The organism is Pseudomonas sp. BF-B-30, from assembly GCF_019956305.1.
In the GTDB taxonomy this organism is placed as follows: domain Bacteria; phylum Pseudomonadota; class Gammaproteobacteria; order Pseudomonadales; family Pseudomonadaceae; genus Aquipseudomonas; species Aquipseudomonas jessenii.
Window position 1 is genome coordinate 57,043 of sequence record NZ_JAHBDG010000008.1, and the last position, 56,544, is coordinate 113,586.

The 56,544-nt window shown below is 59.2% G+C and carries 54 protein-coding genes and 1 riboswitch (2 of these 55 cut by a window edge); of the genes, 23 read left to right on the forward strand and 31 right to left on the reverse strand.

What is annotated here, in order from left to right; all coding sequences use genetic code 11:
- On the reverse strand, window positions 1-25 hold the 5' portion of the coding sequence (gene cobO / locus KGB29_RS05115; RefSeq protein WP_057715808.1) for a cob(I)yrinic acid a,c-diamide adenosyltransferase. 587 nt of this gene lie to the left of the window's left edge; 25 of the gene's 612 nt are visible here — the first part of the coding sequence; it begins with the start codon at window positions 23-25; the stop codon falls past the left edge of the window.
- Window positions 26-106: 81 nt separating this feature from the next.
- Window positions 107-341, reverse strand: a riboswitch (cobalamin riboswitch).
- A 153-nt stretch (window positions 342-494) separates the two neighbouring features.
- Between cobO and KGB29_RS05120 the strand changes: the two genes are divergently transcribed.
- Together KGB29_RS05120 and KGB29_RS05125 are read left to right on the forward strand one after the other, a co-directional pair.
- A complete protein-coding gene (locus KGB29_RS05120) occupies window positions 495-1,079 on the forward strand; it encodes a hypothetical protein (protein ID WP_154909976.1) in 585 nt (194 codons plus the stop codon).
- Between the two features lie 65 nt (window positions 1,080-1,144).
- Complete coding sequence (locus KGB29_RS05125) at window positions 1,145-2,458, forward strand: PQQ-dependent sugar dehydrogenase (protein WP_154909975.1); 1,314 nt, start codon at window positions 1,145-1,147, stop codon at window positions 2,456-2,458.
- Window positions 2,459-2,584: 126 nt separating this feature from the next.
- On the opposite strand, the gene KGB29_RS05130 is transcribed toward KGB29_RS05125, so the two are convergent.
- The 6 genes from KGB29_RS05130 to KGB29_RS05155 all read right to left on the reverse strand — a co-directional run bounded on the left by KGB29_RS05130 (window position 2,585) and on the right by KGB29_RS05155 (window position 7,917).
- Window positions 2,585-3,238 (reverse strand): O-methyltransferase, encoded by a 654-nt coding sequence (locus KGB29_RS05130; protein ID WP_154909974.1) that lies wholly within the window; start codon window positions 3,236-3,238, stop codon window positions 2,585-2,587.
- Between the two features lie 18 nt (window positions 3,239-3,256).
- Complete coding sequence (locus KGB29_RS05135) at window positions 3,257-3,793, reverse strand: C40 family peptidase (protein ID WP_057715812.1); 537 nt, start codon at window positions 3,791-3,793, stop codon at window positions 3,257-3,259.
- 165 nt (window positions 3,794-3,958) lie between these two features.
- Window positions 3,959-4,591: a C40 family peptidase gene (locus KGB29_RS05140; protein WP_154909973.1), complete on the reverse strand. Its 633-nt coding sequence runs from the start codon at window positions 4,589-4,591 to the stop codon at window positions 3,959-3,961.
- Window positions 4,592-4,813: 222 nt separating this feature from the next.
- Entirely contained in the window at window positions 4,814-5,518 is a 705-nt protein-coding gene (hda, locus tag KGB29_RS05145) for a DnaA regulatory inactivator Hda (RefSeq protein WP_007984552.1), read from the reverse strand.
- Between the two features lie 230 nt (window positions 5,519-5,748).
- Window positions 5,749-6,822 carry an AI-2E family transporter gene (locus tag KGB29_RS05150; protein WP_154909972.1) on the reverse strand — a complete coding sequence of 358 codons (1,074 nt, stop codon included), beginning with the start codon at window positions 6,820-6,822 and terminating at the stop codon, window positions 5,749-5,751.
- Window positions 6,823-6,858: 36 nt separating this feature from the next.
- Entirely contained in the window at window positions 6,859-7,917 is a 1,059-nt protein-coding gene (locus tag KGB29_RS05155) for a DUF2066 domain-containing protein (protein WP_154860740.1), read from the reverse strand.
- A gap of 383 nt (window positions 7,918-8,300) precedes the next feature.
- On the opposite strand from KGB29_RS05155, the gene purM reads away from it, so the two are divergent.
- From purM to KGB29_RS05180, 5 genes are all read left to right on the forward strand, one after another.
- Window positions 8,301-9,359 carry a phosphoribosylformylglycinamidine cyclo-ligase gene (purM, locus tag KGB29_RS05160; protein WP_090457782.1) on the forward strand — a complete coding sequence of 353 codons (1,059 nt, stop codon included), beginning with the start codon at window positions 8,301-8,303 and terminating at the stop codon, window positions 9,357-9,359.
- Window positions 9,359-10,009: a phosphoribosylglycinamide formyltransferase gene (purN, locus tag KGB29_RS05165; protein ID WP_102671757.1), complete on the forward strand. Its 651-nt coding sequence runs from the start codon at window positions 9,359-9,361 to the stop codon at window positions 10,007-10,009. Before purM ends, purN begins: the two co-directional genes overlap by 1 nt.
- Before the next feature lie 8 nt (window positions 10,010-10,017).
- Window positions 10,018-10,731, forward strand: coding sequence for a DUF3108 domain-containing protein (locus tag KGB29_RS05170; RefSeq protein ID WP_057715817.1), 714 nt, complete (start codon window positions 10,018-10,020; stop codon window positions 10,729-10,731).
- 203 nt (window positions 10,732-10,934) lie between these two features.
- Window positions 10,935-11,351 (forward strand): OsmC family protein, encoded by a 417-nt coding sequence (locus tag KGB29_RS05175; protein ID WP_154909971.1) that lies wholly within the window; start codon window positions 10,935-10,937, stop codon window positions 11,349-11,351.
- Between the two features lie 62 nt (window positions 11,352-11,413).
- On the forward strand, window positions 11,414-12,274 hold the full coding sequence (locus KGB29_RS05180; protein WP_057715819.1) for a pirin family protein: 861 nt from the start codon (window positions 11,414-11,416) through the stop codon (window positions 12,272-12,274).
- Between the two features lie 132 nt (window positions 12,275-12,406).
- Here KGB29_RS05180 and KGB29_RS05185 read toward each other — a convergent pair whose 3' ends face one another.
- The 4 genes from KGB29_RS05185 to KGB29_RS05200 form a co-directional block, all read right to left on the reverse strand.
- Window positions 12,407-13,135 carry a dienelactone hydrolase family protein gene (locus KGB29_RS05185; protein WP_150814884.1) on the reverse strand — a complete coding sequence of 243 codons (729 nt, stop codon included), beginning with the start codon at window positions 13,133-13,135 and terminating at the stop codon, window positions 12,407-12,409.
- A gap of 67 nt (window positions 13,136-13,202) precedes the next feature.
- Window positions 13,203-15,107, reverse strand: coding sequence for a molecular chaperone HtpG (htpG, locus tag KGB29_RS05190; RefSeq protein ID WP_057716650.1), 1,905 nt, complete (start codon window positions 15,105-15,107; stop codon window positions 13,203-13,205).
- A gap of 81 nt (window positions 15,108-15,188) precedes the next feature.
- Window positions 15,189-15,641 (reverse strand): PaaI family thioesterase, encoded by a 453-nt coding sequence (locus tag KGB29_RS05195; RefSeq protein ID WP_090453899.1) that lies wholly within the window; start codon window positions 15,639-15,641, stop codon window positions 15,189-15,191.
- Window positions 15,638-16,114: a PaaI family thioesterase gene (locus KGB29_RS05200; RefSeq protein ID WP_057715822.1), complete on the reverse strand. Its 477-nt coding sequence runs from the start codon at window positions 16,112-16,114 to the stop codon at window positions 15,638-15,640. Before KGB29_RS05200 ends, KGB29_RS05195 begins: the two co-directional genes overlap by 4 nt.
- Before the next feature lie 158 nt (window positions 16,115-16,272).
- Between KGB29_RS05200 and KGB29_RS05205 the strand changes: the two genes are divergently transcribed.
- The gene (locus KGB29_RS05205; RefSeq protein ID WP_150814887.1) at window positions 16,273-16,545 is read left to right on the forward strand and encodes a hypothetical protein; all 273 of its coding nucleotides are present in this window, start codon (window positions 16,273-16,275) and stop codon (window positions 16,543-16,545) included.
- Window positions 16,546-16,612: 67 nt separating this feature from the next.
- Here KGB29_RS05205 and KGB29_RS05210 read toward each other — a convergent pair whose 3' ends face one another.
- Both KGB29_RS05210 and KGB29_RS05215 read right to left on the reverse strand, forming a co-directional pair.
- Entirely contained in the window at window positions 16,613-17,014 is a 402-nt protein-coding gene (locus KGB29_RS05210) for an MAPEG family protein (protein ID WP_150814888.1), read from the reverse strand.
- Window positions 17,014-17,751 (reverse strand): DUF599 domain-containing protein, encoded by a 738-nt coding sequence (locus KGB29_RS05215; protein WP_154909970.1) that lies wholly within the window; start codon window positions 17,749-17,751, stop codon window positions 17,014-17,016. The genes KGB29_RS05210 and KGB29_RS05215 overlap by 1 nt, the downstream gene beginning before the upstream one ends.
- Window positions 17,752-17,765: 14 nt before the next feature.
- On the opposite strand from KGB29_RS05215, the gene KGB29_RS05220 reads away from it, so the two are divergent.
- The gene (locus tag KGB29_RS05220; RefSeq protein WP_154909969.1) at window positions 17,766-19,247 is read left to right on the forward strand and encodes a hypothetical protein; all 1,482 of its coding nucleotides are present in this window, start codon (window positions 17,766-17,768) and stop codon (window positions 19,245-19,247) included.
- Between the two features lie 84 nt (window positions 19,248-19,331).
- Here KGB29_RS05220 and brnQ read toward each other — a convergent pair whose 3' ends face one another.
- The 10 genes from brnQ to sdhC form a co-directional block, all read right to left on the reverse strand.
- Window positions 19,332-20,645 (reverse strand): branched-chain amino acid transport system II carrier protein, encoded by a 1,314-nt coding sequence (gene brnQ, locus KGB29_RS05225; RefSeq protein ID WP_154909968.1) that lies wholly within the window; start codon window positions 20,643-20,645, stop codon window positions 19,332-19,334.
- 401 nt (window positions 20,646-21,046) lie between these two features.
- Window positions 21,047-21,928 carry a succinate--CoA ligase subunit alpha gene (gene sucD, locus KGB29_RS05230; RefSeq protein ID WP_007919877.1) on the reverse strand — a complete coding sequence of 294 codons (882 nt, stop codon included), beginning with the start codon at window positions 21,926-21,928 and terminating at the stop codon, window positions 21,047-21,049.
- Window positions 21,928-23,094 (reverse strand): ADP-forming succinate--CoA ligase subunit beta, encoded by a 1,167-nt coding sequence (gene sucC / locus KGB29_RS05235; protein ID WP_007919879.1) that lies wholly within the window; start codon window positions 23,092-23,094, stop codon window positions 21,928-21,930. Before sucC ends, sucD begins: the two co-directional genes overlap by 1 nt.
- A 196-nt stretch (window positions 23,095-23,290) precedes the next feature.
- Window positions 23,291-24,727, reverse strand: coding sequence for a dihydrolipoyl dehydrogenase (gene lpdA, locus KGB29_RS05240; RefSeq protein WP_007998079.1), 1,437 nt, complete (start codon window positions 24,725-24,727; stop codon window positions 23,291-23,293).
- A gap of 98 nt (window positions 24,728-24,825) precedes the next feature.
- Window positions 24,826-26,046: a 2-oxoglutarate dehydrogenase complex dihydrolipoyllysine-residue succinyltransferase gene (gene odhB, locus KGB29_RS05245; RefSeq protein ID WP_056721685.1), complete on the reverse strand. Its 1,221-nt coding sequence runs from the start codon at window positions 26,044-26,046 to the stop codon at window positions 24,826-24,828.
- 42 nt (window positions 26,047-26,088) lie between these two features.
- The gene (locus KGB29_RS05250; protein ID WP_090453893.1) at window positions 26,089-28,920 is read right to left on the reverse strand and encodes a 2-oxoglutarate dehydrogenase E1 component; all 2,832 of its coding nucleotides are present in this window, start codon (window positions 28,918-28,920) and stop codon (window positions 26,089-26,091) included.
- Between the two features lie 253 nt (window positions 28,921-29,173).
- Complete coding sequence (locus tag KGB29_RS05255; RefSeq protein ID WP_008063297.1) at window positions 29,174-29,878, reverse strand: succinate dehydrogenase iron-sulfur subunit; 705 nt, start codon at window positions 29,876-29,878, stop codon at window positions 29,174-29,176.
- Window positions 29,879-29,889: 11 nt separating this feature from the next.
- Complete coding sequence (gene sdhA / locus KGB29_RS05260; protein ID WP_057715828.1) at window positions 29,890-31,662, reverse strand: succinate dehydrogenase flavoprotein subunit; 1,773 nt, start codon at window positions 31,660-31,662, stop codon at window positions 29,890-29,892.
- Window positions 31,663-31,665: 3 nt separating this feature from the next.
- The gene (sdhD, locus tag KGB29_RS05265; RefSeq protein WP_008049683.1) at window positions 31,666-32,034 is read right to left on the reverse strand and encodes a succinate dehydrogenase, hydrophobic membrane anchor protein; all 369 of its coding nucleotides are present in this window, start codon (window positions 32,032-32,034) and stop codon (window positions 31,666-31,668) included.
- Complete coding sequence (gene sdhC / locus KGB29_RS05270) at window positions 32,028-32,402, reverse strand: succinate dehydrogenase, cytochrome b556 subunit (protein ID WP_032829628.1); 375 nt, start codon at window positions 32,400-32,402, stop codon at window positions 32,028-32,030. The genes sdhD and sdhC overlap by 7 nt, the downstream gene beginning before the upstream one ends.
- A 364-nt stretch (window positions 32,403-32,766) precedes the next feature.
- Here sdhC and gltA point away from each other — a divergent pair, with 364 nt between their 5' ends.
- Window positions 32,767-34,056, forward strand: a complete 1,290-nt coding sequence (gene gltA / locus KGB29_RS05275; RefSeq protein ID WP_007977501.1) for a citrate synthase — start codon at window positions 32,767-32,769, stop codon at window positions 34,054-34,056.
- 1,002 nt (window positions 34,057-35,058) lie between these two features.
- Here the strand turns inward: gltA and KGB29_RS05280 are convergent.
- The 3 genes from KGB29_RS05280 to KGB29_RS05290 all read right to left on the reverse strand — a co-directional run bounded on the left by KGB29_RS05280 (window position 35,059) and on the right by KGB29_RS05290 (window position 38,118).
- Entirely contained in the window at window positions 35,059-36,717 is a 1,659-nt protein-coding gene (locus tag KGB29_RS05280) for a cation acetate symporter (RefSeq protein WP_154909967.1), read from the reverse strand.
- Entirely contained in the window at window positions 36,714-37,025 is a 312-nt protein-coding gene (locus KGB29_RS05285; protein ID WP_102669691.1) for a DUF485 domain-containing protein, read from the reverse strand. Before KGB29_RS05285 ends, KGB29_RS05280 begins: the two co-directional genes overlap by 4 nt.
- Before the next feature lie 241 nt (window positions 37,026-37,266).
- Window positions 37,267-38,118, reverse strand: coding sequence for a glycine betaine ABC transporter substrate-binding protein (locus KGB29_RS05290; RefSeq protein WP_057715833.1), 852 nt, complete (start codon window positions 38,116-38,118; stop codon window positions 37,267-37,269).
- Between the two features lie 287 nt (window positions 38,119-38,405).
- Here KGB29_RS05290 and KGB29_RS05295 point away from each other — a divergent pair, with 287 nt between their 5' ends.
- Window positions 38,406-40,001, forward strand: a complete 1,596-nt coding sequence (locus KGB29_RS05295; protein WP_150814893.1) for a beta (1-6) glucans synthase — start codon at window positions 38,406-38,408, stop codon at window positions 39,999-40,001.
- 126 nt (window positions 40,002-40,127) lie between these two features.
- Here KGB29_RS05295 and KGB29_RS05300 read toward each other — a convergent pair whose 3' ends face one another.
- The gene (locus KGB29_RS05300; RefSeq protein ID WP_150814894.1) at window positions 40,128-40,496 is read right to left on the reverse strand and encodes a hypothetical protein; all 369 of its coding nucleotides are present in this window, start codon (window positions 40,494-40,496) and stop codon (window positions 40,128-40,130) included.
- Window positions 40,497-40,721: 225 nt separating this feature from the next.
- Here KGB29_RS05300 and KGB29_RS05305 point away from each other — a divergent pair, with 225 nt between their 5' ends.
- Both KGB29_RS05305 and KGB29_RS05310 read left to right on the forward strand, forming a co-directional pair.
- Window positions 40,722-42,020 carry a serine/threonine protein kinase gene (locus KGB29_RS05305; RefSeq protein ID WP_057715836.1) on the forward strand — a complete coding sequence of 433 codons (1,299 nt, stop codon included), beginning with the start codon at window positions 40,722-40,724 and terminating at the stop codon, window positions 42,018-42,020.
- The gene (locus KGB29_RS05310; protein ID WP_057715837.1) at window positions 42,013-42,801 is read left to right on the forward strand and encodes a VacJ family lipoprotein; all 789 of its coding nucleotides are present in this window, start codon (window positions 42,013-42,015) and stop codon (window positions 42,799-42,801) included. The genes KGB29_RS05305 and KGB29_RS05310 overlap by 8 nt, the downstream gene beginning before the upstream one ends.
- Before the next feature lie 127 nt (window positions 42,802-42,928).
- Here KGB29_RS05310 and KGB29_RS05315 read toward each other — a convergent pair whose 3' ends face one another.
- Window positions 42,929-43,843, reverse strand: coding sequence for a DUF808 domain-containing protein (locus KGB29_RS05315; RefSeq protein ID WP_223504143.1), 915 nt, complete (start codon window positions 43,841-43,843; stop codon window positions 42,929-42,931).
- A 134-nt stretch (window positions 43,844-43,977) separates the two neighbouring features.
- Between KGB29_RS05315 and KGB29_RS05320 the strand changes: the two genes are divergently transcribed.
- The gene (locus KGB29_RS05320; RefSeq protein WP_150814896.1) at window positions 43,978-44,586 is read left to right on the forward strand and encodes a TetR/AcrR family transcriptional regulator; all 609 of its coding nucleotides are present in this window, start codon (window positions 43,978-43,980) and stop codon (window positions 44,584-44,586) included.
- Window positions 44,587-44,714: 128 nt separating this feature from the next.
- On the opposite strand, the gene KGB29_RS05325 is transcribed toward KGB29_RS05320, so the two are convergent.
- Both KGB29_RS05325 and KGB29_RS05330 read right to left on the reverse strand, forming a co-directional pair.
- Window positions 44,715-45,173, reverse strand: coding sequence for an REP-associated tyrosine transposase (locus KGB29_RS05325; RefSeq protein WP_150814897.1), 459 nt, complete (start codon window positions 45,171-45,173; stop codon window positions 44,715-44,717).
- Between the two features lie 195 nt (window positions 45,174-45,368).
- Entirely contained in the window at window positions 45,369-45,809 is a 441-nt protein-coding gene (locus KGB29_RS05330; RefSeq protein WP_150757696.1) for a GlcG/HbpS family heme-binding protein, read from the reverse strand.
- 268 nt (window positions 45,810-46,077) lie between these two features.
- Between KGB29_RS05330 and gcl the strand changes: the two genes are divergently transcribed.
- The 8 genes from gcl (at window position 46,078) to KGB29_RS05370 (ending at window position 55,559) form a co-directional block, all read left to right on the forward strand.
- Entirely contained in the window at window positions 46,078-47,853 is a 1,776-nt protein-coding gene (gcl, locus tag KGB29_RS05335; protein ID WP_057715848.1) for a glyoxylate carboligase, read from the forward strand.
- A 48-nt stretch (window positions 47,854-47,901) separates the two neighbouring features.
- Window positions 47,902-48,684: a hydroxypyruvate isomerase gene (gene hyi, locus KGB29_RS05340; RefSeq protein WP_090453874.1), complete on the forward strand. Its 783-nt coding sequence runs from the start codon at window positions 47,902-47,904 to the stop codon at window positions 48,682-48,684.
- A 136-nt stretch (window positions 48,685-48,820) separates the two neighbouring features.
- On the forward strand, window positions 48,821-49,714 hold the full coding sequence (locus KGB29_RS05345) for a 2-hydroxy-3-oxopropionate reductase (RefSeq protein WP_057715850.1): 894 nt from the start codon (window positions 48,821-48,823) through the stop codon (window positions 49,712-49,714).
- A gap of 158 nt (window positions 49,715-49,872) precedes the next feature.
- Complete coding sequence (locus tag KGB29_RS05350; RefSeq protein ID WP_150813447.1) at window positions 49,873-51,153, forward strand: glycerate kinase; 1,281 nt, start codon at window positions 49,873-49,875, stop codon at window positions 51,151-51,153.
- Window positions 51,143-52,558: a pyruvate kinase gene (gene pyk, locus KGB29_RS05355; protein WP_090453871.1), complete on the forward strand. Its 1,416-nt coding sequence runs from the start codon at window positions 51,143-51,145 to the stop codon at window positions 52,556-52,558. Before KGB29_RS05350 ends, pyk begins: the two co-directional genes overlap by 11 nt.
- Before the next feature lie 150 nt (window positions 52,559-52,708).
- Window positions 52,709-53,623, forward strand: coding sequence for an urea transporter (locus tag KGB29_RS05360; RefSeq protein ID WP_090457776.1), 915 nt, complete (start codon window positions 52,709-52,711; stop codon window positions 53,621-53,623).
- Between the two features lie 21 nt (window positions 53,624-53,644).
- A complete protein-coding gene (locus KGB29_RS05365; RefSeq protein ID WP_150813446.1) occupies window positions 53,645-54,469 on the forward strand; it encodes an ion transporter in 825 nt (274 codons plus the stop codon).
- Window positions 54,470-54,560: 91 nt separating this feature from the next.
- A complete protein-coding gene (locus KGB29_RS05370) occupies window positions 54,561-55,559 on the forward strand; it encodes a sulfate ABC transporter substrate-binding protein (RefSeq protein ID WP_150813445.1) in 999 nt (332 codons plus the stop codon).
- Window positions 55,560-55,688: 129 nt separating this feature from the next.
- On the opposite strand, the gene KGB29_RS28635 is transcribed toward KGB29_RS05370, so the two are convergent.
- On the reverse strand, window positions 55,689-55,814 hold the full coding sequence (locus tag KGB29_RS28635; protein ID WP_256355609.1) for a hypothetical protein: 126 nt from the start codon (window positions 55,812-55,814) through the stop codon (window positions 55,689-55,691).
- A 139-nt stretch (window positions 55,815-55,953) separates the two neighbouring features.
- On the opposite strand from KGB29_RS28635, the gene KGB29_RS05375 reads away from it, so the two are divergent.
- Window positions 55,954-56,544: the 5' end (the start) of an MFS transporter gene (locus KGB29_RS05375; protein WP_150813444.1), read on the forward strand. The gene runs 615 nt beyond the window's last position; the window shows 591 of its 1,206 coding nt (coding positions 1-591); it begins with the start codon at window positions 55,954-55,956; the stop codon falls past the right edge of the window.

Sequence of the window (56,544 nt, forward strand, 5' to 3'; positions counted from 1 at the left end):
CGTCACGATCGGGGGTATCAGTCATGGGGGAGCTCTCCGTTGAGGCAGGAATAACGGCGGGCAGGCACAAGAATAGAAGGCAACAAGCCTGGCATCGCCCACCGTGATGCCGCTGGATGAATCAGGCCGGTCTCCGGGCTCATGAGTGGCCGCGGGGCCAGACCGTGCGCCTTCCCGCATCAAATCGACACAGTGGCATCACACACAGTTTTCACTCATTTACCGTTGCGGGGGCAGCGCCGGAATTGCGGGCCTTCGACCAACAGAAGGACTCACTCACCGGCTTCCCTGTTTCACTCTGTCGACCCAAGCCACAGAGCACCTGAAACAAGCCGCGAAGGTTAGAGGGTTGGGGGTGGAGCGTCAATTAAAGCCGGGAGGCCATCGACCGAATAACTGCCATCAATCAATAAACTGACGTCAATCTTGTGCCACGCTCTCAGCAGTGATATCAAAGAGCCACAACCTCACAACACAACAACAAGGGTGAGCCCATGCAAGGCATGATCATCAGCAATCCAAAGCTGGAATTCCTGCGCCCGGTGCTCGAACACTGGTTCGAATGCATCGACCGTTATAACGCCGTCCGCGGTGATGGCGACACACCGTACTGGCACGACGAAAAGGCCAATCTCGGACTACTGTCTGCCGCCGCCTGGATGGCCGAGATGGTCACACTGCAACAGACGCCCACCCGCAAGCAGACCGAAGAAGGCGAACGCAACAGCCGCGCCGACCTGCTCCTGGCCTCGCCCGAAACCCGCGCCTACATCCAGACCAGCCAGCGCTGGCCACGGGTCAACGGCCTCAATCTGACCCAGGCCCTGCTCGACATCGCCAGCGATGCCAAGCGCCTGAGCCACGCCAGCGACCTGAAACTCGGCTGCCTGTTCGTCGCCCCGCAAAAAGCCCAGCAGGGCGCCACACCGGAAGAGCTCCAGGACATGGTCGACGACCTGCAAAAGGAACACAGCTGCGCTGTCGCCTGGTATTTCCCTTATGCCTACCGCAAGTTGCGCAACGAAGCCGGCAACTATCACCCCGGCATAGCAGTGCTGTTCAAGGAGGCACGTGGCTAAGGGTTGAACCATCGGACGACAACGCGCCTCTATGATTAGAACAAGGCACTCATAGGGAAGACCGTATGCGCACGCCCCCGCTCGTTCTCGTTATCGCGTTCTGCGGAGGGCTCGCCGCTTGTGGCGGGACCGCCCGCCTGCAAGTCTCCGACGGCACCGGTCCTTCGCCTCAACTGCCAGAACCCGACAAAACCCTGATCCCGACCGTGAACATCGCCCCGGCCATCGGCTGGCCGCAGGGTGCGAAGCCCATCGCCGCCAATGGCACCCAAGTGGCCGCTTTTGCCGAAGACCTGGATCACCCGCGCTGGCTTTATGTATTGCCCAATGGCGATGTGCTGGTGGCGGAAACCAATGCCCCTCCCAAACCCGAAGACGGCAAAGGCATTCGCGGCTGGATCATGAAGAAATTCATGGGGCGTGCCGGAGCCAGGGTGCCCAGCGCCAACCGCATCACCTTGCTGCGCGACAAGGACCACGATGGGGTCGCGGAAACCCGCACGGTGTTTCTGCAAAACCTCAACTCGCCCTTCGGCATGACCCTGGTCGGCAATGACCTGTATGTAGCCGACACTGATCGCCTGCTGCGCTTTCACTATGAAAGTGGCGATACGCAGATCAAGTCAGCGCCGGCAAAAGTGGTCGACCTGCCGGGCGGCCTGCTGAATCACCACTGGACCAAAAACGTCATCGCCAGCAAGGACGGCAGCAAGCTGTACGTCACCGTGGGTTCCAACAGCAACGTTGCGGAACACGGCATGGACAAGGAAGAAGGTCGCGCGGCGATCTGGGAAGTGGATCGCGCCACCGGCCAGCAGCGGATCTTCGCGTCCGGCCTGCGCAACCCCAACGGTATGGCCTGGGAACCGCACAGTGGCGCGCTGTGGACCGCGGTCAACGAACGGGATGAAATCGGCAGCGACCTGGTACCCGACTACATCACCTCGGTGAAAGACGGCGCATTCTATGGCTGGCCGTACAGTTACTTCGGCCAGCATGTCGATATTCGCGTCGAGCCGCAAAACCCGGACCTGGTGGCCAAGGCTATCGCCCCGGACTACGCCGTCGGCCCGCACACGGCATCACTGGGCCTGACCTTCGCTGAAAACAGCAAACTGCCGCCGCCCTTCACCCAAGGGGCATTCATCGGGCAGCACGGCTCCTGGAACCGCAAGCCGCACAGCGGCTACAAAGTGATTTTCGTGCCCTTCCGCGCCGGCAAGCCGGTCGGGAATCCGGTTGATGTGCTCAGCGGGTTTCTCAATGGCAAGGAAGAAGCCATGGGCCGCCCGGTGGGCGTGGCGATCGACCGACAGGGTGACCTGTTGGTGGCCGATGATGTGGGGAACAAGGTGTGGCGGGTGTCGGCAGCAAAATAAATTCCAACTGCCAACATATTCCCCTGTGGGAGCGGGCTTGCTCGCGAAGGCGGTGTATCAGTCAACAGATGTGGCGTCTGACATTGCGCATTCGCGAGCAAGCCCGCTCCCACAGGGTTCAGGGGTCTAGCGTTTGCGACAGAGTGTGAGCCCATCACCCAACGGCAACACCGACAGATCCACCCGCGCATCGTCCTTCAACGCCCGGTTGAGCGCCTGGATCGCCCGGGTGTCCGCGCTCTCGGGACTGGTCTCGAGCACGCGCCCGCTCCATAGCGTGTTATCGAACACCGCCAGCCCGCCGACCCGCAGCAATCGCAGGGCGTGCTCCAGATAAGCCGGGTAGTTGGCCTTGTCGGCATCAATGAAAACCAGATCGAACTGGCCTGGCTGGTCCAGCTTGCCGAGGGTTTCCAGCGCAGGCGCCAGGCGCAGATCGATGCGTCCGGCCAGCCCGGCTTCCTGCCAGTAACGCAGGGCCGTGGCGTTGTAGTCACCGGGAATGTCACAGCAAATCAACGAGCCACCAGCAGGCAATGCCGCCGCCATGCACAGTGCGCTGTAACCGGTAAAGGTGCCGACTTCGAGCAAACGCCTGGCCCCCGTCAGTTTCACCAGCAAAGCAAGAAACTGCCCCTGCTCAGGCGCCACCTGCCAGCGTGCCATCGGCAGCGCCTGGGTCTCATCGCGCAAGCGCTTGAGCAGAGGCGTTTCGCGCAGGGAAACATCGAGCAGGTATTGGTACAGGGCGTCGTCGAGATTGAGCGTGCGAGCAGTCATGACCACCAGCTCCGGAGGTTACGGATTGCGCGCCAAATGTTCAGGCTGCAGAACACGCTTGGCGCTCAGGTAAGCTTTTTGCCAATACGCCTTGGACAGACTGTCGAGCTTCACGGTGCCGCCGGTGGCCGGCGCATGGACGAAACGCCCCTCTCCCACATAGATGCCAGCATGACTGACCTGGGAACCGCCATTGGTGGCAAAGAAAAGCAGGTCGCCGGTCTGCAAGCCGTCCTTGCCCACATTCGCCGCTTGCATGGAGATCATCTCGCGCGTGGTACGCGGCAAGGCAATACCGGCGACATCGCGGTACACATAAGCGATCAGGCCGCTGCAATCAAATCCGGAATCCGGCGTATTGCCGCCCCAGCGATAAGGCGTGCCCACCAGACCGAGCGCACGAAACAGCACGTCTTCCGCTTCGGGCGAAAAAGCTTGTGAGGAACCAAATACGATGGGAGCGCGAACCACCGGCGCAGGAGGCGGTGTGCGGCTGGCGCAGGCACTGAGCAGCGCTGCGAAGAACATGATTGCGAGGCGGGCCGACGTCGTCATAAGCAGAACATCCTGATCTGGCTGCGGCTTTTTCTGCGGGGAGCGCAGAAAAGAAAACCGCCTGCGTGGGACGCAGGCGGTTTGCCATCATTTGTAGATCAAGATTCTAGCGGCTACACGACAAACTTCAAGTAAGACTTTAAGTTCGCCTTACAAATCGTCCGCTTATTTGCGTGCAGTGACGATTGGCGACGTGTTAGGTGCCATTGCCAGGGCGCGCTTGGCTTCGATGAAGGTCTTGCTCCAGTAGCTGTCGCCCAGGCTATCGATGCGCACACCGCCGCTGCGGCGGCTGCTGGAGTGGATGAACTGGTTGTCACCCAGGTAGATCCCGGCGTGACTGACGCGACCACGACGACCGTTGGTTGCGAAGAACAGCAGGTCGCCCGGCTCAAGCTTGCTGCGCGAGACCAGTGGAGCGTCCACGTTGATCATTTCGCGGGTGGAGCGTGGCAGGTTCATGCCCGCTTCTTCGCGGAACAGGTAACCGATGAAACCACTGCAATCGAAGCCGGCTTCAGAAGTACCGCCGAAACGGTAGCGGGTACCGATCAGGGACATGCCACGTTCGAGGATGCTGTCGGCCAGGACCGGAAGCTGGTAGGACTTGCCGCCAGCGAAGTCTGCGAGTTCTTTTTCGGTAGCCAGCTCTTCCTGGAAGAGAGCGGAAGACTGGGCGGTAACCGAGTTTTGAACCTGCTGTTGCGGAGCTTGCTGGGCCACTGGAGTGTGGGCAGCGCAACCGAACAACAGGGTAACGAGTGCGAGAGGCACGAGGGGTGCGAAGCGATTTAGCATGGGCACGACCGTGGCTGAAAGTTGTAAAGAAGCCGAGACTATGCCCGCTATCAACCTCATTTGCAAATTCAATCGATCTTTTTGTGACTTATCCGTTTCTCGTTTACATCTAAGCGCTTAAGCCCATTTTAAACACGCACGCGGCCTGCAACCTTGCAGGAAAGCGGGATTTCTGGCGCCTGAAATATGCCGAAACAGCTAAAAGCCCCGGTTTCAGCGGGTTTACCAGCCGAGGGTTTCTTTCAAAAACGGGATTGTCAGCTTGCGCTGAGCCTGGAGGGAGGCCTGGTCGAGGCGCTCGAGCAACTCGAACAGCGCACTCATGCTGCGGGTACCGCGAGTCAGAATGAAATGCCCGACCTCATCGGTCAGATGCAGACCGCGACGGGATGCGCGCAATTGCAGGGCACGCAGTTTGTCCTCATCGGACAGCGGACGCATCTGGAAGATCAAGGCCAGGGTCAGGCGGGATTTGAGATCCGCCAGCTTCACCGGCAGCTCCCGAGGGGATGTCGACGCGGCAATCAGCAAGCGCCGACCGCTGTCGCGCAAGCGATTGAACAGATGAAACAGCGCCTCTTCCCAATCTGCTCGTCCGGCGACCACCTGCAAATCATCCAGGCAGACCAGCTCGTACTGTTCGAGGTTGTCGAGGATTTCAATGCCGCGATCGAGCAGCTCGGCCAACGGCAGATACACCGCCGGCTCGCCCAATTGCTCGAAGCGCAGGCAGGCGGCCTGCAACAGGTGCGTACGCCCTACCCCGTCCTTGCCCCAAAGGTAAATCAGGCTTTCGGTCCAGCCGGCGTCGGCTTCGCACAGCCGCTCGACATAGCCGAGTGCAGCGGCATTGGCGCCTGGGTAGTAGTTGATAAAGGTGGCGTCGTCACGCAGACGCACACCTAGGGGCAGCTGAATCGGTTTCATGCTGACTGAACAGTTCCAAAGGAACCGTTAGTGGCCTCTGTGTAAAGTTTGCGAAGTTTATACCCGTGAAGCGGACCGCACAATGCGACAGACCACAAGCAAAATCAAAGGTTTGCGTTAATGCATTGGTTTTGTGACAGATTCTTTGGCGGTGCATGTGACAGCCGGGCGACGCCAGCAGGCTGATCCGGTACGAACCCGGGCAGCCCGCCATCGGCTATCGACGGCCCTTACACCTGCGGCTCGTCGGCTCTCCCGTAGATTTCAGAATCCTTATACAAATCATGCACATGGCGCACCAGCACCATGATCACCGCGGCGACCGGCAATGCCAGCAACACGCCGGTAAAGCCAAACAGCTCACCACCGGCCAGGATCGAGAAAATCACCGCCACCGGGTGCAGACCAATCCGGTCACCGACCAGCAACGGCGTCAGCACCATACCCTCCAGCGCCTGGCCGACCATGAACACCGCGACAATGCCGAGCATTGGGTAAAGATCACCACCGAACTGGAACAGCCCCGCAAGCAGCGCCGCGCCAATGCCGATGATAAACCCCATGTACGGCACGATCGCCGCCAGACCGGCAATCAGGCCAATCAGCAGACCCAGTTCCAACCCGACCAGCATCAGGCCGGCTGCGTAGATCACACCCAAGGCCACCATCACCAGCAGCTGTCCGCGCACGAACGCTCCGAGCACTTCATGGCATTCACCCGCCAGCGACACCGCGCGCGCTTCACGATCACGGGGCAGCAGGCTGCGGACCTTGGCCATCATCAGGTCCCAATCCCGCAACAGGTAGAAGCTCACCACCGGAATCAACACCAGGTTCGCCAGCCATCCGATCAACGCCAATCCCGAGGCCGTGGCATGGCTCAGCACCACGCCGACAACATCAGTGGTCTGACTCATATGCTCGCTGATGGCGGCCTTGAGCTTGTCGAACTTCCAGAAACCGTCCGACAGGCCGAACTTCGATTGCGCCCAGGGCAACGCCGTGTGCTGCAGCCAGTCGAGCATTTGCGGGGCCAGCTCATACAAACGAAACAACTGCCTGGCGAGCAAGGGCACCAACACCAACAGCAGCGCGGTGAAGATCAATGTAAACAGGGTAAACACCGCCACGACACCCCAGGTTCTGGACAGGCCTGCCTTCTCCAGCCGATCCACCAGCGGGTCGAACAGGTAGGCCAACAGCAGCGCCACCAGGAACGGCGTCAGGATCGGATGCAACAACCAGACAAACACACACAGCAGGACCACCCCGCCGAGCCAGAACCAACGCCGCGTATCGGCCATGAACCACTCCATTGCTTCTATATAAAGAAAGAAAAACTACCAGCGAAAACGTAGCTGCGGGATCGGGGCCGGTGCGGCGGCTGGCACCGGGCTGCCGGTGGCTGGCTGAACGGGCGCGACCGGGGCCGGGGCCGTGGCCTGACCCACCGGCGCCTCCTGCAGTCTGGCCAGCGACAGTTGCGCACGCAACTGATCGACGCTGCCATTGACCCGATAAAGAATCCGGTCACCGTCGACACTGCGCACACGCCCGCCAAACGGTTCCAGCAATCGTCCGAGCGACGCGTAGCGCTCAAGATTCATGCCTTGCACTTCCAGCAATTGCTCGCTCGAAGCACCCGGCCTGGCGACAAACCGCGGCGCCAGGCGCTCGTTGACCGCCAGCATTACCGCATCGGCCACGGCGGCCTGATCGGCGCCCTGCACACTGCCGGCCTCTTTTTTATCCCCCAGCCACAATTGCCACTTGGCTTGCCATTGCCCGCCCTCTTCCCTGGCGTGTACCGCAAGCAGGGCGTCGGCATTGTAGCGTTCCGATGCCGCATGCAAAGGTGCGGGATCTGCGCCCTCCAGGTTCGGCGCGGTTGCGACGATCTGTTCGTTCAGGTCCGCCAATGGCAAGCGCAATGGCAAGCCCCGATGCTGGGCAGCCCGACGCAGCGGCGCCGCGCTGGCCTGGCCGTCGCCCACCAGGCTCGAACCCTCGGTGGAATCATTCAACCACCAGCCGAGGATCGACGGCCGATTGGCCCCCCACATGGCCAGGCCGGCGCGGCGCAAGGCCTGCTCGGTGGTACCCGGATCGAAATCGACCTTCAGGACTTCCGGGGGCCCGGCCTCAAAGCCGTATTGGCTGATGATCTGTTGCGGGTCTTTGCGAATCGCTGCCAACCCCGGACTTTGAGCGGCTTTGGGGTCGCCGGTCAGGCGCAGTACCAACGTGTCCAACGCACGCTGAGTCGCCTGGTCGCGCTCCTCGGGCGACTGGCCATTCACCGGCTCGCGCACCAGGTAAAGGCCTTTGACGGTTTCGGCTTGACTGACCAGGCTGACCACTGACAAACAACTCACAAGCAAGAATTTACAAAAACGCATGGAGGATTCCTGACGACAAGAGCGGCTGGAGCAGACCGCATGAAGACGATCGAGCAAGACTGTGACCGTTGCCCGACGCAAAACATTCACACGTTCCGGGTAAGTTTTCGCACTGTCATAACGATAGACGGTTAATGCGATACCTTATACAGCCATGCAGGATGCCACCGACACCGCGCATTAACGGTTTTTTTGAACGGATATGGCCCTGCTGTCGGCCTGAGGATGGCCGCTGCGGCTCAAGCCTGATAAAATCGCGCGCCTTCGCAGACCGGCAACAGCCGGGCACCCTGAAATTCGTGCATGGCCCTCGCCTTCGCCTGTTTCGGCGGTCCCGATGGACTCGGTCGTTACCCAGAAATCCCCCCCTAAAGGCCTGGATCATGAGCAAGCAACCCTCCCTGAGCTACAAGGACGCCGGTGTAGACATCGACGCCGGTGAAGCATTGGTCGAACGCATCAAGAGCGTCGCCAAGCGCACTGCGCGCCCGGAAGTCATGGGCGGCCTGGGCGGTTTCGGCGCCCTCTGCGAAATCCCGGCCGGCTACAAGCAGCCTGTGCTGGTTTCCGGTACTGACGGCGTCGGCACCAAGCTGCGCCTGGCACTGAATCTGAACAAGCACGACAGCATCGGCATCGACCTGGTTGCCATGTGCGTCAACGACCTGGTGGTGTGCGGTGCCGAGCCGCTGTTCTTCCTCGACTACTACGCTACCGGCAAACTGAACGTCGACACCGCTGCCCAGGTTGTGACCGGCATCGGCGCTGGCTGCGAACTGTCGGGCTGCTCGCTGGTTGGCGGCGAAACCGCTGAAATGCCGGGCATGTACGAAGGTGAAGACTACGACCTGGCCGGTTTCTGCGTCGGCGTCGTGGAAAAATCCGAAATCATCGACGGTTCCAAGGTTGCTGCCGGCGATGCCCTGCTCGCCCTGCCGTCTTCCGGCCCGCACTCCAACGGCTACTCGCTGATCCGCAAGATCATCGAAGTATCCGGCGCCGACATCGAGAACATCCAGCTCGACGGCAAGCCGCTGACCGACCTGCTGATGGCCCCGACCCGTATCTACGTGAAGCCGCTGCTCAAGCTGATCAAGGAAACCGGCGCTGTCAAAGCCATGGCCCACATCACTGGTGGCGGTCTGCTGGACAACATCCCGCGCGTTCTGCCAAAAGGCGCTCAAGCCGTGGTTGACGTGGCAAGCTGGAACCGCCCGGCAGTGTTCGACTGGCTGCAAGAGAAAGGCAACGTTGACGAGAACGAAATGCACCGCGTGCTGAACTGCGGCGTGGGCATGGTCATCTGCGTGGCTCAGGAGCACGTTGAAGCCGCCCTGAACGTTCTGCGCGAAGCGGGCGAGCAGCCTTGGGTCATCGGCCAGATCTCCACCGCTGCCGAAGGCGCAGCTCAGGTTGAACTGAAGAACCTCAAGGCTCACTGATGCCTAAGACCTGTGATGTCGTGGTGCTGTTGTCCGGCACCGGCAGTAACTTGCAGGCCCTGATCGACAGCACGCGGACCGGCGACAGCCCGGTCCGCATCGCTGCGGTGATTTCCAACCGCGCCGACGCCTACGGCCTGCAACGCGCCAGGGACGCGGGTATCGACACCCGCGCCCTGGATCACAAGGCTTTCGAAGGTCGCGAGGCCTTCGACGCCGCGCTGATCGAACTGATCGACGCCTTCAATCCCAAACTCGTGGTACTCGCCGGATTCATGCGCATTCTCAGCGCTGGTTTCGTACGCCACTATCAGGGTCGCCTGCTCAATATCCATCCCTCGCTGCTACCCAAATACAAAGGGTTACACACCCATGAGCGCGCGCTGGAGGCTGGCGACACCGAGCACGGCTGCTCCGTGCACTTCGTCACCGAGGAACTCGATGGCGGACCACTGGTCGTACAAGCTGTAATACCGGTAGAGTTACAGGATTCGCCGCAGAGTCTGGCGCAGCGGGTCCATGTTCAGGAACACCTGATCTACCCGATGGCCGTACGCTGGTTTGCCGAAGGTCGTCTGGCCCTCGGCGAGCAAGGTGCTTTACTGGATGGACAGTTACTCGCGGCCAGCGGCCACTTGATTCGAAACTAGGAGATTTTATGCGTCGCGCCCTGCTCTTCGCTTGCGCTCTGCTCGCCTTGCCCTTCGCCCAGGCGGCAGACCTTCAACCTTTCTCCGCCAGCTACACCGCCGACTGGAAACAGCTGCCCATGAGTGGCACTGCCGAGCGCAGCCTGACCAAGGAAGCCAACGGCGTCTGGAAGCTCAGCTTCAAGGCTTCGATGATGATCGCCAGCCTGTCCGAAGAAAGCACCCTGACCGTGGACAAGGACACCTTGCTGCCCCAGTCCTACCACTTCGAGCGTGGCGGCCTGGGCAAAGCCAAGAAAGCCGACCTGGATTTCGACTGGGCCGCGAAAAAGGTCACCGGCACCGATCGTGGTGACGCGGTCGATATTCCGCTGAACCGCGGCATGGTCGACAAATCCACCTATCAACTGGCGCTGCAACATGACGTGGCTGCCGGCAAAAAGAGCATGAGCTATCAGGTTGTCGATGATGGCGAAGTCGATACCTATGACTTCCGTGTGCTGGGCTCGGAAAAAGTCGACACCAAGGCTGGCCAGATCGATGCGATCAAGGTCGAGCGCGTACGCGATCCGACGCAAAGCAAGCGCATCACCGTGCTGTGGTTCGCCAAGGATTGGGACTACCTGCTGGTCCGCCTGCAACAGGTCGAAACCGACGGCAAGGAATACAACATCATGCTCCTGGACGGCACGGTCAACGGCAAGCCAGTCAAAGGCAGCTGATCCGGATCGAGACCTGTAGGAGCGAGCTTGCTCGCGATGGACTTTAACGATGACTCGCCCTGGCGGATACACGCAGTGCCAGTGAGATCATCGCGAGCAGGCTCGCTCCTACAGATTGGAACACCCGACAATCGCGATGGCTCTATACCCTCAAGGTCTTTTTTTTGATCGAATGAGTTTTCCTGTCGCCTGCGAGGTTTGCCATGACTGTTACCGTCAATACCGTTTCTGCCGAAGGTTTGCGCCACAGCATCCAGATCGATGACCACGAACTCTTCGCCGACGCGCCCGCCACGGCTGGCGGAGAGGGCTCGGCGCCGGAGCCGCACGATTATTTCGATGCTGCGCTGGGTGCCTGCAAAGCCCTGACCCTGAAGCTGTATGCCAGGAAGAAAGACATCCCGCTGACCGGTGTCGGCGTCGAGGTCAAGCGCGACAACAGCCTGGAACAGAAAGGCCAGTACGCGCTGCACGTCAAACTGACCCTCAAGGGCGTACTCACCGACGCCCAGCGCGATGAACTGCACCGCGTGGCCGATCGCTGCCCGATCCACAAGCTGATGACCACGTCTGAAGTCAGCATCGAAACGCATTTGTCCGAAGGCGCGTTCAGCCAATAGCGGCAAGGGTTGCCCAAGCGGGTTATGCTCGAACGCATTACCCGCTCAGCCTGGAACGCACCATGAACACTCCGCTCGTGATCCGCCCCCGCACCGAAGATGTCGAAGGCCAGCCGATTCTCCGCCCGCTGCCATCGGCCAAGTGCCGCAGCGTCGGGCCATTCGTGTTTTTCGACCACATGCTGGAAACCCGTTATCCACCGGGCAAAGGCATGAACATCCGACAGCATCCACACATTGGCCTGTCCACCCTCACCTACTTGTTCCAGGGGCAGATCCAGCACAAGGACAGCCTTGGTTCCGATCAAGTGGTCGGGACTGGCGACGTCAGCTGGATGACGGCCGGCAGCGCCATCGCCCACGTCGAACGCACGCCCGAGGCCCTGAAGGAAAGCGGCTTCACGATGCACGGCTTGCAGATCTGGCTGGCTTCACCCAAGGATAAAGAACAAGGTCCGGGGCATTACAGCCACCATCCAGCGTCCACATTGCCGGTCAGCGAAAACCTGGGGGTGAAGATTCGCATGATTGCCGGGTCAGGCTTTTGCCTGGAATCGCCAGTGCCAGTGCTTTCTCCTACGCTGTACGCGGAACTGCACCTGCAAACGGCGACGACATTGCTGATTCCCACCGAGCATGAAGAACGTGCGCTGTATGTGTTGAGTGGCGAAGTGCAACTCGATGGCGAGCCAATAGAGCCGTACTCGCTGGTGGTACTGCCTGCGGGGGAAGAGATGACACTGTTTGCCGAAAGCGACAGTCACGCCGTGTTGTTCGGCGGTGCTCCGCTGGACGGGCCACGGCGGATCAACTGGAATTTTGTCGCGAGCGATCCGGCGGCGATTGATGAAGCGCGCCGGCGTTGGGCGGCCGGGGATTGGCCGACGGTGCCTGGGGAAGTTGAGCGGATCGAACTGCCCTGAGATTTTAGTTACCTGTGGAACCGCCTTCGCGAGCAAGCCCGCTCCCACATTGGAACGCGGTTAAATGTGGGAGCGGGCTTGCTCGCGAAGAGGCCGGTTCAGGCTCTGACAAAGTCGGTGTCAGGCAACAGATCAGCCCTTGAACACTTCATCCAGCAGATTGTGCATCGACGTGAACGCCCGGGCGGCCACCTTGGCGTCATACATCATCATGCCCGGCACATTGGCGTGCGGGTCGGTGAACGAGTGGAACGCACCGCCGTAGCTCAGCAACTGCCAGTCCACACCCGCCGCGTTCATTTCGTCTTCGAACGCCGGCAACTGCTCCTTCGGCACCAATGGATCGGATGCGCCATGCAGCACCAGGACCTTACCCTTGATGTTTTTCGCATCAGCCGGATTCGGTGTGTCCAGCGTGCCGTGGAACGACACCGCGACCTTCACCGGCGCGCCGGTACGGGCAAACTCCAGGGCGCAGCAACCGCCGAAGCAGAAACCGAAAGTGGCCAGTTTCGAAGTATCGACAGCCACTTCACCCTGGCTTTGCAGCTGTTCGAACGCCACCTGCATGCGCTTGCGCAGCAATGGGCGATCATTCTTCAACGGCATCATGGCCGCGCCGGCCTCGTCATTGTTCGTCGGTCGAACCGATTGGCCGTAAAGGTCTGCAATCAACACCACATAACCCTTGGCAGCCACCGACTTGGCGATCTCCTCGGCACCGGCGCTGACGCCCATCCAGTTCGGCGCCATCAATAAACCCGGGCGCGGGCCTTTATGGTCGGCATCGAAGGCCAGACGGCTTTCGTAAGCCTGGCCGTCAATCTGATAGGCAACGGAACGTACAGTGATTTGGCTCATTTCTGACTCCTGATGTTTTAGCACCGAAATGAAAAAACCCGCCGAAGCGGGTTTTTCTACAACACCGTCAGGCCGATAGCTCGACCAACAGCTTGTTCAGACGACGCACATAGGCCGCCGGGTCTTTCAAGCTGTCGCCGGCCGCCAGGGCCGCCTGATCGAAGAGGATGTGCGACAGGTCGCCGAAGCGCTCGTCGCTCTGCTCGTTGTCGAGCTTCTCGATCAGCGGGTGAGCCGGGTTGAATTCGAAGATCGGCTTCGAATCCGGAACCTTCTGACCGCTGGCTTCCAGGATCTGGCGCATCTGCAAGCCCAGGTCCTGCTCGCCGATGGCCAGGATTGCCGGGGAGTCGGTCAGGCGATGGGAAACCCGCACTTCAGCAACGGACTCGCCCAATGCGGTTTTCAGCCGCTCAACCAGACCTTCTTTGGCCTTGGCGACTTCTTCCGCGGCCTTCTTGTCCTCTTCCGAGTCCAGGTTGCCCAGGTCCAGGTCACCGCGCGCTACGTCGACAAAGCTCTTGCCGTCGAAGTCGCTGAGGTAGCTCATCAGCCACTCGTCGATACGGTCGGTCAGCAGCAGCACTTCGATGCCTTTCTTGCGGAAGACTTCCAGGTGCGGGCTGTTCTTGACCTGTGCGTAGGTTTCGCCGGTCAGGTAGTAGATCTTGTCCTGACCTTCCTTGGCGCGCGCCAGGTACTCGGCCAGGCCGACAACCTGCTCGCCATCATCGCCGTGGGTCGATGCGAAACGCAGCAGGCCGGCGATTTTCTCCTTGTTGGCGAAATCTTCTGCCGGGCCCTCTTTCATGACCTGACCGAAGTTTTTCCAGAAGCCCTTGTATTGCTCAGGCTCGTTCTTTGCCAGTTTTTCCAGCATGTCCAGGACGCGCTTGGTCAGCGCCGACTTCATCGAGTCGATGATCGGATCTTTCTGCAGGATTTCCCGCGACACGTTCAGCGACAGGTCGTTGGAATCGACCACGCCCTTGATGAAGCGCAGGTACAGCGGCAGGAAGGACTCGGCCTGATCCATGACGAACACGCGCTGCACGTACAGCTTCAGGCCTTTCGGCGCCTCACGCTGGTACAGGTCGAACGGCGCACGGGTCGGCACGTACAGCAATGAGCTGTATTCGAGCTTGCCTTCGACCTTGTTGTGGCTCCAGCTCAGCGGATTTTCGAAATCGTGAGCGATGTGCTTGTAGAACTCCTGGTATTCCTCGTCCTTGATCTCGGTACGCGGACGGGTCCACAGGGCGCTGGCGCGGTTGACGGTTTCCCACTCAACGGCCGGCTGCTCTTCACCTTCGGCAGCGGCCACTTCTTTCGGCAGCTCGATCGGCAAAGCGATGTGGTCGGAGTACTTCTTGATGATGTTGCGCAGACGCCAGCCATCGGCGAACTCGTCTTCACCGGACTTCAGGTGCAGGACGATGCGAGTGCCGCGCTCGGCCTTGTCGACGGTTGCGACTTCGAAATCGCCTTCGCCTTTGGACGACCAATGCACGCCTTCGCTGGCCGGGCTGCCGGCGCGACGGCTGAACACATCGACTTTGTCGGCGACGATGAAGGCGGAGTAGAAACCGACACCGAACTGGCCGATCAGGTGCGAGTCTTTCTTCTGGTCGCCGGTCAGGTGCTTCATGAAATCGGCGGTGCCGGACTTGGCGATGGTACCCAGGTGGGTGATCGCGTCTTCGCGGCTCATGCCAATACCGTTGTCTTCGAGGGTGACGGTTTTAGCGTCCTTGTCGAAGCTCACACGGATTTTCAGTTCGGCACCACCTTCCAGCAGCTCTGGCTTGGCCAGGGCTTCGAAACGTAACTTGTCGACAGCGTCAGAGGCGTTCGAGATCAATTCGCGAAGGAAAATTTCCTTGTTGGAATACAGCGAATGGATCATGAGATGCAGCAGCTGCTTCACCTCGGTCTGGAAGCCCAGGGTTTCCTTTTGAGTTTCCACACTCATGGTCATCAAACTCCAATCAGATGGCATAAGCCGCGACCTTGAGGATCGACGGCGGGTTGTCCTCAGAGTTTGGGGCTGAGTTCAGGATTTCAAGGGCTCTTCGAGTTTGAAATGTGCACGAGCCGTGGCAATGGGCTCGGCTTCGGTGCTTTGCCAGGCGGTAATCGCCACATTGGCGACCCGGCGACCCTGACGCCAAACCTGGCATCGGGCCCAGGTATCGCGAAACTGCCCGGCTCGCAGGTAATCCAGGGAGAAGTCGATGATCTTCGGCACCCCGGGCGTTCCGGTAAACACCAACAGGTGCAGCGCCGCGGCCAATTCCATGAAACCGGCGATCACACCGCCATGAATCGCCGGCAACAAGGGGTTACCGATGTTGTCCTGGTTCGCTGGCAGCTTGAACAGCAACTCATCTCCCACCCGGGAACATTCGACGCCGATCAGCCGGGCATAGGGAATCAAATCCAGCAACGAGGCGTAATCGCCCTGCTCATGGGCCTTTTGCAATTGCTCTTTCAGCGACTCGCTCATTGCGCACCTCCGGCAACCGCACCACCAAAGCCCTTGGTGCCTTTGATGTTCTTGCCCATGCGCATGAAAGTGCCCATCACATGGGCAATGGGTTGCCCGGGGTCATCCTGATAGGCGAAGCCACGGGCAAAAATCACGTCGGTGGTGACCCGATAGCACTGGGCAAAGCCGTAGACATCCTTATGTGGTTCGGCGGCGTGCATGTAGTCGATGCGCAGGTCCAGGGTCGGGCAGACTTCGAATTCCGGGAGCACGCAAAGGGTCGCCATGCCACAGGCGGTGTCCATCAGCGAAGTCAGCGCTCCGCCATGAATCACGCCGGTTTCGGGATTGCCGACGATCTGCGGGCTGTACGGCAGCACAATCGTCAGCCCTTCGTTGCTGGCGCTGTGAACGCTTAGTCCAAGTACCTGGCAATGTCGCAGCGCTGACAGAAAGCGCTTCGCACGCTCAAAAACGGGGTTTTCAGTCATTTGATAAAAACTCTTGTTTATGTCTGTACAGTGCAGTGGCGGTCCGGGTAAAAGTTCCGCACTAGAACAAACTTATATATCTGAAAAAATTAAGGAACTTAACCCTGATGCGTGAGTTCTTAATGCCAGTAGATGCTTTTCATCAGGAGAAACACCCCATGCGTAAGACTTTAGCTATTGCCTTGATGTTGACCGCTTCCCTCGGTCTCGCGGCCTGCGATAAAAAATCCGAGGACAAAGCTCAAGATGCTGCCAAACATGCTGAGCAAGCTCAGCAAGACATGAGCAAAGCTCAGGATAAAGTGAACGACGCGGCGAAAGAAAACGCCGAAGCCGCCAAAGATCAGGCTGAATCGAACGCAGAAGCGGTAAAAGAGGCTGCTCCAGCCGCTCCGACTGCTCCAGCTGCCCCGGAAGCGCCTAAGAACTAATACGGTTTTTAGCGTGACAAAAGAAAACCCGCCAAGTGCGGGTTTTCTTTTGCCTTGATAAAAGTGGTTAGAGCAAAATCGTTCGAAAAGTCGGACTAATCATCAGCAACAGCGAACAGATCAATCCCACCAGCCAAACCAGACTGCGTTGCCAGGCCAGGTCCTTCCAGTAGCACACCAGGTAGATAACCCGCGTGATCACGAAGATGATCGCCAGGCAATCGATCAGCCAGCCCGCCGTCTGCGTGGTATGCGCCATCAACACACCCACCGCGAACAATATGAACGCTTCGAAACTGTTCTGATGCGCCGCCAGCGCCCGGGCTCCCAGACCTGTGAGTTGCATCTGCTGTTGGCGCGGCAGGTGGTTATCGTAACCACCCTGCTCTTTCATGGCCCTGGTCACGGGCATTCGCGCCAGATAAATCAACACCGCACTGATAAACACGCACCAGAATGGAATACTCATCAAGCTGCCTCTTTAATTGCCTCCGGCAACGGCGCCTCTGTAGGGGTATAGACCATCACGTCAAGAACGTCGGAATGAAACTCGCGGCGGTACAACACAAACACGACGCCGGCACTCATCGACATGAACAGCCACGGGCTGACAAACCAGGCCAGCATGGTCATGCCGAAGTAGTAGGAACGCAGCCCGAAGTTGAACTGGTTGGCGGCCATGGAGATGACGCGGGCGGCGCGTGAAGCGAATGCTTTGCGCTCTTGCTCCGATACATGGCGCTCACCGACCATCGGCGCCGAACCCACCAGTACCGCCGCAAAGTTGTACTGGCGCATGCACCAGCTGAACGTGAAGAACGCATAGACAAACACCAGCGCCAGGCACAGCAACTTGATTTCCGACATGCCCTGGGACGCCTGTTGCACCATCGGAATATCCGCCAGCAAGGATACCGCCCGTTCCGAAGCCCCCAATACCGTGAGAATACCGGCCAGGATAATCAATGTACTGGAGGCGAAGAACGACGCATTGCGCTCCAGATTGCCGATCACGCTGGCATCGGCGATGCGGTTGTCGCGCAGCAGCATGCGGCGCATCCAGTCTTCACGATACAGGTGCAGCACACTGGCCAGGCACGCGGTGTCACGGCCTTTCCATGTGGCATAGCGGGTGTACCCGCCCCAGCAGATAACGAACCAGATAGCGGCAAGAATGTGGATCAGGTTGGCTTGGATGAACGACATGCAGGTCCTTGTGAGTGGGATTTGAAGAAACAATATTAGAAAAGCATAACCGCCAAGGTTCCGAATTCGCTTTCCACTTTCGTTTAAAAGTTTGTGTTTCGAACAAATCTATCAAAAACACAAACCCAATACCTGTCAATTCTGACAGTATTCAACTCAACCACCGATGGTTAGTCTCCAGATTGTCACCCTTTCATTTTCCCCAAACAACCCGCGACAAACAGGAGACAAAAATGACTCCCCTTGAAAATAACTCCGATGGCATAGTCAACGTCCGGCGCAGCCTGGACCCTGAATTTGGGTCGGGTGGCGTAGTCGGAAACATTTCTCCAGGCGATGCAAATATGCAAATCGTCTCGCTACGACCTGATGGAAAGATCCTTTTGGTGAGTAGTGTGCACTGGGAAGGGCGAATAGACTTCCAGCTCGTACAACTCCTGGAAAGTGGCGCCCTGGATTCGAACTTCGGTCAAAACGGCATCCTAACAGGTGGTTTCAAGGACGGCGCTGAGGCCTTTCCCTTTGGAGCCAAAGTCTATCCGGATGGCAAGATACTGCTGGTTGGCACCCACTACGAGAAAATGGAATATCTGGCATTTGCCCGATTCCTTGAAAACGGTGCTCCCGATACTACTTTTGGCGATAACGGCTTGGTTCTCCGGCCGCGAAGTATCCATTTGGAGAACCAAAACCGTTCCGCTACATCAAACAGTCCAACAAATAGCCCCTCAAGCACTTTAGCCATAGGCCCTAACGGGGAGATCGTTATGGCCTCACAGTCTTCCATCAGTAGATTCGATCAGAACGGCGAACCGGATCTGTCTTTCAACGGAACCGGTAACCTCATCGTAGACTTCGCTATCTATGCAGTCGGGGTGTCAAGAAATGGAAGCATTACCGTCATCGGCGCTTCGCAACAAGGAGGCGTGATAGCCCGATATAAAACCGGTGGAGCTCCAGACGAAACATTTGGGATTGGCGGTAGAACCGAGATGCGCGTAGAAGACGCCTCGACACTTTTCTACGGTTTGTTGTTGCGCGATGACGGAAGTGCGTTTGTTACAGGGAACCTTGATAGAGACCCGAGCGATATCTGGGGTAGAGCACGCAGAGGAATCATCACTGCATTCAATGGCAACGGCCAACCGAATCTTGTTTTCAATGGTGGCAGACCTGTCGTGACGGAACTTCCATCTACAGCCCCGAATGCATGGTGGAGCATCGGTGACGCCCCGGCCCATGGAATTGTCGTTGCAGGTCTAACAGGTGAATACAGCAAAGAGAGAGGCCTGGTGGCACGCTATGACTACACAGGGCAACCCGATCCCACATTTGGCAATGGGGGGTTTCTGACAACACATGTTGGATTTGGTGAACTGGAATGGTGGGAGTCAGTGGCAGTACAACCTGATCACAAAATCCTTGTGGCTGGCGTTCGCCATAATTTCCAAAGTACCGGGTGTGTGGCTCGGATCATGGCCACCAATCAGTCCTGAAATCTGGAAAAAAATGCCCCGTATCGATTGATACGGGGCATTTCTGTTTTGTTCACAGGCCCGCTTGTGACGGGCCGGTAAAGCTTAAGCCAGCGCTTCTTCGCGCTTGCCCAGCAGACGGTCGCAGACCACGGCGACCACCAGCGTCATCACCGACGGCACCAACCACGCCAGGCCCTGCTCACTAAGCGGCAGGTGGGCCATTTGTGTCGGCATCCAGTCCGCCAGGCCGGCCCCCTTCAGGGCATCGATCAGGCCGAAGATGAACGACACCAGCATCACCGGGCCGAGGATACGACCCTGCTCATGCCAGAAGTCCTTGCAGAAGCTCAACGCCACCAGAACGATGCACGGCGGGTAGATCGCGGTCAGTACCGGGATCGAGAACGCGATCAGCTTGGTCAGGCCCAGGTTGGACACCAGCAGCGAGAACGCCGCCAGGATGATCACCAGTGTCTTGTAAGACAACGGCACCACACGGCTGAAGTACTCGGCGCAGGCACAGGTCAGGCCGACCGCGGTCACCAGGCACGCCAGGGAGATCAGCACGGCAAGGAAACCACTGCCCAGCGAACCGAAGGTGTGCTGCACGTAAGCGTGCAATACCGCCGCGCCATTGGTAGCGCCCGCGGCCACTTCATGGCTGCCCGAACCGAGACGGAACAGGCTGACATACACCAGCGCCAGACCCACGCCGGCGATGAGCCCGGCGATGATCGCATAACGGGTGATCAGTGCTGGCGACTCGACGCCGCGGGAACGGATGGCGTTGACGATGACGATGCCGAACACCAGGGCGCCCAGGGTATCCATGGTCAGGTAACCATTGATGAAGCCTTGGGAAAACGGTGCTGCAACGTATTCAGGGGTTGCATGGCCAATGTCACCGGCCGGCAAGGCGAATGCTGCAATGCCCAGCACGGCCAGGGCGATGATCTTCAGCGGCGCGAGGAAGCGCCCTACGGTATCCAGCAAACGGCCCGGATACAGTGAGATGAAGAACACCAGCAGGAAGTAAACCGAGCTGTACAGGAACAGTGCCAGCGGGCTCTCGCCGGTCAGGGGCGCCAGGCCCACCTCGAAGGATACCGTCGCGGTACGTGGCGTCGCGAACAGCGGGCCAACAGCGAGGTAGCAAGCCGCTGCCAGCAGGCCACCGGCCACTTTACCGATCGGGCTGCTCAAGGCATCCATTGCTCCGCCGACCTTGGCCAGCGCTACAACAGTGATCACCGGCAGACCAACTGCCGTGACCAGGAAACCCAGCGCCGCCATCCAGACATTGGGCCCGGACTGTAAACCGACGATAGGCGGGAAGATGATGTTGCCAGCCCCGACGAACAGGGCAAACGTCATAAAACCAAGTGCCAGGATGTCCTGGCCTTTCAACACTTTCATTAAGGAAATACCACACTACTGAATCGGAATTTAGAGAGGGATTTCCCTATGGGTGAGGGAAATGCTGTCAGTCCGTATAAGACCGACCCTTTTAGCGCGTTGCCGCCTTGTGGGCCGCAAACGCAAAAATGGCGCATAGACTAACGAATCTGACCGATAAACGCACTGTTAGAGGGCGAACTATCCGATCTACGACATTTGCGTGTCGCATTTTCGCATGTAAATGGTTGGCGCCTGTAAGTCCGCCTTCGCGAGCAAGCCCGCTCCCACAGTTGACCGCGTTCCAATGTGGGAGCGGGCTTGCTCGCGAAGAGGCCGGTACCGCTAACACAAATCCCGGAAACGACAAAGGCCACCCGAAGGTGGCCTTTGTTTGGTGAAGCGTCAGTCAAGCACGAGGCTTACTTGACAGCCCAACCAGTCAGCTCGGCCAGGGCCTTGCCGATGTCTGCCAGCGAACGCACGGTTTTAACGCCTGCGTCTTGCAGAGCAGCGAATTTCTCGTCTGCAGTGCCTTTGCCGCCAGAGATGATTGCGCCAGCATGGCCCATGCGCTTGCCCGGAGGAGCAGTCACACCAGCGATGTAGGAAACAACCGGTTTGGTCACGTGTGCCTTGATGTAGGCAGCCGCTTCTTCTTCAGCCGAACCGCCGATCTCACCGATCATCACGATCGCTTCGGTCTTCGGGTCTTCCTGGAACAGCTTCAGGATGTCGATGAAGTTCGAACCCGGGATCGGGTCACCACCGATGCCGACGCAAGTCGACTGACCGAAACCGGCGTCAGTAGTCTGCTTCACAGCTTCGTAGGTCAGGGTGCCGGAACGGGAAACGATACCGACCTTGCCTGGCAAGTGAATGTGACCTGGCATGATGCCGATCTTGCATTCGCCTGGGGTGATCACGCCTGGGCAGTTAGGGCCGATCAGGACTACGCCCAGCTCGTCGCACTTAACTTTAGCGTCCAGCATGTCCAGGGTAGGAATGCCTTCGGTGATGCACACGATCAGCTTGATGCCGCCGAAAGCAGCTTCCAGGATCGAATCTTTGCAGAAAGGAGCCGGAACGTAGATCACGCTGGCGGTGGCGCCAGTGGCAGCTACAGCGTCTTTAACGGTGTTGAACACTGGCAGGCCCAGGTGCTCGGTGCCGCCTTTGCCTGGAGTTACACCACCAACCATCTTGGTGCCGTACTCGATGGCTTGCTGGGTGTGGAAACTACCTTGCGAACCGGTAATACCCTGGCAGATAACTTTGGTGTCTTTATTGATCAGGACGCTCATTATTTGCCCTCCGCAGCTTTGACAACTTGTTGAGCAGCGTCGGTCAGGCTGGTAGCAGCGATGATGTTCAAACCGCTTTCTGCCAGTACTTTAGCGCCCAGCTCAGCGTTGTTGCCTTCAAGGCGAACAACAACCGGGATTTTCACGCCGACTTCTTTCACTGCACCGATGATGCCTTCGGCAATCATGTCGCAGCGAACGATGCCGCCGAAGATGTTGACCAGTACTGCAGCGACGTTAGTGTCGGACAGGATGATCTTGAACGCTTCGGTAACGCGTTCCTTGGTAGCACCGCCGCCCACGTCGAGGAAGTTGGCTGGTTTGCCGCCATGCAGGTTGACGATGTCCATGGTACCCATGGCCAGGCCAGCACCGTTGACCATGCAACCGATGTTGCCTTCCAGCGCTACGTAGTTCAGTTCGAACTTGGCAGCGTGCGCTTCGCGCGGATCGTCCTGCGACGGATCGTGGAAAGTCTTCAGCTTAGGCTGACGGTACATGGCGTTGGCGTCGATGTTGATCTTGGCGTCCAGGCAGTGCAGATCGCCGTCAGCCTTGATCACCAGCGGGTTCACTTCCAGCAGGGCCAGGTCGTGATCCTTGAACAGTTTGGCCAGACCTACGAAGATCTTGGCGAACTGGGCAACTTGCTTGCCTTCCAGACCCAACTGGAATGCCAGCTCGCGACCCTGGAATGGCTGAGCGCCAACCAGTGGATCGATAGTGGCTTTCAGAATTTTTTCTGGAGTGTCGTGAGCGATTTTCTCGATGTCCACGCCACCTTCGGTGGAAGCCATGAACACGATACGACGGCTCGAACGGTCAACGACAGCGCCCAGGTACAGCTCTTTAGCGATATCAGTGCACGATTCAACCAGGATCTTGGTGACTGGCTGACCATTGGCGTCAGTCTGGTAAGTCACCAGACGCTTGCCCAGCCACTGCTGTGCGAAGGCTTTGGCGTCTTCTTTGCTGCGAACCAGCTTTACGCCGCCCGCTTTACCGCGACCACCGGCGTGGACCTGGGCTTTGACAACCCACTCGCTGCCGCCGATTTTGTCGCAAGCTTCTGCTGCTGCTTCCGGGGTGTCTACCGCGTAACCGGTGGAAACTGGCAGGCCGTACTCAGCGAACAGCTGCTTACCCTGATACTCGTGAAGATTCATGCTTATTACCGTCTTCGTTAGGTACTGCGCATTCGGTGCTGCACTCATTCAAGTGCCGCACCACCTGTGACTGCTGCTTGCATAGCCTTTCCGGATACCCGGTGCAGCTATGCAAGACTGCGTCCAGCGGATATTCCGCGGTGAGTCTTGCATGCAAGGCTCACGACGGGCCATTCCGCCGTGGTTTCTTATTGTCTTAACGCTTCTTGCGGTTGGCGATGTGGATGGCGCCGCCATTCACAGCCAAAGCAGCTTCGTGCAAGGCTTCAGACAGGGTCGGATGGGAGAAAACCATCATGCCCAGGTCTTCAGCGCTGGTGCCGAATTCCATACCGATCGCGCCCTGCTGAACCAGTTCCGCAGCGCTCGGGCCAATCACGTGGACGCCCAATACGCGGTCTGTCTTGGCATCTGCGATGACCTTGACGAAACCACCGGTGTCGTTGGCAGCCATGGCACGGCCAGAGGCTGCGAACGGGAAGGTGCCGACGTTAACTTCAACGCCTTCAGCTTTCAAGGCCTGCTCGGTTTTACCGACCCACGCGATTTCCGGGTGAGTATAAATAACCGAAGGGATCAGATCATAGTTCATCTGGGCCTTGTGGCCCTTGATGCGCTCGACAACCATGATGCCCTCTTCCGAGGCCTTGTGCGCCAGCATCATGCCGCGAACCACGTCGCCGATGGCGTAAACGCCCGGCACGGTGGTGGCGCAGTGATCGTCAACGTGCACGAAACCGCGCTCGTCCAGGGTCACGCCGCAGTCGGCAGCCAACAGATCAGTGGTCACCGGACGGCGACCAACGGCTACGATCAGCTTGTCGAAAGTGATGTTCTGTTCGCCCTTGGCATCGGTGTAGTTCACCACGACTTCGTCGCCGTTCACTTTGGAACCGGTGACGCGAGCGCCCAGCTTGATGTCCAGACCCTGTTTGGTCAGGGTTTTCAGCGCTTCCTTGGAAACAGCGGTGTCCGCTGCCATCAGGAAGGTGTCCAGGGCTTCCAGGACAGTCACTTCTGCACCCAGACGCGACCAGACCGAGCCCAGTTCCAGACCGATAACGCCAGCGCCGATCACGCCCAGACGCTTGGGTACGGATTGGAATTCCAGAGCGCCAGTCGAATCGACGATCACATTCTGGTCAACCGGAGCTGGCGGAATGTCGATCGGACGCGAACCTGGAGCCAGGATGACGTTTTCGGCTTCGATGATTTCTACCGAGCCATCAGGCTTGGTGACTTCAACTTTCTTGCCGGCCAGCAGCTTGCCGTGACCCTGGATCGAGGTCACACCGTTGGCTTTGAACAGGGTCGCAACGCCGGAGGTCAGGCCTTTGACGATGTTGGCTTTACGGCCGACCATCGCTGGCACGTCCATGGTCACGCCAGCGTGATTGATACCGTGGATCGCGAAACCGTCCTGGGCTTCGTGGAATTTCCACGAACTGTCCAGCAGGGCCTTGGATGGAATGCAGCCGACGTTCAGGCAGGTACCGCCCAGAGCCAGTTTGCCTTCCTTGTCGGTGTACTTCTCGATGCAGGCCGTCGAAAGACCAAGCTGAGCGGCCTTGATGGCAGCCACATAGCCGCCAGGGCCAGCGCCGATCACTACTACGTCAAATTTCTGCGACATTCAAAAAATCCTCTTTAGCGAAAAGCTTCAAGCCGCGAGCGGCAAGCCAGGCTGCGGGTTTTCCGACAGCCCGGGCTTGCAGCTCATGGCTGCTTCTATCAGATATCCAGCAACAGACGAGCCGGATCTTCCAGCAGGTTCTTGATGGTCACCAGGAAGGTCACAGCTTCTTTGCCATCGATCAGACGGTGATCGTAGGACAGTGCCAGGTACATCATCGGACGGATAACGACCTGGCCGTTGATGGCCATCGGACGCTGGATGATGTTGTGCATGCCCAGGATGGCTGCTTGTGGCGGGTTGACGATCGGGGTCGACATCATCGAACCGAAAGTACCACCGTTGGTGATGGTGAAAGTACCACCGGTCATTTCGTCCATCGACAGTTTGCCGTCGCGGGCTTTCTTGCCGAAGGTGGCGATGCCGCCTTCGATTTCAGCCAGGCTCATCAGTTCGGCGTTACGCAGGACCGGTACAACCAGGCCGCGATCGCTGGAAACTGCAACGCCGACGTCAGCGTAGCCGTGGTAAACGATGTCGCCGCCGTCGATCGACGCGTTGACAGCCGGGAAGCGTTTCAGCGCTTCGGTGGCTGCTTTCACGAAGAACGACATGAAGCCCAGGCGCACGCCGTTGTGGGACTTCTCGAACAGGTCCTTGTACTTCGAACGCAGCGCCATGACTTCGGTCATGTCGACTTCGTTGAAAGTGGTCAGCATCGCCATGTTCGATTGAGCTTCAACCAGACGCTTGGCCACGGTGGCACGTACGCGGGTCATCGGTACGCGCTTCTCGATGCGATCGCCAGCAGCGAATACCGGAGCAGCGGCGGCAGGTGCAGCAGCCTTGGCAGGCGCGGCAGCCGGAGCGGCTTTCTTGGCTTCGACAGCGGCAACCACGTCTTCCTTGGTTACACGACCATCTTTGCCGGTGCCTTTGACGGAAGCCAGGTTGATGCCGTTTTCTTCGGCCAGCTTGCGAGCAGCTGGAGCCGCGATAGCGTCTTCGTCAGCGCCGGCAGCTGGAGCAGCGGCAGCAGCGGCCGGAGCAGCAGCGGCAGCCGGAGCGGCAGCAGCAGCGCCGCCTTCAACGATGGAGCCCAGAACTTCGTCGGACAGAACGGTTTCGCCTTCGTTCTTGACGATAGCGCCCAGCACGCCGTCAGCGGTAGCCAGCACTTCCAGCACGACTTTGTCGGTTTCGATGTCGACGATCAGTTCGTCGCGCTTGACCGCGTCGCCCGGTTGTTTGTGCCAGGTGGCAACGGTGCCATCGGCAACCGATTCCGGGAAAGTGGGGGCTTTGATCTCGATAGCCATTGTCTGTGGTTCCTTAAATTCGGTTTCAGGTGCGCGAAGGCGTTAAACAGTAAAGGCGTCTTGCAGCAGTTGTTCCTGCTGTTCGGCGTGCATCGATGCGTAACCGCATGCAGGTGCAGCAGAAGCCTCACGGCCCGCGTACTCGAGTACGAGAGACTTGTTGAGGTTGCTGATGCTGCGACGCATGTGGTGTTGGCTGCAGTACCACGCACCCTGGTTCATCGGCTCTTCCTGACACCAGACGGCATGCTTGACGTTGGTATAAGGAGCCAGGACTTCTTTCAAGTCGTCCTCAGGGAATGGGTACAGCTGCTCGATACGCACGACAGCGATGTCGTCACGACCTTCGGCACGGCGTTTTTCCAGCAGGTCGTAGTAGACCTTGCCGCTACACAGAACAACGCGCTCGACCTTTTTCGGGTCTTGGGCATCGATTTCCGGGATAACGGTCTGGAACGAACCTTCGGCCAGATCTTCCAGCGTCGAGATGGCCAGCTTGTGGCGCAACAGCGACTTCGGAGTCAGGACTACCAGTGGCTTGCGCAGCGGGCGGATCACCTGACGGCGCAGCAAGTGGTAGATCTGAGCCGGCGTCGTCGGCATGCACACCTGAATGTTGTGCTCGGCGCACAACTGCAGGTAACGCTCCAGACGAGCCGAGGAGTGCTCCGGACCCTGACCTTCATAACCGTGCGGCAGCAGCATGGTCAGACCGCACAGGCGGCCCCACTTGTGCTCGCCACTGGTGATGAACTGGTCGATAACTACCTGGGCGCCGTTGGCGAAGTCGCCGAACTGGGCTTCCCAGATAACCAGGGCATTCGGCGTGGTGGTCGAGTAACCGTACTCGAACGCCAATACCGCTTCTTCGGACAGGAACGAGTCGTACAGGTCGAAGCGTGGCTGACCGTCGTACAGGTTCTGCAGCGGGATGTAGGTGCCCGCGTCCTTCTGGTTGTGCAGGACAGCATGGCGGTGCGAGAACGTGCCGCGGCCGATGTCCTGGCCAGTCATGCGAATCGGGTGACCTTCGAACGCCAGGGTCGCGTACGCCATGGTTTCGGCGTAACCCCAGTTGATCGGCAGGCCGCCGGCTTGCATCTTCTGGCGGTCTTCGTAGATCTTGGCAACCTGGCGCTGAACCACGAAGCCTTCCGGGATTTCCAGCAGCTTGGCGGACAGTTCCTGCAAGGTCTTGAGGTCGAAGCGAGTGTCGTGACGCGCGGTCCAGGCGTGGCCCAGATACGGACGCCAGTCCACGAACAACTCTTTGTTCGGCTCTTTGACCAGGCTTTTCACTACGTGCAGACCGTTGTCCAGCGCGTTGCGGTACTCGTCGACTTTCGCCTTGACACGCTCAGCATCCAGCACACCGGCCTGGGTCAGACGATCGGCATACAGCTCACGGGTGGTGCGCTGTTTGGTGATCTGCTGATACATCAGAGGCTGGGTGCCGCTTGGCTCGTCGGCCTCGTTGTGGCCGCGACGACGGTAGCAGACCAGGTCGATTACCACGTCACGCTTGAACTGCATGCGGTAGTCGATGGCCAGCTGGGTCACGAACAATACGGCTTCCGGATCATCACCATTCACATGGAGGATCGGCGCCTGGATCATTTTCGCAACGTCGGTCGCGTACTCGGTGGAACGCGAGTCCAGCGGGTTGCTGATGGTGAAACCGACCTGGTTGTTGATCACGATGTGCACGGTACCGCCGGTCTTGAAACCGCGGGTCTGCGACATCTGGAAGGTTTCCATGACCACGCCTTGACCTGCGAATGCAGCGTCACCGTGGATGGAGATCGGCAGAACCTTCTCACCGGTCGGGTCGTTGCGACGATCCTGACGGGCGCGAACCGAACCCTCGACCACCGGGGAAACGATTTCCAGGTGGGACGGGTTGAACGCCATGGCCAGGTGAACTTCACCGCCGGTGGTCATCACATTGGACGAGAAGCCCTGGTGGTATTTCACGTCACCGGAACCCAGCTCGACCTTCTTCTTGCCTTCGAACTCGTCGAACAGCTCGCGCGGGTTCTTGCCGAAGGTGTTGACCAGCACGTTCAGACGGCCACGGTGGGCCATGCCGATGACGATTTCCTTGGTGCCGTAGGAACCGGAACGCTGGATCAGCTCGTCGAGCATCGGAATCAGGCTTTCGCCGCCTTCCAGACCGAAACGCTTGGTACCCGGGTATTTGGTGCCCAGGTATTTTTCCAGGCCTTCGCCGGCGGTCACGCGCTCGAGCAGGTGGCTCTTGATGTCGGCGGAGTACGTCGGACGACCGCGCACGCTTTCCAGACGCTGCTGGAACCACTGGCGCTGCTCGGAATCGGTGATGTGCGTGAATTCAGCGCCGATGGTGCGGCAATATGTCTGCTGCAACGCTTCGTGAATTTCGCGTAGGCTCGCTTCCTCTTTGCCGATGAACAGGTCGCCGGCACGGAAGGTCGTATCAAGATCGGCATTGGTCAAGCCGTAATGATTGATCGACAGGTCTGCAGGTGCAGGACGCTGCCACAGCCCCAGCGGGTCAAGCTGTGCTGCCTGGTGGCCACGCATACGGTAGGCCTGGATCAATCGCAGCACTTCAACTTGCTTCTTCTCGTGCTCACTGCTCACGCTGCCGGCGGAAACCGGTTGGGCGCGGCGCTGGTTCTTTGCCAGCAAGACGAAATGATCGCGAATTGTGGAGTGCGAAACATCGGTGGCAGAGTTGCCGTCAGCAGGCAACTTCTGGAAGTAGGTGCGCCACTCTTCTGGCACAGCGTTAGGGTCGTGCAGGTAGAGCTCGTAAAGCTCTTCCACATAGGCAGCGTTACTACCGGATAGGTAGGCGCTGTTCCACATGCGCTGCATCACGCTTTCTTGCATGCTTGGTCACCCTCGGTTAGGGGAACACCATCGATGTCGACACCGAGCAAACTTGCAGAAGTCCGAATGCAGCGACCAAAACAAGCCACTAGGATCACACTGATAGTCCGGGTACCAGCCCGGATGCCCCTGCTTGTCTCATTTCTTCAAAATAAGAGCCGCAGCCTTTTAAGCTGCTGCTCAGGTTAAAACTACGGCGCCGGTTGAAGCCTGCGCCGTAGCATCTACGGGTACAGCGGGTACAGCAGCTGAATCACACGCCGCTTGAGAGCAACATGTTACGGATGTGACCGATGGCCTTAGTCGGGTTCAGGCCTTTCGGACATACGTTGACGCAGTTCATGATCCCGCGGCAGCGGAATACGCTGAACGGGTCATCCAGCGAAGCCAGGCGCTCGGACGTCTTGGTGTCACGGCTGTCTGCCAGGAAGCGGTACGCTTGCAGCAGGGCAGCTGGACCCAGGAACTTGTCCGGGTTCCACCAGAAGGACGGGCAGGAAGTCGAGCAGCAAGCGCACAGGATGCACTCGTACAGACCGTCCAGCTTTTCACGTTCTTCAGGGGACTGCAGGCGCTCGATGGCCGGAGCCGGCGTGTCGTTCTGCAGGTATGGCTTAACCTTTTCGTATTGCTTGTAGAAGATGCTCATATCGACGACCAGGTCACGGATAACCGGCAAACCTGGCAGAGGACGAACGATCAACTTGTTACCTTTTACGACAGCAGACAGCGGCGTGACGCACGCCAGGCCGTTTTTGCCGTTGATGTTCATGCCGTCGGAACCGCAAACACCTTCACGGCAAGAGCGACGATAGGAGAAACCCTCGTCCTGCTCTTTGATCAGGGCCAGCACGTCCAGCACCATCAGGTCTTTACCACCGGTATCAACCTGGAATTCCTGCATGAACGGCGCGGCGTCCTGATCAGGGTTGTAACGATAAACGCTGACTTGCAACATGGCGGCCACCCTTAATAAGTCCGAATCTTAGGTTCAAAAGTCGGAACAGTCTTCGGCGAGAAGTTCACGGCACGCTTGGTCACGCGCTTGTCACCCGGGAAGTAAAGGGTGTGGCACAGCCAGTTTTCGTCGTCACGATCTTCGAAGTCTTCACGGGCGTGAGCACCACGGGACTCTTTACGCACTTCAGCAGCGATGGCGGTGGCTTCGGCCACTTCCAGCAGGTTCTGCAGTTCCAGAGCTTCGATACGTGCAGTGTTGAACGCCTGCGACTTATCGTTGATCTTCACGTTGGCGATGCGCTTGCGCAGGTCAGCCAGCTGGGCAATACCCTTCTGCATGTATTCGCCGGTACGGAATACACCGAAGTAGTTCTGCATGCAGTTTTGCAGCTCGCGACGCAGGGTTGCCACGTCTTCGCCTTCGGTACGCTCGTTCAGGGCGGACAGGCGCGCCAGGGCAGCCTGGATGTCGGCGTCGGTGGCCTCGTCGTATTCGATACCGTCGGTCAGCGCCTTTTCCAGGTGCAGGCCGGCAGCACGGCCGAATACCACCAGGTCGAGCAGCGAGTTGCCGCCCAGACGGTTGGCACCGTGAACCGATACGCAAGCCACTTCACCTACAGCGAACAGACCAGGAATGATCTCGTCCACGCCTTCGGCGTTCTGGGTGATTGCCTGGCCATGAATGTTGGTGGCAACGCCGCCCATCATATAGTGGCAGGTCGGAACAACCGGAACCGGAGCAACAACCGGGTCAACGTGCGCAAAAGTCTTCGACAGTTCGCAGATGCCTGGCAGACGGCTGTGCAGCACTTCTTCGCCCAGGTGGTCGAGCTTGAGCATCACGTGGTCGCCGTTCGGACCGCAACCGTTGCCGGCGATGATCTCTTTAACCATCGAACGGGCAACAACGTCACGACCGGCAAGGTCTTTGGCGTTCGGAGCATAACGCTCCATGAAACGCTCGCCGTGCTTGTTGATCAGGTATCCACCTTCACCACGGCAACCTTCTGTAACCAGTACACCAGCGCCGGCGATACCGGTCGGGTGGAACTGCCACATTTCGATGTCTTGTACCGGTACGCCAGCACGCAGCGCCATGCCAACGCCGTCACCGGTGTTGATCAGGGCGTTGGTGGTCGAAGCGTAGATACGACCTGCACCGCCGGTGGCCAGTACGGTGGCCTTGGCGCGGATGTAGGTGGTTTCGCCGGTTTCGATGCAGATGGCGATCACGCCGACGAACTCGCCTTCGCCGTTCTTCACCAGATCGACAGCGTAGTACTCGTTCAGGAACACGGTACCGGCTTTCAGGTTGCCCTGATAAAGGGTGTGCAGCAGAGCGTGACCGGTACGGTCGGACGCAGCGCAAGTACGCGCAGCCTGGCCGCCTTTACCGTAGTCCTTGGACTGACCGCCGAATGGACGCTGGTAGATACGACCTTGCTCGGTACGCGAGAATGGCATACCCATGTGGTCCAGCTCGTAAACGGCAGCCGGGCCTTCCTGACACATGTATTCGATAGCGTCCTGGTCACCGATGTAGTCGGAACCCTTGACGGTATCGTACATGTGCCAGCGCCAGTCATCGTTCGGGTCAGCGGACGCGATCGCGCAGGTGATGCCGCCCTGGGCGGATACAGTGTGCGAACGGGTCGGAAAAACCTTGGTGATCACGGCAGTCTTGTGACCGCCCTGTGCCAGTTGCAGCGCTGCGCGCATGCCGGCACCGCCACCACCAATAATGATGGCGTCGAAAGAAATCGTTGGAATGTTAGCCATGACTCAGATACCCCAGAGAATCTGCACGCCCCAGACGAAGTAAGCGAACATCGCAACGCCGCAGACTGCCTGGAAAAGGAAACGTATAGCGGTCGCGGACTTGCCGAACGCCATTGGCGTCAGGTAGTCGGTCGCGATGGTCCACATGCCGACCCAGGCGTGAGCGCCGAGGGCAACAAGGGCCAGGAGGCTGAAAATACGCATTCCGTTATGGGCGAACAGTTCATGCCACTGGGCGTACTCGAGGCCAGGGTTGGCCACGATGTATCCGATCAGGAAGATGAAGTAAGCCGCGAGAACGACCGCAGACACACGTTGCGCCATCCAGTCATAGAGGCCCGAACGCGACAGGTTCGTGACGTTAGTTACCATATCCAAACTCCTGCCAGAACGATTACCACCACGGAAACGGCGATAACGATTTTCGAGCCCAGCTTGCCGCCTTCCAGCGTCTCACCGATGCCCATGTCCATGATCAAATGGCGCACACCGGCTACCAGGTGATAAAGCAGAGCGGACAGGATGCCCCATGTCACTAGCTTGGCTAGCGGACTGGTCAGACACGCTTTCACCTGACCGAAGCCTTCCTCGGAGCTCAGCGACTTGTCCAATGCGTAAAGCATGATGGCAAGGCACACGAAGAGGATGACACCGGAGATTCGGTGAAGGATGGACGTGTAAGCAGTGACTGGGAGTTTGATGGTCCTTAGGTCTAGGTTTACAGGTCGTTGGCTTTTCACGGCTTTTTTTTCACACTGAAGAGCCCCTAACAATCAGGGCAAAGTTGTTGGGGAGTGCACTGGTCAGGTAACCACCACCCAGGGATGCGACCCCCAATGAAAGCAAGCCCAAAAGCCCTTGGCGGTCGGTGGCCGAGTATAGACAGTTAGGCTACTAATGACAACGCAAACACCTAACCCAAACAGCTGATTGCGCAACTGACATAAAAGGCGTAAATGGCAGCCAATTTCGAGAAAAAAGTCCGGTTAAAGCCTTCTGGAGCAAGACTTTAGGCAAATTGACATTCGAATTTATCTCACTATAGTGGTGCGGGCCCTGCGTGGGGGGTCTGTCTGATGATTTCAAGCATAAATAGGAGGCCACATGGCTGACAAAAAAGCGCAGTTGATCATCGAGGGCGCAGCCCCCGTCGAGCTGCCCATTTTAACCGGCACCGTTGGTCCCGATGTTATCGATGTTCGGGGCCTGACGGCCACGGGCCGTTTCACCTTTGACCCAGGCTTCATGTCGACCGCCTCGTGCGAGTCGAAGATCACCTATATCGACGGCGACAACGGCATTCTGCTGCACCGCGGCTACCCGATCGAACAGCTGGCTGAAAAGTCGGACTATCTGGAAACCTGCTATCTGCTGCTCAATGGCGAACTGCCGACCGCAGAACAGAAGGCCCAGTTCGTCAGCACCGTGAAGAACCACACCATGGTTCACGAGCAGCTGAAGACCTTCTTCAACGGCTTCCGTCGCGACGCCCACCCGATGGCCGTCATGTGCGGCGTAGTCGGCGCCCTCTCGGCGTTCTACCACGACTCCCTGGACATCAATAACCCGCAGCATCGCGAAATCTCCGCGATCCGCCTGGTTGCCAAGATGCCGACCCTGGCCGCGATGGTTTACAAGTACTCCATGGGCCAACCCATGATGTACCCGCGCAACGACCTGTCGTACGCGGAAAACTTCCTGCACATGATGTTCAACACCCCGTGCGAGATCAAACCGATCAGCCCGGTACTCGCCAAGGCCATGGACCGGATCTTCATCCTCCATGCCGACCACGAGCAGAACGCCTCGACGTCCACCGTGCGCCTGGCAGGCTCTTCGGGTGCCAACCCGTTCGCCTGTATCGCCGCCGGTATCGCTGCACTGTGGGGCCCTGCCCACGGCGGTGCGAACGAAGCCGTACTGACCATGCTCGATGAAATCGGCGATGTTTCGAACATCGACAAGTTCATCGCCAAGGCCAAGGACAAGAACGATCCGTTCAAACTGATGGGCTTCGGTCACCGCGTTTACAAAAACCGCGACCCGCGCGCCACGGTCATGAAGCAGACCTGCGACGAAGTATTGAAGGAACTGGGCATCCAGAACGATCCGCAACTCGAACTGGCCATGCGCCTGGAAGAGATCGCCCTGACCGACCCGTACTTCATCGAACGCTCGCTGTACCCGAACGTCGACTTCTACTCGGGGATCATCCTCAAGGCGATCGGCATTCCAACCAGCATGTTCACCGTGATCTTCGCCCTGGCGCGGACCGTCGGCTGGATCTCCCACTGGAAAGAGATGCTCTCCAGCCCGTACAAGATCGGCCGTCCGCGCCAGTTGTACACCGGCTACGAGTCGCGTGACATCACCAAGCTGGAAGACCGCAAGTAAGATCTGTCTTGCTGTAGCGTGTTGAGTTGTACCGGGAACGGCCTCTGCTTTTTATATAAAGAGCAGGAGGCCGTTTTTGTTTGTGCGCTTTTTTGATGGTGTACATATCCGTTTCTGCGGTTACGGCCGCTATTGGTTCCGCCCTTACGGCGGGTCACTTGGAAAAGCGCCAAGTAACCAAGCGCTTTTGCCCCTGACATTCGGTGCCTCGCCCAGGCTCGGCATTCCCTCGCTCCGGTCCTGCTCCGTGGGCCCGCCGCCATCGGCCATCCATGGCCGTGGGCGGCTAACCCGGCATCCATGCCGGGTTGCCCACTGCGCAGAACCTCCACTCGGCCTCACGAGGGGGCGTACACCGCAACAGCACCCGAGGCGGCCTACCGGCCGGCCTGGTTGCTGGTTGAGCTCGCTGCAGAATTTCGATCGGCCGACAGGTCGCCATCGCGAGCAAGCTCGCTCCCACAGAAGAGCAGAGCAAAAGCAGGGCCGCGTACCCCCACGCTCTTCACCACTCATCAGGCCGAGCGTTAGCTCGCCTGCAGCTTTTGATCTTGATCCACCCGCCCCCTCGGCAGGCTGAGCGGAGGTGTTTATCCGGGGATTGGCGCGCAGCGCCGTTCGACGCAGTCGAACTCATCGCATGTAGGTGCCAGCGAAGCCAACCGGAGGGCGATGCCCCCGGATGAATGCCGGAGCGAAGGAACCCCGAGCCCTGGCGAGGGGCCGTACGTTCGGGGCGAGACTTTTTGGTTCCTTTTGTGTCGTTTGACAAAAGGGACTCGCCGTAAGGGCGAAACCATAAGTCGCCGTTACCGAAGGAATGGATATGTACCCCCTCAAAAAACACTCCAACTGACACAAAGTCTTCGCGAGCAGACTCGCTCCTACAGTAAAACGGGCAAATCCAAAAAACCGGGTCGATTACCGCCCAATAAAAAAATGCCCCGATCTCTCGATCGGGGCATTTCTGCTTAACCAACTTACACAAACAATCTCGAAGCCTTAGTGCGAAACCGCCCCACTCGCCCCCAACCCCGTCTGCGAACGAACAAACTGCGGGAAGAACAACGCCCGCTCATTATCCGCAGCAGTGGACTTGTCAGTGATCGAGAAGAACCAGATCCCGACAAAGGCAATCATCATCGAGAACAGCGCCGGGTACTCATACGGGAAGATAGCTTTCTCGTGATGCAGGATCTGCACCCAGATGGTCGGACCAAGCACCATCAGGCCCACGGCACTGACCAGCCCCATCCAGCCACCGATCATCGCACCGCGAGTGGTCAGCTTTTTCCAGTACATGGAAAGCAGCAGCACCGGGAAGTTACAGCTCGCTGCGATGGAGAACGCCAGGCCCACCATAAACGCGATGTTCTGGCTTTCGAACAGAATGCCCAGACCGATCGCCAACACCGCCAGCGCGATGGTGGTGATTTTCGAGACGCGAATCTCGTCCTTCTCGTTGGCCTTGCCCTTCTTGATCACGCTGGCATACAGGTCGTGGGACACCGCCGAAGCACCGGCCAGGGTCAGACCGGCAACCACTGCCAGAATGGTCGCAAACGCTACTGCCGAGATGAAGCCCAGGAAGATACTGCCGCCAACCGCGTTGGCCAGGTGCACCGCCGCCATGTTGTTACCGCCCAGCAAGGCGCCAGCAGCGTCTTTGAAAGCCGGGTTGGTGCTGACCAGCAGGATCGCGCCGAAGCCGATGATGAAGGTCAGGATGTAGAAGTAGCCAATGAAACCGGTTGCGTACAACACGCTCTTGCGAGCTTCCTTTGCGTCACTCACGGTGAAGAAGCGCATCAGGATGTGTGGCAGGCCAGCGGTACCGAACATCAGCGCCAGACCGAGGGAGAACGCCGAGATCGGATCTTTCACCAGGCCGCCAGGGCTCATGATCGCATCAGCTTTCGGGTGGACCTTGATAGCCTCGGAGAACAGCATGTTGAAGTCGAAGTTGACGTGCTTCATCACCATCAGCGCCATGAAGGAAGCGCCGGACAGCAGCAGGACAGCCTTGATGATTTGCACCCAGGTGGTCGCCAGCATGCCGCCGAACAACACGTAAAGGCACATCAGAATACCGACCAGGATCACCGCAACGTGGTAATCGAGACCGAACAGCAGTTGGATCAGCTTGCCGGCACCGACCATTTGCGCGATCAGGTAGAACGCCACCACCACCAGCGAACCGCAAGCGGACAGCGAGCGGATCTGGGTTTGCCCCAGGCGATAGGACGCCACGTCGGCAAAGGTGTATTTGCCCAGGTTACGCAGACGCTCGGCGATCAGGAACAGAATGATCGGCCAGCCCACCAGGAAGCCGATCGAGTAGATCAGGCCGTCGTAGCCAGAGGTGAACACCAGCGCGGAAATACCCAGGAAGGACGCAGCCGACATGTAGTCACCGGCAATCGCCAGACCGTTCTGGAAACCGGTGATCTTGCCGCCAGCGGCGTAGTAGTCGGCTGCCGAATTATTACGCTTGGAAGCCCAGTAGGTGATGCACAGGGTGGCACCGACGAAGGCGACAAACATCACGATCGCGGACACGTTAAGCGGTTGCTTCTGCACGGCACCGGTCAGGGCGTCAGCCGCCCAGGCGCCAGGTGCGAAAGCTGCGATGCTCAAAAGAGCCATTAGACGGCGGATCATTGCTGAGCCTCCTTGAGAATCGCATTGTTCAGGTCGTCGAACTCGCCGTTGGCGCGTCGTACGTAGATACCGGTCAGGATGAAAGCCGAAACGATCAGCCCGATACCGATCGGTATGCCCCAGGTAATCGAGGACTCAGGGCTGATTTTCGCCCCCAGCACCTGCGGCCCGTAGGCAATCAGAAGGATGAATCCGGAGTAAAGCCCTAGCATGATCGCCGAAAGAATCCAGGCGAATCGTTCCCTCTTGCTAACCAGCTCCTTGAAGCGCGGGCTGTTTTGAATCGAGAGGTAAATGCTGTCGTTCATTGTTTTTATCCTCGCAGCACAGATTTAGTTGGAACGGTATCCACTCTATGCGGCTGCGGGGCAGGTTCCAGACGACCTTAGTCTTAGAACCCCATGGGGGTTTTCGCCAAATTTCAGTACGCCATACACAAGTGTGGGAGCGGGCTTGCTCGCGAAGAGGCCATAACATTCAACATTATTGTTGACTGTTACACCGCTTTCGCGAGCAAGCCCGCTCCCACAATTTAAAGCGAGGTGCCTGTTATTTAGTCCAGTCAGCCACACGCTCAGGGTGTTTGGCGATCCAATCCTTCGCCGCGGCTTCAGGTTTGGCACCATCCTGAATCGCCAACATTACCTGGCCGATTTCATCCTTGGATTCCCACTGGAAGTTCTTCAGGAACTTGGCCACTTCCGGCGCCTTGGCTTCCAGACCCTTGCTGCCGATGCTGTTCACGGTTTCAGCCGCGCCGTACACGCCTTTCGGGTCTTCGAGGAAGCGCAGTTTCCACTTGGCGAACATCCAGTGCGGTACCCACCCGGTGACCGCGATGGATTCGTTCTTCTTCTCGGCACGGGTCAGCTCGGCGATCATGCCGGCGCCAGAACTGGCTTTGAGTTGATAACCTGTCAGGTCGTAGTCCTTGATCGCCTGATCGGTCTTGAGCATCACGCCTGAACCGGCGTCGATGCCGACAATGCGGTTCTTGAAGGTGTCATCGGTCTTGAGGTCGTCAATGGACTTGGCCTTGACGTACTCCGGCACGATCAGGCCGATTTTCGCGTCCTTGAAGTTCGGGCCGTAGTCGACGACCTGATCCTTGTTCTTCGTCCAGTACTCACCGTGGGTCACCGGCAGCCAGGCCGACAGCATGGCGTCGAGTTTGCCGGTGGCCACGCCCTGCCACATGATCCCGGTAGCGACGGCTTGCAGCTTCACGTCATAACCGAGTTTCTGCCTGATCACTTCAGCCGCCACGTTGGTCGTGGCGACACTGTCCGACCAACCGTCGACATAACCGAGCGTCACGTCCTTGCCGGCGGCGCTCGCCACGGCCGAACTGATCGCCAGCACCAAAGCCGCACCTGCGCCCAAGAGTCGTCGCATCTTCATCGTTACTTCCCCGAAAGTGCTGCGCTCGACGGATGCCGAGTCGCTTAAACGTATTGTTATGGTGCACAGCGCCCCCATCACGCCCACCGCAAACTCGTTCGAACATCAGCGGAGTACTGACACTTGCGATAATCAACCTGACGCTCATGGCGACCTGCTCTGCCAGCGACCTCAAGGCATCGAGAAACGACATCAGAAAGCCATTAATCTTCAGCGCAACAAACACCCCTGCCAATCCGCTCGAACTTTGCATGTCAAAATCATGCAGGCCACCAAGCACGCGGCAAATGCAGGTAACATGCGCCGCTTTGCTCCCACACGGCCTGACCATGTCCGCGACCTCCCGCTTCCCTTTTGCTGCTTATCTATTCGCTTGCCTGCTCGGGCTGTTTGCCCTTGGCGGCTTCTGGTACGGCCTCGGCAAACCGGTGATCCTACCGGACGTCGCCAGCGCGACGCACAAGCTGCAATGCGCCTCCTACACCCCGTTCGACAAGGATCAATCGCCGTTTGACGTGCCATTCAACTTGCGCCCCGAGCGCATGGATGCCGACCTCGCGCTGCTGTCCAAAAGCTTCGAATGCATCCGCACCTATTCCATGACCGGCCTCGAAGCCCTGCCGGACCTGGCGCGCAAGCATGGCTTGAAGCTGATGATCGGTGCCTGGGTCAACAGCAACCCGGTGGACACCGAGAAAGAAGTCGACCTGCTGATCGCCTCGGCCAATGCCAACCCGGATGTGGTGAGCGCAGTGATCGTCGGCAACGAAACCCTGCTGCGCAAGGAAATCACTGGCGCGCAATTGGCGAAACTGATCAACAAGGTCAAGAGCCAGGTCAAACAGCCTGTCACCTACGCCGACGTCTGGGAGTTCTGGCTCAAGCATCCGGAAATTGCCCCCGCCGTGGACTTCCTGACCATTCACTTGCTGCCCTACTGGGAAGATGATCCGTCGAACATCGACGCTGCCCTGCAACATGTGGCCGATGTACGCCAGGTGTTCGGCAACAAATTCGCACCCAAGGATGTGCTGATCGGCGAAACCGGCTGGCCAAGCGAAGGTCGCCAGCGCGAAACGGCCCTGCCGAGCCGGGTCAACGAAGCCAAGTTCATTCGCGGCTTTGTCGCCATGGCCGAGCAACAGGGTTGGCACTACAACCTGATCGAAGCCTTCGACCAGCCCTGGAAACGCGCCAGTGAAGGTGCGGTCGGTGGATATTGGGGCTTGTTCGACGCCGATCGCCAGGACAAGGGCGTGCTGGCGGGGCCCGTGACAAACGTACCGTACTGGTCGCAGTGGCTGGCGGTGGGCGGCTTGATTTTCATCGGCACCTTGCTGCTCGGCGGTCGGGTCCGCACGACGCGGTCGGCACTGGTGCTGCCCCTGCTCGGTGCCTTGGCTGCGTGTTCGATTGGCGCCTGGGGTGACCTGGCACGGGTGACCACGCGTTTTACCAGTGAATGGCTATGGGTCGGATTGCTGACCGCTCTGAATCTGCTGGTGCTGGCCCATGCCGCGCTGACATTGAGTCCTCGCAGCGGTTGGCGTGGGCGAGCTTTCAACCTGCTTGAGCGCCGTGCTGGCTGGCTGGTTGCAACGACAGGTTTCGCGGCAGCCGTGATGATGCTGGAACTGGTGCTCGATCCGCGTTATCGCAGCTTCCCGAGTGTCGCGTTCATCGTGCCGGCACTGGTCTATCTGTGCCGCCCGGTGACCGTGCCGCGCCGCGAGATTGCGCTGCTGACCTTCATCATCGGTGCCGGCATTGCACCGCAGCTGTACCGTGAAGGTTTGCAGAACCAGCAGGCCTGGGGTTGGGCGCTGGTGAGTGTGTTGATCGTGGCTGCGTTGTGGCGCTGCTTGCGGGTTCGCAAGGTTTAACTCTTTAGCGACCTGACTGACCTCATCGCGAGCAAGCTCGCTCCCACAGTAGATCTTCAGTGAACACAATGTTTGCGTGCGATAAAGATCAAATGTGGGAGCGGGCTTGCTCGCGAAGACGGACTTTTAAGCGCTGCGAGAAGCCCTGACCAACCGCAACCCCGCAATCACCACCGCAAACACCGCCAGCGTGGTGTTGTACAACGCCAGTGCCGGAAAACCGAACACCAGCGCCAGCACCGCCAGCCACCAGCCTGCCCGCCCCGGTACGACAAAGCCGATGATCGCCGCGCCCAGCGCAGCCCAGCCCAGCACCCCGAAATGAATCATCAACCCCAGCTTCGAACGTACCAGGCATTCCCAACGATTCGCTTCATCCACGCAAATGCCGACCCACTGCGCATCCTCCATGAAGCCATAGCGCGCGCCATAACTGGCGGCCAACCATAAAGGCAGCAATACAAGCAGCAGAATCACGGGCAAGCGGCGAGACATGAAACACTCCAATTGGCGAAAAGCGGCGGCCAGCTTAATCGCCCTTAAGCGTTTCGCAAGCGATAACAACTGTTAACTGGTCTTTCAATCGCTGCAAAGTGTATCGTCCAGCTACTATTACTTCGAAATTAAGCCTGTTTGGTGCCGAGGGTTGGCACTTTGGCGCAAATCCGGTGGTCATAGCCTGCGAAATTCATTCGGTACCTTCCTCTAAGGGATTTAGTCATGCTCCGTTCCTTGCGCTTCGCTGCCCTGTTCGGCGGCCTTATATTGAGTGCGTCCGCACTGGCGGCCGACATTGACGCCGCCAGCTATGGCTACCCCCTGACCAACCCGTTCGAGGCGACCATCGCGACCACACCGCCGGACCTGCGTCCGGAGTTACCCCTGGACGAAGACATCGATCAGACGGTGCGCAGTGTCACCTTGCGTCCGGAACGGGCGTTCGAATTGCCGAACAACTTCTGGGCGGTCAAGACGCTCGACTATCGCATTGCCACACAGGATCACGCCGCACCGCTGATGTTCCTGATCGCCGGCACCGGCGCGCGCTATGACAGCACCCTGAACGAATACCTGAAGAAGCTCTATTACAAAGCCGGCTACCACGTGGTGCAGTTGTCATCGCCCACCAGCTATGACTTCATGAGCGCCGCATCGCGCTTCGCCACGCCGGGTGTTTCCAAGGAAGACGCCGAAGATCTGTACCGGGTGATGCAGGCCGTACGGGCACAGAATCCGAAAGTGCCGGTCACCGATTACTACCTGACCGGGTACAGCCTGGGTGCACTGGATGCCGCTTTCGTCTCTCACCTGGACGAAACCCGCCGCAGCTTCAACTTCAAGAAAGTCCTGCTGCTCAACCCGCCGGTCAACCTCTACACCTCGATCACCAACCTCGACAAGCTGGTCCAGACCGAGGTCAAGGGCATCAACACCAGCACCACATTCTATGAACTGGTACTGGACAAGCTCACCCGCTACTTCCAGCAGAAGGGCTACATCGACCTCAATGACGCCCTGCTCTACGACTTCCAGCAGTCCAAGCAGCACCTGACCAACGAGCAGATGGCCATGTTGATCGGCACCTCGTTCCGCTTTTCGGCGGCCGACATCGCCTTCACTTCGGACCTGGTCAACCGTCGCGGCCTGATCACCCCACCCAAGTTCCCGATCACCGAGGGCACCAGCCTCACGCCATTCCTCAAGCGTGCGCTGCAATGCGACTTCGACTGCTACATCACCGAACAAGTGATCCCGATGTGGCGCGCCCGCACCGACGGCGGCAGCCTGCTGCAACTGATTGACCAGGTGAGCCTGTATGCACTGAAGGACTACCTGCACGAAAGCCCGAAAATCGCGGTCATGCACAACGCCGATGACGTAATCCTCGGTCCTGGCGACCTGGGCTTCCTGCGCAAGACCTTCGGTGATCGCCTGACCGTTTACCCGTATGGCGGCCACTGCGGCAACATTAACTACCGCGTCAACAGCGACGCCATGCTGGAGTTTTTCCGTGGCTAAATATCTCCTGCTTTTCGCAGCGTTACTCTGTGCAGGCGTCGCCAATGCCGACAACAGCAAAGCCAATGCCCCCGTGGTCGTCGACAGCGATGGTTTCAAGGAGCCGTTGAGCAAACTCAAATTCAACCCGGGCCTGGATCAGCGCGAGTTCGAGCGTTCGACGCTCAACGCGCTGGCCGTCTACGATCCGCTGGAAGAGTGGAACCGGCGCGTCTATCACTTCAACTACCGCTTCGACCAATGGGTGTTCCTGCCGGTGGTCAATGGTTACCGCTACGTTACCCCGAGCTTCCTGCGCACCGGTGTCAGCAACTTCTTCAACAACCTCGGCGACGTGCCGAACCTGATGAACAGCCTGCTGCAACTCAAGGGCCAGCGCTCGCTGGAAACCACCGGGCGACTGCTGCTCAACACCACCATCGGCATCGCCGGCCTGTGGGACCCGGCCACCGCCATGGGCCTGCCGCGTCAGAGCGAAGACTTCGGCCAGACTTTAGGCTTCTACGGCGTGCCGGGCGGCGCTTACTTCGTCCTGCCGATCCTCGGTCCGTCGAACCTGCGTGACACCGGCGGCCTGCTGGTGGATTACTCGGCCGAGAATGCGATCAACTTCCTCAACGTGGCCGAAGTCAGCTCCAACCATCCGGAAGTCGTGATCCTGCGCGGCATCGACAAGCGCCACCAGACCGGCTTCCGCTATGGTCAGATGAACTCGCCATTCGAGTACGAGAAAGTGCGTTACGTGTACACCGAAGCGCGCAAGTTGCAGGTTGCCGAGTAAGCCCGGCAACCGAAAAACACTGTGGGAGCGGGCTTGCTCGCGAAGAGGTCGTGTCAGTCACCCAATAGGTTATCTGACACACCGCTTTCGCGAGCAAGCCCGCTCCCACATTTGCTTTGTGTTGCTTTCAGCCTTTCAGCGCCTTCCAGATCTTGCTGACAGCCATCACGCCAACCAACACCCCCGCCCCCGCCACAATCCCCGCCACGCCATTGAGCAACACCGGCACGATAAATCCGCCGCCACCCGCCGCCGCACCGACACTTTCGATCCAGTGATGCACCACCGGCACACCGTGCGTGAGAATCCCGCCGCCCACCAGAAACATCGCCGCCGTGCCGATCACCGACAGGCTCTTCATCATGTACGGTGCCGCACGCAGAATCCCGCCACCGATGCTTTTCGCCATCTGCCCGGGTTTTTGGGTCAACCACAGGCCAAGGTCGTCGAGCTTGACGATACCCGCTACCAATCCGTACACGCCGACCGTCATGACAATGGCAATGCCCGAAAGCACGATGATTTGCTGGGTCAATGGAGCGCCGGCCACGGTGCCGAGGGTGATGGCGATGATTTCCGCCGAAAGAATGAAGTCGGTGCGGATCGCGCCTTTGATCTTGTCCTTCTCGAACGCCACCAGATCGGTGGCAGGATCGGCCACCGCCTCAACCAGCTGCGCATGCTCGGCGGCGTCTTCAGCCTTGCTGTGCAGGAACTTGTGGGCGAGCTTCTCAAACCCTTCAAAGCACAGATAGGCACCGCCGACCATCAACAGCGGTGTGACCAGCCACGGAATGAACGCACTGATCGCCAGCGCCGACGGCACCAGGATCAGTTTATTGATGAACGAACCCTTGGCGACCGCCCAGACCACCGGGATTTCCCGTTCGGCACGCACGCCACTGACTTGCTGAGCGTTGAGCGCCAGGTCGTCACCGAGTACGCCGGCCGTTTTCTTGGCGGCCATTTGGGTCATCAAGGACACGTCATCCAGCACGGTCGCGATGTCGTCGATCAGCACCAGCAAACTGCTTCCTGCCATGAATCAGGTTTCCTTCTGCAATGAATGCGCAGCAGCATAGCGCGACATAAGAGCCTACGGTGCATTCTTGAGCGCCGCGCGAGGCCGGTGATACCATGCGCAACCGCCAGAACAGGCAAGGAATCACCCGGTTTATGAGCACTATCCGCGAGCGCAACAAACAACTGATCCTGCGTGCCGCCAGTGAGGAATTCGCCGACAAAGGCTTCGCTGCGACCAAAACCAGCGACATCGCAGCCAAGGCGGGATTGCCAAAGCCCAACGTCTACTACTACTTCAAGTCCAAGGAAAACCTCTACCGCGAGGTTCTGGAAAGCATCATCGAGCCCATCCTGCAGGCCTCGACACCGTTCAATCCGGACGGCGAGCCCGGTGAAGTGCTCAGCGGCTACATTCGCTCGAAAATCCGCATCTCCCGCGACCTGCCTTTCGCCTCCAAGGTGTTCGCCAGCGAAATCATGCACGGCGCCCCCCACCTGAGCAGCGATCTGGTCGAACAGCTCAATGGCCAGGCCAAACACAACATCGAGTGCATCCAGACCTGGATCGACCGCGGGCAAATCGCCCCCATCGATCCCAACCACCTGATGTTCAGCATCTGGGCCGCGACCCAGACCTACGCCGACTTCGACTGGCAAATCACCGCCATCACCGGCAAGGCCAAGCTGGATGAAGTGGACTATGAAGCGGCGGCGCAGACGATTATCCGGTTGGTACTCAAAGGGTGTGAGCCCGAGCGGTAGACTGCGGCGCGGCCTTCGTCAGCAGGCCCGCTCCCACAAGGGATCCGTGGTGTTCACACACTTTGTATCCGCCGACAATCCAATGTGGGAGCGGGCTTGCTCGCGAATGGCGACAACTCGGTTTTAGATCAAACCCAGATCGCATCCCACAACGGATAGTCGCCAAGCTTCTCGACCAGCCCTGCCCGCAACGGGTTAGCCACGACATATCGAGCCAGCTTTACCAGATCTTCCTCTTTTCGCAGCGCATGATCATGAAAGCCTTGCTGCCAAAGGCTACCTGTTCTTCCGAGCGCCGAATTGACTGCACGAGTGCTCAGGGATTTCGCCTGACACATCAATTGCGCCAGCGTCCCCTTTTGCAACTGAATCAACCAATGAAAATGATCGGGCATGACCACCCAGGCCAACGACTCGGCAAATCCCTCACTCTGTGCTTGCCTGAACTGATATACAACCAACCTTCCCAAGGTGTAATCCCTGAAAACGGGCTCTCGCTTTAGTGTGTTGGCAGTCAGTAGATAGATGCGATTTTGCTCGGCATAGCGGCCGATGCGTAGGCGGTGTGATGCTGACAGCTCAGGCATTCCTTGCCCTCTCTCATGTTGAAGTCATGAAAAGGCTAGTTCAGCGACTACAGGATAGTGGGGTAGACCTTTAGCTGGATATGTCTGGGAGATCGCCTTCGCGAGCAAGCCCGCTCCCACAGGGGATTGGTGGGCGCTGGAGATCCAATGTGGGAGCGGGCTTGCTCGCGAAAGCGGTAGTTCAGTCAGCGCAGATCAAGCCGCCACCCCCGCATCCGCCACCAACCCCAACGCCTCGATGGCATTGATCGCGCACTGCTCGTCGACATCCGACAGATCGCCGCTGATCCCCACCGCCCCCAGGACGTTCCCGTCCTGATCGCGAACCAGCACACCACCCGGTGCCGGCACGACGCTGCCCTGCCCCAGGCTGTTCAACGCGGCGATAAACGCCGGGCGTTGCTGGGCGTCCAGCGCCAGCAGGCGCGACCCCTTGCCCAGCGCGATGGCGCCCCAGGCTTTGCCGATGGCGACGTGCGGGCGCAGCAGGCTGGCGCCGTCTTCGCGCTGCAGGGTGATCAGATGCCCGCCGGCATCCAGTACCGCAATGGTCAAGGGTGCCGCAGAGATTGCACGCCCGGCGGTGATGGCCTCGTTGACCAGGTTGACTGCGACTTTCAAGGTTAAAGCGCTCATGGTGCCGTCCTCATTTTGTTTTTCGGAAAGTCGGTGGACTGCGCCGTTGTGCCGCAGCCCGATGCAACAAATAGAACACAATGAATTATTTTTTTGTATACAATAATCATCGAAAGGCGCCACATGCGACGAAAAGCCACAGCAGAACGGGCTTCCGACGAATGAAACAAGCGCTTGAGAAAATGGATTGACCTGCGCCGTCCGCCGTGAATACACTCTGCGCAAAGCCACTTGTATACAATTACAAAACGTAAAGAGGCACAAAACCATGAGCAAAATGAGAGCAATCGAAGCCGCCGTTCTGGTGATGCGCCGTGAAGGGGTCGATACCGCTTTTGGCATCCCGGGTGCCGCCATCAACCCGTTGTACTCCGCCCTGCAAAAGGTCGGCGGCATCGATCACGTACTCGCTCGCCACGTTGAAGGCGCCTCGCACATGGCCGAGGGCTACACCCGCACCAAGGCCGGCAACATCGGCGTGTGCATCGGCACTTCCGGCCCTGCCGGTACCGACATGGTCACCGGGCTCTACAGCGCCTCGGCCGACTCGATTCCAATCCTCTGCATCACAGGCCAGGCACCCCGCGCCCGTATGCACAAGGAAGACTTCCAGGCTGTCGATATCACCACCATCGTCAAGCCAGTCACCAAGTGGTCGACCACCGTCATGGAACCGGGCCAGGTGCCTTACGCGTTCCAGAAAGCTTTCTATGAAATGCGCTCCGGCCGTCCGGGCCCGGTGCTGATCGACCTGCCGTTCGACGTGCAGATGGCCGAAATCGAATTCGACATCGACGCCTACCAGCCACTGCCATTGGCCAAGCCGAGCGCTACCCGCGTCCAGGTTGAAAAGGCCCTGGCCATGCTGGATCAGGCCGAGCGTCCATTGCTGGTGGCCGGTGGCGGCATCATCAATGCCGATGCCGCCGATCTGCTGGTGGAGTTCGCCGAACTGACCGGTATTCCAGTGATCCCGACCCTGATGGGCTGGGGCGCCATCCCGGACGATCACCCGTTGATGGTAGGCATGGTTGGCTTGCAGACGTCGCACCGCTACGGCAACGCCACCATGCTCAAGTCCGACGTGGTTCTGGGCGTAGGCAACCGCTGGGCCAACCGTCATACCGGTTCCGTTGACGTGTACACCGAAGGCCGCAAGTTCATTCATGTTGATATCGAACCGACCCAGATCGGCCGCGTGTTCACCCCGGACCTGGGCATCGTTTCCGACGCTGCCGCCGCGCTGACCGTGTTCATCGAAGTCGCTCGCGAATGGCAAGCCGCCGGCAAGCTGAAGAACCGCAGCGCCTGGTTGCAAGACTGCCAGCAGCGTAAAGCCAGCCTGCAGCGCAAGACTCACTTCGACAACGTACCGGTCAAGCCGCAACGCGTTTACGAAGAAATGAACCAGGTGTTCGGCAAAGACACCTGCTACGTCAGCACCATCGGTCTGTCGCAGATTGCCGGCGCGCAGTTCCTGCACGTCTACAAGCCGCGTCACTGGATCAACTGCGGTCAGGCAGGCCCTCTGGGCTGGACCATTCCGGCAGCACTGGGCGTGGTCAAGGCTGATCCGAACCGTAAAGTCGTGGCCCTGTCGGGGGACTATGACTTCCAGTTCATGATCGAAGAATTGGCAGTGGGCGCGCAGTTCAAGCTGCCGTACATTCATGTGGTGGTAAACAACTCGTACCTGGGTCTGATCCGTCAGGCGCAGCGCGGTTTCGACATGGATTACTGCGTACAGCTGTCGTTCGACAACCTGAACGCGCCGGAACTCAACGGCTACGGTGTGGACCACGTCGCAGTTGCCGAAGGCTTGGGCTGCAAGGCACTGCGTGTGTTCGAACCGGCTCAGATCCAGCCTGCCCTGCGCAAGGCCCAGGAGCTGATCGAAGAGTTCAAGGTTCCGGTGATCGTCGAGATCATCCTGGAGCGCGTGACCAACATTTCCATGGGTACCGAGATCAACGCCGTCAACGAATTCGAAGACCTGGCGCTGGTTGGCGACGACGCACCGACTGCGATTTCGTTGCTCGATTAACTGTTGATCGCTCCCACAGGGAAGCACACTCATATTTGGGAGACCACCATGCCGCGTTTCGCAGCCAACCTGTCCATGCTGTTCACCGAACAGGACTTTCTTGCCCGTTTCGAAGCGGCCGCCAAAGCCGGCTTCAGTGGTGTCGAATACCTGTTCCCGTACGACTTCAGCTCCGCCGAAATCAAGGCCCAGCTCGACGCCAACGGTCTGACCCAAGTGCTGTTCAACCTGCCGGCCGGCGACTGGGCCAAGGGCGAACGCGGTATCGCCTGCCTGCCGGACCGGGTCGAAGAGTTCCGTGCCGGTGTCGACCTGGCCATCGCTTACGCGCAAGTGCTGGGCAACACCCAGGTCAACTGCCTGGCCGGTATTCGTCCGCAGGGCTTTGACGATGCCACCGTGGAGAAAACCTTCGTCGCCAACCTCAAGTACGCAGCCGACAAGCTGCAAGCGGCGGGCATCAAACTGGTGATGGAAGCGATCAACACCCGTGACATTCCAGGTTTCTACCTGAACAACACGGCGCAAGCCCTGTCGATTCGCGAGCAGGTCGGCAGCGCCAACCTGTTCCTGCAATACGACATCTATCACATGCAAATCATGGAAGGCGATCTGGCCCGCACCCTGCAATCGCACCTGGGCGAGATCAACCACGTGCAGCTCGCGGACAACCCGGGGCGCAACGAACCAGGCACCGGTGAAATCAACTACCGCTTCCTGTTCGAACACCTGGACCGCATCGGTTACCAGGGCTGGGTCGGTTGCGAATACAAGCCGCTGACCACCACTGAAGCGGGCCTGGGCTGGTTGAAAACCCATAACGCGATTTAACACATATCCCTGTAGGAGCGAGCCTGCTCGCGAAGAACGATCAGGCGCCGCGATTACTCAAGCAGTACGCATTTTCGTTGAGTTTTTTCGCGAGCAAGCTCGCTCCTACAAAAGACAAAAACAAGAGGATTTTCTCATGGCTAAAATCGGATTTATCGGCACCGGCATCATGGGCCACCCAATGGCGTTGAACCTGCAGAAAGCCGGTCACAGCCTGTTCCTGTCGGCCCACCACGACCCTGCGCCTGCCGACCTGGTCGCCGCTGGCGCCGTTGCCCTGGCAAACCCGAAGGAAGTCGCCCAGGAAGCTGAATTCATCATCGTCATGGTGCCGGATACCCCACAGGTCGATGACGTACTGTTCCGCGCCGATGGCGTTGCCGCCGGGGTTGGCAAAGGCAAAGTGGTGATCGACATGAGCTCGATCTCGCCGACCGCCACCAAGGCTTTCGCAGCAAAGATCAACGAAAAAGGCGCGCAATACCTCGACGCCCCGGTCTCCGGCGGTGAAGTCGGCGCCAAGGCTGCGACCCTGAGCATCATGGTCGGCGGCGATGCCGACGCCTTCGAGCGCGCCCTGCCACTGTTTCAGGCCATGGGCAAGAACATCACCCTGGTCGGTGGCAACGGCGACGGTCAAACCGCCAAGGTGGCCAACCAGATCATCGTGGCCCTGAACATCCAGGCCGTGGCCGAAGCCCTGCTGTTCGCTTCGAAAAACGGTGCCGATCCAGCCAAGGTGCGTGAAGCACTGATGGGCGGTTTCGCGTCCTCGAAGATCCTCGAAGTGCACGGCGAGCGCATGATCAAGGGCACCTTCGATCCAGGCTTCCGCATCAGCCTGCACCAGAAGGACCTGAACCTGGCCCTGCAAGGCGCCAAGGAGCTGAACATCAACCTGCCGAACACCGCCAACACCCAGCAAGTGTTCAGCACCTGCGCGGCCATCGGTGGCAGCAACTGGGACCACTCGGCGCTGATCAAGGGCCTGGAACACATGGCTAACTTCTCGATTCGCGACAAGAAGTAAGCCCTGTCCCACCCTGCATCAAACCTGTGGGAGCGGGCTTGCTCGCGAAGAGGGAGTGTCAGTCGACATGGATACTGACTGAACCACCGCTTTCGCGAGCAAGCCCGCTCCCACAAGGTCCGCGACAACCCCAATAACAAGAATTCCGGGAGCCCGCCATGTCGGTCGATCCGCAACAATTGCTGCGCGAGCTGTTTGCCACAGCCATCGATGCGGCGCATCCGCAACAAGTCCTCGAAGCCCATTTGCCTGCCGACCGCAGCGGCCGCGTGATCGTCATTGGCGCCGGCAAAGCCGCAGCTGCCATGGCCCAGGTGGTCGAGCGCTGCTGGCAGGGTGAAGTGTCCGGTCTGGTGGTGACCCGCTACGGTCACGGCGCACCTTGCGAAAAAATCGAAGTGGTCGAAGCCGCACATCCGGTACCGGACGCTGCTGGTCTGGCGGTGGCCAAGCGTGTGCTGGAACTGGTCAGCGACCTGAACGAATCCGACCGCGTGATCTTCCTGCTCTCCGGCGGTGGCTCTGCCCTGCTGGCACTGCCGGCCGAAGGCATCACCCTGGCCGACAAGCAGTCGATCAACAAAGCCCTGCTCAAGTCCGGCGCCACCATCGGCGAGATGAACTGCGTGCGCAAGCACCTCTCGGCGATCAAGGGTGGGCGTCTGGGCAAAGCCTGCTGGCCTGCCACGGTTTATACCTATGCTATTTCCGATGTGCCGGGCGACCTCGCCACGGTCATCGCCTCTGGCCCTACCGTGGCAGACCCGAGCACGTCGGCCGAAGCGCTGGCGATCCTGAAACGCTACGCCATCGAGGTTCCGGCTTCGGTGCGCGCCTGGCTGCAAAGCCCCGAATCGGAAACCGTCAAACCCGGCGACCCGAGCCTGGCACGCAGTCATTTCCAGTTGATCGCCCGCCCGCAGCAATCCCTTGAAGCGGCGGCGGTGAAATGCCGTCAGGCCGGGTTCAGTCCGCTGATCCTCGGCGACCTTGAAGGCGAATCCCGCGAGGTGGCGAAAGTCCACGCCGGCATCGCACGGCAGATCGTCCTGCACGGTCAGCCGCTGGCGGCGCCCTGCGTGATTCTCTCGGGCGGTGAAACCACCGTCACCGTGCGCGGCAATGGCCGTGGCGGGCGCAATGCCGAGTTCCTGCTCAGCCTGACCGACAGCCTCAAGGGCCTGCCCGGCGTCTACGCACTGGCCGGTGACACCGACGGCATCGACGGTTCCGAAGACAACGCCGGCGCGATCATGACCCCGGACAGCTACGCCCGCGCCACGGCAAAGGGCCTGAGCGCCAGCGACGAGTTGGATAACAACAACGGTTACGGCTACTTCGAGGCGCTGGACGCCCTGATCGTCACCGAGCCGACCCGTACCAACGTCAACGACTTCCGCGCCATTCTGATCCTTGAGAGCACTAAACATGACGCCTGATAAAAAGGTCAAAATCCTCGCCACGCTCGGCCCGGCCATCGATGGCATCGATGCCATCCGTGAACTGGTGCTGGCCGGGGTCAACATCTTCCGCCTGAACTTCAGCCATGGCGATCATGCTGACCATGCCCAGCGTTTCCAGTGGATTCGTGAAGTCGAGCGTCAGCTCAATTATCCATTGGGCATCCTGATGGACCTGCAAGGCCCGAAACTGCGGGTCGGCAAGTTCGCCGAAGGCAAGGTGCAACTGGTTCGCGGCCAGGCCTTGCGCCTGGACCTCGATGCCACGCCGGGCGATGAGCGCCGGGTCAACCTGCCCCACCCGGAAATCATCGCCGCGCTGGAGCCGGGCATGGACCTGCTGCTGGACGATGGCAAGTTGCGTCTGCGGGTGGTGACCAAGTACGCCGACGCCATCGACACCACCGTGCTCAATGGCGGCGAACTGTCGGACCGCAAAGGCGTGAACGTGCCACAAGCGGTGCTCGACCTGAGCCCGCTGACCGCCAAGGATCGTCGCGACTTGGCCTTCGGTCTGGAGTTGGGTGTGGACTGGGTGGCGCTGTCGTTCGTGCAACGTCCCGATGACATCCGCGAAGCCCGTACCCTGATCGGCGACAAGGCGTTCCTGATGGCCAAGATCGAGAAGCCCTCGGCCGTCGAGCAACTGCGCGAGATCGCCGAATTGAGCGACGCGATCATGGTCGCCCGGGGTGACCTGGGTGTGGAAGTGCCGGCCGAAAGCGTGCCGCAGATCCAGAAGAACATCATCAGCACCTGCCGCCAGCTCGGCAAACCGGTGGTGGTCGCCACTCAGATGCTGGAGTCGATGCGCTTCTCACCCGCGCCAACCCGCGCCGAAGTCACCGATGTGGCCAACGCCGTGGCCGAAGGTGCGGACGCGGTGATGCTGTCGGCGGAAACCGCATCCGGCGAATACCCGCTCGAAGCCGTGCAGATGATGAGCAAGATCATCCGCCAGGTGGAAAACGGTCCGGACTATCAGACTCAACTGGACGTCAGCCGGCCGAAAGCCGAGGCGACTGTTTCCGATGCGATCAGCTGCGCCATTCGCCGTATCAGCAACGTGCTGCCGGTGGCGGTGCTGGTCAACTACAGCGAGTCCGGTGCGTCGAGCCTGCGTGCGGCGCGGGAGCGGCCGACGGTGCCAATCCTCAACCTGACACCGAACCTGCAGACCGCCCGTCGCCTGAGCGTGGCGTGGGGTGTGCACTCGGTGGTCAACGACCGCCTGCGTCAGGTCGATGAAGTCTGCTCGACGGCACTGGAAATTGCCCAGGCCCAAGGCATGGCGCAGCGTGGCGACACGTTATTGATCACCGCCGGTGTGCCCTTTGGGCAGCCGGGATCGACTAACTCTTTGCGCATTGAGACGTTGATCTAGCGCCTGAACTGGCCTCTTCGCGAGCAAGCCCGCTCCCACAGTTGATCTATGTGCACCACAGAATCAATGACTGAACAAAGATTCAGTGTGGGAGCGGGCTTGCTCGCGAAGCAGGCGACACGATTCACTGGAAACACCACAGATTTCATCATGCCTGCCAATCACTTCAACACCCACTGCCCCGACTGGGCCGAAGCCTTGCTCAACGGCTTCAGCCAGATCTTTCTCCAGCGCAATCCGCTGTGCGGTCTGCTGTGCGTCCTGGCCATCCTGTTCACTGCGCCCGCCTTGCTCGGCGGCGCCTTGCTCGGTGGTGTCGCCGGGCTGCTCACCGCGCAACGCCGAAACTATGCCAAGGCTGATCGTCAGGCCGGGTTGTTCAGCTACAACGGCGTGCTGCTCGGACTGTTGCTGAGCCTGTATTTCCCCTGGTCGGCGATGATGCCGCCACTGATTCTGGCCGCCGGTGGCCTGAGCGCGATGGTCACCCAACAGTGGCTCAAGCGCGTCCGGTTCAGCCAATACCTGCCGGCCTACACCGCGCCCTTCGTTGGGCTGGGCTGGTTGCTGCTGTGCTTCGCCACGCCCTCGACAGAGCCGCATTTGATCGAAGTCAGCACCCTGAACATGCTCGCCGCGCCACTCAAAGGTCTCGGCCAGGTGATGTTCCTCGGTCATCCGCTGGCCGGTGCGATGATTGCCGCCGGTTTGCTGATCGCTGATCGCCGCGCATTCTGCTGGGCGTTGCTGGCCTCAGTCGCGGGCATGGGCTGGAGCCTGCTGAACCACGATTTCTATACCGCACTGCTCGGCCTCGGTGGCTATAACGCCGTGCTGGCCGCCCTCGCCTTCAGCTCGCAGCGTCGCCAACCGTGGCTGCCGCTGGTTGGCATCGGCCTGGCGCTGCTGCTGACGCCGCTGTTTGCCGCCATCGGTCTGCCCACCCTGACCGCGCCGTTCATTCTTGCCGGCTGGCTGATTCGCAGTGTTATTCAAATGCTCGGCAAAGCCACAGTCGAAAGCGCGCCTTGCGCTCCCGGGGAGAATCAACCTAGGCTGCGCTGATTTGCGGCCAAGGCGATGTGCATGATCAGCAACGACACGTGGCGTAATCGCCTGTACGTGATCATTTTCCAGACCGACACCGTCGCCGGTCGACGCTTTGACTCCACCCTGCTGCTGATCATCTTCGCCAGCCTGGTAGTCGTGATTCTGGACAGCATCGATGACGTTCACCAGCACTACGCCAACCTGCTGGCGTACATCGAGTGGGGCTTCACGGCGATCTTCCTCGGCGAGTACATCCTGCGCCTGTACTGCTCGCCCAAGCCCCTGCGCTACGCCTTCAGTTTCTATGGGCTGGTGGACCTGCTGGCCATCGTGCCCGGCATCCTCGCGCTGTACTACAGCGATGCCCAGTACCTGCTGATCATCCGGGTGATCCGGATGCTGCGGATCTTCCGCGTGCTCAAGCTCGGCCCGTACCTCAAGCAAGCTCATTACCTGCTCGATGCCCTGCGCGGCAGCAAGCAAAAGATCCTTGTTTTCCTGCTCAGCGTCTGCACCCTGGTGACGGTGTTCGGCACCCTGATGTATGTGGTCGAAGGCCCGCAACATGGCTTCACCAGCATTCCCAAGGGCATTTACTGGGCTATCGTGACGTTGACCACCGTCGGTTACGGCGACATCGTGCCCAAGACCGCACTGGGTCAGGTCATCTCGTCGATGGTGATGATCACCGGTTACTCGATCATCGCCGTGCCCACCGGGATCTTCACCGCCGAACTGGCCACGGCCATGCGTGGCGGCCAGTTGCAGCACCACTGCCCGGTGTGCGCCAAGGACAGCCATGAGCCGGAGGCGTCGTTCTGCTCCCGTTGCGGTAATGCGCTGTTCAGGAAACGGGAATAAGCAAAGAGCTTTTTAATCTTTAAAGGACTATACGAGCCCAGTTATAGTCGCTGGCAAATTGCCCCACTTTTAATAGAACAAGGAATGCGCAGTGAAAAAACTCTTTGGCGCCTCACTTATCGCCGCTGGCCTGGTCCTGGGCAACATCGCCCAGGCTGCACCGACCCTGCTCAACGTTTCCTACGACGTGATGCGCGATTTCTACAAGGACTACAACACTGCGTTCCAGAAACACTGGCAAGCCGAGCACAACGAAAACATCACCCTGCAAATGTCCTTCGGCGGCTCCAGCAAACAGGCGCGTTCGGTCATCGACGGCTTGCCGGCCGACGTCATCACCATGAACATGGCCACCGACATCAACGCCCTGGCGGACAATGGCAAACTGGTCCCGGACAACTGGGTCACGCGCCTGCCGAACAACAGCGCGCCGTTCACCTCGGCCACCGTGTTCATCGTGCGCAAGGGCAACCCGAAAGCCCTGAAAGACTGGCCGGACCTGCTCAAGGACGGCGTTCAGGTCATCGTCCCGAACCCGAAAACCTCCGGCAACGGTCGCTACACCTACCTGTCGGCCTGGGGCTACGTGCTGAAAAACGGCGGCGACGAGAACAAGGCCAAAGATTTCGTCGGCAAGCTGTTCAAACAAGCGCCGGTGCTGGATACCGGTGGCCGCGCCGCGACGACTACTTTCATGACCAACCAGATCGGCGACGTATTGGTGACGTTCGAGAATGAAGCGGAAATGATCGCCCGCGAGTTCGGCCGTGATCAGTTCGAAGTCATCTACCCAAGCGTTTCCGCCGAAGCCGAGCCACCGGTGTCGGTGGTCGACAAGACCGTCGACAAAAAAGGCACCCGTGCAGCAGCCGAGGAATACCTGAAGTACTTGTGGTCGCCGGAAGGTCAGGAAATTGCCGCGGCAAACTACCTGCGCCCGCGTGACCCAGCCGTGCTGGCCAAGTACACCGACCGTTTCCCGAAAGTAGACTTCCTGTCGGTCGAGAAGACCTTCGGCGACTGGCGCACCGTGCAGAAGACCCACTTCAATGATGGCGGGGTTTTCGACCAGATCTACAGCGGCAAGTAATCGACTGAAACACTGCAACTTCTATGGGAGCGAGCTTGCTCGCGATGACAATTGAACAGTCAGCATCGTCGTTGACTGCCATTACGCTATCGCGAGCAAGCTCGCTCCCACAGGTTCTGCGACATCCCGCTACATCGGCGGCGTCACGTCATCCTTGCCCGCCGAAATGGATTGGGCGGTGAGCGTGCCGTCAGCGCCCGGCGTCACAAAGGTCACGATCTTCACGAACAAGATGTAAGTGAATGTATCATTCACCCTCGATGTTCTGACGCAAGACACACGCGTTCGTCAGTCATTCCGCAATGGAATGATTGCTATCACTCCAATCCCACTTCCGCCGTTTCAGTCAGCCCATTAGCCTGCGCGCATTCCTTTCCGTACAGCGAGACCCGTTATGAACCCAGCGACCCAGGTGTCCCACGGCACCGCGACAATGACCCGAGGCATGGTGCTGCTGTTCGCCTTCTGCTGCGGCGCCATTGTCGCCAATATCTACTACGCCCAGCCGATCATCGGCCTGATCGCGCCGGACATTGGCCTGACCAACACCATGGCCAGCCTGATCGTTTCCTTGACTCAGATCGGCTATGCGCTGGGACTGTTTTTCCTGGTGCCGCTGGGGGATCTGCTGGAGAACCGCCGGTTGATGATCATCACCACGCTGGTGGCAATTGTCAGCCTGCTAGGTGCGGCGTTTACCGACCAGCCGAACGTGTTTTTGCTGATTTCGCTGTTGGTGGGCTTCAGTTCGGTTTCGGTGCAAATCCTGATTCCGTTGGCCGCGCACCTGGCACCGGAAGAAACCCGTGGCCGTGTGGTGGGCGGGATCATGGGTGGGTTGTTGCTCGGCATTCTGCTGGCCCGACCGGTGTCCAGCGTGGTGGCCGACCACTTCGGCTGGCGGGCGATGTTTGTGATTGCCGCGGTGTTGATGGCGGCCATCAGCATCGTGCTGGCCGTGACCATTCCCAAGCGTGAGCCTGAT

What these genes read in the sequence shown, in the direction of transcription:
- KGB29_RS05120 (WP_154909976.1), top strand. Translation starts at nt 495, where the DNA reads ATGCAAGGCATGATCATCAGCAATCCAAAGCTGGAATTCCTGCGCCCG.
- KGB29_RS05125 (WP_154909975.1), top strand. Translation starts at nt 1,145, where the DNA reads ATGCGCACGCCCCCGCTCGTTCTCGTTATCGCGTTCTGCGGAGGGCTC.
- KGB29_RS05130 (WP_154909974.1), bottom strand. Translation starts at nt 3,238, where the DNA reads ATGACTGCTCGCACGCTCAATCTCGACGACGCCCTGTACCAATACCTG.
- KGB29_RS05135 (WP_057715812.1), bottom strand. Translation starts at nt 3,793, where the DNA reads ATGACGACGTCGGCCCGCCTCGCAATCATGTTCTTCGCAGCGCTGCTC.
- KGB29_RS05140 (WP_154909973.1), bottom strand. Translation starts at nt 4,591, where the DNA reads ATGCTAAATCGCTTCGCACCCCTCGTGCCTCTCGCACTCGTTACCCTG.
- hda (WP_007984552.1), bottom strand. Translation starts at nt 5,518, where the DNA reads ATGAAACCGATTCAGCTGCCCCTAGGTGTGCGTCTGCGTGACGACGCC.
- KGB29_RS05150 (WP_154909972.1), bottom strand. Translation starts at nt 6,822, where the DNA reads ATGGCCGATACGCGGCGTTGGTTCTGGCTCGGCGGGGTGGTCCTGCTG.
- KGB29_RS05155 (WP_154860740.1), bottom strand. Translation starts at nt 7,917, where the DNA reads ATGCGTTTTTGTAAATTCTTGCTTGTGAGTTGTTTGTCAGTGGTCAGC.
- purM (WP_090457782.1), top strand. Translation starts at nt 8,301, where the DNA reads ATGAGCAAGCAACCCTCCCTGAGCTACAAGGACGCCGGTGTAGACATC.
- purN (WP_102671757.1), top strand. Translation starts at nt 9,359, where the DNA reads ATGCCTAAGACCTGTGATGTCGTGGTGCTGTTGTCCGGCACCGGCAGT.
- KGB29_RS05170 (WP_057715817.1), top strand. Translation starts at nt 10,018, where the DNA reads ATGCGTCGCGCCCTGCTCTTCGCTTGCGCTCTGCTCGCCTTGCCCTTC.
- KGB29_RS05175 (WP_154909971.1), top strand. Translation starts at nt 10,935, where the DNA reads ATGACTGTTACCGTCAATACCGTTTCTGCCGAAGGTTTGCGCCACAGC.
- KGB29_RS05180 (WP_057715819.1), top strand. Translation starts at nt 11,414, where the DNA reads ATGAACACTCCGCTCGTGATCCGCCCCCGCACCGAAGATGTCGAAGGC.
- KGB29_RS05185 (WP_150814884.1), bottom strand. Translation starts at nt 13,135, where the DNA reads ATGAGCCAAATCACTGTACGTTCCGTTGCCTATCAGATTGACGGCCAG.
- htpG (WP_057716650.1), bottom strand. Translation starts at nt 15,107, where the DNA reads ATGAGTGTGGAAACTCAAAAGGAAACCCTGGGCTTCCAGACCGAGGTG.
- KGB29_RS05195 (WP_090453899.1), bottom strand. Translation starts at nt 15,641, where the DNA reads ATGAGCGAGTCGCTGAAAGAGCAATTGCAAAAGGCCCATGAGCAGGGC.
- KGB29_RS05200 (WP_057715822.1), bottom strand. Translation starts at nt 16,114, where the DNA reads ATGACTGAAAACCCCGTTTTTGAGCGTGCGAAGCGCTTTCTGTCAGCG.
- KGB29_RS05205 (WP_150814887.1), top strand. Translation starts at nt 16,273, where the DNA reads ATGCGTAAGACTTTAGCTATTGCCTTGATGTTGACCGCTTCCCTCGGT.
- KGB29_RS05210 (WP_150814888.1), bottom strand. Translation starts at nt 17,014, where the DNA reads ATGAGTATTCCATTCTGGTGCGTGTTTATCAGTGCGGTGTTGATTTAT.
- KGB29_RS05215 (WP_154909970.1), bottom strand. Translation starts at nt 17,751, where the DNA reads ATGTCGTTCATCCAAGCCAACCTGATCCACATTCTTGCCGCTATCTGG.
- brnQ (WP_154909968.1), bottom strand. Translation starts at nt 20,645, where the DNA reads ATGAAAGTGTTGAAAGGCCAGGACATCCTGGCACTTGGTTTTATGACG.
- sucD (WP_007919877.1), bottom strand. Translation starts at nt 21,928, where the DNA reads ATGAGCGTCCTGATCAATAAAGACACCAAAGTTATCTGCCAGGGTATT.
- sucC (WP_007919879.1), bottom strand. Translation starts at nt 23,094, where the DNA reads ATGAATCTTCACGAGTATCAGGGTAAGCAGCTGTTCGCTGAGTACGGC.
- lpdA (WP_007998079.1), bottom strand. Translation starts at nt 24,727, where the DNA reads ATGTCGCAGAAATTTGACGTAGTAGTGATCGGCGCTGGCCCTGGCGGC.
- odhB (WP_056721685.1), bottom strand. Translation starts at nt 26,046, where the DNA reads ATGGCTATCGAGATCAAAGCCCCCACTTTCCCGGAATCGGTTGCCGAT.
- KGB29_RS05250 (WP_090453893.1), bottom strand. Translation starts at nt 28,920, where the DNA reads ATGCAAGAAAGCGTGATGCAGCGCATGTGGAACAGCGCCTACCTATCC.
- KGB29_RS05255 (WP_008063297.1), bottom strand. Translation starts at nt 29,878, where the DNA reads ATGTTGCAAGTCAGCGTTTATCGTTACAACCCTGATCAGGACGCCGCG.
- sdhA (WP_057715828.1), bottom strand. Translation starts at nt 31,662, where the DNA reads ATGGCTAACATTCCAACGATTTCTTTCGACGCCATCATTATTGGTGGT.
- sdhD (WP_008049683.1), bottom strand. Translation starts at nt 32,034, where the DNA reads ATGGTAACTAACGTCACGAACCTGTCGCGTTCGGGCCTCTATGACTGG.
- gltA (WP_007977501.1), top strand. Translation starts at nt 32,767, where the DNA reads ATGGCTGACAAAAAAGCGCAGTTGATCATCGAGGGCGCAGCCCCCGTC.
- KGB29_RS05280 (WP_154909967.1), bottom strand. Translation starts at nt 36,717, where the DNA reads ATGATCCGCCGTCTAATGGCTCTTTTGAGCATCGCAGCTTTCGCACCT.
- KGB29_RS05285 (WP_102669691.1), bottom strand. Translation starts at nt 37,025, where the DNA reads ATGAACGACAGCATTTACCTCTCGATTCAAAACAGCCCGCGCTTCAAG.
- KGB29_RS05290 (WP_057715833.1), bottom strand. Translation starts at nt 38,118, where the DNA reads ATGAAGATGCGACGACTCTTGGGCGCAGGTGCGGCTTTGGTGCTGGCG.
- KGB29_RS05295 (WP_150814893.1), top strand. Translation starts at nt 38,406, where the DNA reads ATGCAGGTAACATGCGCCGCTTTGCTCCCACACGGCCTGACCATGTCC.
- KGB29_RS05300 (WP_150814894.1), bottom strand. Translation starts at nt 40,496, where the DNA reads ATGTCTCGCCGCTTGCCCGTGATTCTGCTGCTTGTATTGCTGCCTTTA.
- KGB29_RS05305 (WP_057715836.1), top strand. Translation starts at nt 40,722, where the DNA reads ATGCTCCGTTCCTTGCGCTTCGCTGCCCTGTTCGGCGGCCTTATATTG.
- KGB29_RS05315 (WP_223504143.1), bottom strand. Translation starts at nt 43,843, where the DNA reads ATGGCAGGAAGCAGTTTGCTGGTGCTGATCGACGACATCGCGACCGTG.
- KGB29_RS05320 (WP_150814896.1), top strand. Translation starts at nt 43,978, where the DNA reads ATGAGCACTATCCGCGAGCGCAACAAACAACTGATCCTGCGTGCCGCC.
- KGB29_RS05325 (WP_150814897.1), bottom strand. Translation starts at nt 45,173, where the DNA reads ATGCCTGAGCTGTCAGCATCACACCGCCTACGCATCGGCCGCTATGCC.
- KGB29_RS05330 (WP_150757696.1), bottom strand. Translation starts at nt 45,809, where the DNA reads ATGAGCGCTTTAACCTTGAAAGTCGCAGTCAACCTGGTCAACGAGGCC.
- gcl (WP_057715848.1), top strand. Translation starts at nt 46,078, where the DNA reads ATGAGCAAAATGAGAGCAATCGAAGCCGCCGTTCTGGTGATGCGCCGT.
- hyi (WP_090453874.1), top strand. Translation starts at nt 47,902, where the DNA reads ATGCCGCGTTTCGCAGCCAACCTGTCCATGCTGTTCACCGAACAGGAC.
- KGB29_RS05345 (WP_057715850.1), top strand. Translation starts at nt 48,821, where the DNA reads ATGGCTAAAATCGGATTTATCGGCACCGGCATCATGGGCCACCCAATG.
- KGB29_RS05350 (WP_150813447.1), top strand. Translation starts at nt 49,873, where the DNA reads ATGTCGGTCGATCCGCAACAATTGCTGCGCGAGCTGTTTGCCACAGCC.
- pyk (WP_090453871.1), top strand. Translation starts at nt 51,143, where the DNA reads ATGACGCCTGATAAAAAGGTCAAAATCCTCGCCACGCTCGGCCCGGCC.
- KGB29_RS05360 (WP_090457776.1), top strand. Translation starts at nt 52,709, where the DNA reads ATGCCTGCCAATCACTTCAACACCCACTGCCCCGACTGGGCCGAAGCC.
- KGB29_RS05365 (WP_150813446.1), top strand. Translation starts at nt 53,645, where the DNA reads ATGATCAGCAACGACACGTGGCGTAATCGCCTGTACGTGATCATTTTC.